Here is a 50,663-nt window from a genome sequence, read left to right as displayed (position 1 = left end):
CGCGCCCGGCGCCCCCCCCCCCCCCCCCCCCCCCCCCCCCCCCCCCCCCCCCCCCCCCCCCCCGCACCCCCCCCCCCCCCCCCCCCCCCCCCCCCCCCCCCCCCCCCTGGGGGGGGCGCTGTCCCGCCGCCATCAAACGTTCTGCACCGTCGTGACGCTCTGATGTCACGGAATGGACCCCGGGTCTGCGCCGCGTCGCTTCGCTCCTTGCTCGTCGGGACCAACATGCAGCGAACATCAACCAACGCGCCAGGAACCATGCGGGGAGCAGCGGGTTTGGCTTGGATGCCGACACGTTCGGTCCACCCATTCTCCAAGGAGAACACGATGACATCAGCAAGCAAGACCACAGCAATTGCCGCAGCCTTGGCCATGCTGGCCTCGCCGGCGCTATCCCAGACGAGCTCGCCTGCGCCCGCCGCACCTGCGCAGGATCAAGGTTCACAGCCGTCGCCAGGCGGGCCAACCGAAGACTCCATGCGCCAAACGATGCGTGAGATGATGACCGAGATGCTGGAGGAGAGAATGCCGGAGCATCGCCGCCCCCGAGCAGAACGACGAGGTGACGACCGTTGGCATCGCGATTTCCGAAGGCCTGACGGCCGCCATATGGGACGCGGGATGATGCATGGTGCGCGGATGCGAATGATGTTCGCGATAGTCGACGCCGACGGCGATGGTGCGCTTTCTCAAACCGAGGTTCAGGATTTTGTCGAGCGGATATTCAGCGCCGTCGACGAGGACGGCGATGACAGCATCGACAGGGAGGAAATCCGATCCTTCTTCCACGGAGGTGCCGACGGAACGGGTGAATAGACCACTGCAAAGTCCTGCGCGTTCCTGGACGAAATTCGGGAAAGGAATTCGGAAATGGCTGGTCTCGTTGGCAAGTTTGCCGGGAAAGCCCCGGCGCCTCGCAAGGGCATGGCTAGTCCCAGACTGAGTGAGAAAGCCTTCAAGGCGAGGTACAAGCAGCAATTCGTCGACCCGGCGTTCGAACCGCTCGCCCAGTCGATTGAGCAAATCGCTTCGATCGCCTGGCAGGCTTATGCGGATTCCCGCAAGAGCCCGATCACGAGGAAAGCCGGTCCTGCGTTCAGCGACCCCGACTACGATCTGTCCGTCGATTGGATTGCGGCGCACGAAGCCGTGCTGCAGGCGCAGCGTCGGCACGAGGATCTAACGGTGCCGCCGCGTCTGTTGATCATCAACGGGTCGTCGCGCAGCGAGCACACCTGTCCCGGCGAGATGTCGAAGAGTTTCCGGCTCGCCGAAATCGCCCGTGAGACCATCGACAAGGAAACGAAACTTGCGGTCGAAATTCTCGATCTGTCGCGACTTGCCTCCGAATACGGGAGGAACATCCATCCGTGCAAGGCGTGCTTTTCGACGGCCGCTCCGCTCTGCCATTGGCCCTGTTCCTGCTATCCCAACCATTCGCTTGGGCAAGTTCAGGACTGGATGAACGAAATCTACCCGATGTGGGTCGCCGCCCATGGGATCATGATCATCTCGCCGGTGAATTGGTATCAGGTTTCCTCGCCTGTCAAACTGAGGATGGACAGGCTTGTCTGCGCTGACGGTGGCAATCCAGACCCCTCGCTGACACAAGGCAAGGATGCGGCAAAGGCAAAGCAGGTCGAACTGGCCGGGTGGGACTATCCGCGTCATCTGGCAGGCAGGCTGTTTTCTGTGATCGTGCACGGCGACGTCGAAGGTGCGGAGAATGTGCGGCATTCCATCGCAGACTGGCTGCGCTTCATGAAGTTGTCGCCGGCAGGCCCGAGCGCCGAGCTTGACCGCTACATCGGCTACTGGAAGCCGTACGCTACAAGCCATGATGAACTCGATGCCGACGAGACAATCCAGGAAGAAGTTCGCAATGCCGCCCGCTCGCTCGCCGAAGCCGTCGTCGAACGTCGGGCGGGCCGTTTCCGTCAGATCGGCATCGGCCTGGAAGACCCGAGGCAAAAATAGGCGACCCCGATCAGCGAAGCACGGGGGCCGGAATTCTGCACGGAAACCGCGCCCGAGCTTGGTCGGCGAACGTGCAAGCATCAGCTCGCGGAGCGTTGAGCGAGCACCGCGCCGAGCTGGATCTGCAGATCGGCCTGCTCAACGAGCATGAGACCACGCGACTGATCGAAACCGCCGCCCTGACGGAGCGTTTGAAGGTACCAACGCCGGCAGATGATGAAACCGCCTCAGCTAGCTCAGAACGTCGATCCGCAAGCGGTGATGAGCCAGATCGAACAGGTTTCTGAAAATCAGGCCAAGCGCTGAAATTTATCGGGCGCCAAGGTCGACCCGAATATCTGAATTGCCGGTCCGGCATTCAGAGTTTTTTACATTTCCAATCAGCTAAGTGATTGAAAATGGCGCGAGTGACGGGGCTCGAACCCGCGACCTCCGGCGTGACAGGCCAGTGAAATACCGAAAAGTTTCAATGACAGTTTCGAATCCGAGTCGCCCTGAATTCAACGGAAAACTGTGAAAGTTGAAACCGAATGCCCCGGCCTCTGAGTTTAGCGGGAGCCCGTAATCGTTCGCACCCGAATTCAACGGTCCCTATCATATGGCAGGAAGCTGTCCGAAGAAATTGCCCCAAGCTCGCCCGATCCCTTAGGATTGCCTCAGGGGCTTTGTGAAATAACGCAACTCTTATCCGTAAAGCTCTGGCCTGATCAGCCAGGGCTTTTTGCCTTGGTCGACTGGAAGCGGACGAACGCCTTGCGCCGTCCACAGGACGTTGTTTCCCTGTGGAATGGCTGCTAAGAACTCTTCAATACATGTGGGATTACGGTTGCTGCATCTTTTCATCGATTGGTCTTCTATGGCGATTATGTACGACAACCTGCAGTTCGTGGCATTCACGACGCGCCCCCCAACCAGGACGGCAATCGACCTTTGGCAGTCTGAATTCGGTAAAATGCCCGATGGCTTCCAGCAACTGCCGATGGGATCCGGATCCCAGGCGGTAGGTTCGGATGGCGGCTTGCAAGTAATTGTTTCTGTTCAATTAAGCAGGATAGACGTTGTCATTAGATCACCTGAAAATCTCCCGAATAGCTTAGGAACCGTATCGCAGCCAAATTCGGCAGTCGCCAAAGGTACTTCTATTCTAAAGAATTTGTCTCGTGGAGAGCACATTCTGAGGCCTGCTGTGGTTTTTCAGACCTCCGAAGAGTGCCCTGACTTAGGAGGCTCAGTCGCAAAGGCAGCCTCTCTTCTTCCGAACCAATTAGTGGTTCCTCAGGGGACCACAGACGTGAGTTTCCATACCAATGTGCCGCGCACCAGTTCGGTTGACCCGAACGTCACGATTAACCGGATGTATCGTGTTGCCAATGGTCGGCGGGTTGCAGTGCAGGTTGACCTAGCGAACCCAGGGAATATGACTCAGCAGCTAGGGGCATACATGGCCACCCAGTTCGTAGACGTATTTGCCTCGCCTGACACGCCTATGCGAGCGCAGGATTTTGGCGCAATGCTCGATGAGATTGTAAATGAGGCCCAGTTGATATTATCTGAGGGCTATGACCGTTTTTCCTGAATACGTTTCCGAGGGCATTCTCGCCAGTCGTGCAGTGAAGACATTCACTCTCGACCGAGGCAGCGGGAGTCCGTCGGCTGGCGGCAAGCCTGGAACGCCGCAGGCTCTGCCGACGCGATTTGCTGCTGTCCTCAATAATTATGTCCCTGCCGAAACCGGGGTTGGCTACGTTGCCAATCCGCCTTACGCGGCGGTAACAATCAAGAATGCACCAGAAATTTGGGGTCTTGAACCTGTTTCCGACCCTACGGTACTTTGCCGGAAGTGGGTTTTTGTGGAGACGCCTCATAGCTCCAGCCATCGCCATGTTATGGGGACAGTGCCCGGCACTCTTTCCGACGCGGATGTTGTATGCACTTTTCCTGGTTGGGCCGGGAGTGATCGCCTCCCCCAGACGTTTGTGCGGCAGATTGATACGCCGGGAAGCATATATGGGCTGGTCGGACTAGCTGATACCTGGCTTGCGAACCCGCAAGCTAAGCGAGGGTTGCACCCCGCGGTGCGAAAGTCGCTCGATTCCCAAAAAAGTCTGCTAAGCAACCTTCGGAAGGATTGGGACGGATATGGCGCCGACCCTCTGCCGAGGTATAGGGTCGAGGCATTCATTTCGGAACTAGAGTCGGCACTGGAGGATTATTCAGGCCCGCTTCCGGAGATTATTCCTGGAGCGGATGGCTCCTTGCAAGCTGAATGGCATCGCAAGTATTTGACGTTGTTTTATGGCGTCGACAGCGATGACACTAGGCACCTTTTTCTTAAGGTTGCCAATCAGGAGCCTATCACCCTATCGGGAGATGCAGCCTTACACGGCTTCGCGAAGGCGCTACTTATACACTTCCCTCGGGGGGCTAACGCTGTCACCAACGCCGCAACCAAATGATGATCCGGATAGCTGGTACGATGACTTGGCGATTTCTGCCGATGACGGCCTGTTAAGAATAGTCAAAACGTCCAGCCACATTGTTCAGGTTGAGGGCGGAGGCTATGGAGTCTCGCCTCAACTTTGGACGTCTATGGAAGGAGGCTGCTCGGTCGAATTGCTTTCGATTTTGAGCGCTGCGAACGTGTTGGTGGATGACCGTATTGTGTCTCAGAACGGCATAGGTGCGTCCACGATTGGTGTTTCTGCGGTGCGGAATACGATGAACCGAGTTGATCCGAAAACCAAGGTAGGTGTTGAGCCGCTTGGGGTGGCATATACACCAATAGCGCCTGATCAGCCGTACGGTCCGAACCCCTACCATTGCGATATCTTTCCCAAGCTGGGTAACCCGGGCCGAAATCTCCTACACGGGAAGGCTTCCTTGGTCCGCCTCGATCAAAGCGAAGCAAAATCGCTGTGGGAAAAGCGCCATGGCATTACGCCCACTGGCGAAGGCTAGCATTCAGCTTGGGAAGCTAGCCCCTTCAGCCGGATTCCAATGGGTTGTCTGTAAAACAGGCGAAAACCCGCTTGCAAGATATCAATGAGTTACCCGCCAAATGTAAAATCCGCCAGTTGCAAAGTCCAGCGCTTCAGGCGTAGGCACCAGCCATGCAAATCCTGCTCGCCGCTCTGCTCCTCTCCGGTGCATGCAGACGGCGCAGGAGTGGGGTTTCCTGATCGAGCGCACCAAGAGCGGCGAGGCGGCGTTCGGCACGCTGTCGCCACGCACGCAAAGGCTGGTGCTGGCCTATGTCGAATCATTGGGCGTCACGCTGCTCGACGATGCGCCGATCTTCCGCTCGCGCGGCTTTGCGCCAGGCGCGAAGGGCGGCCGGCCACGCGCCGGCGTGCCTTACACGAAGGACTCCCTGGTCGACGACTTCGCCGATATGCGCAAGCTGGTTTTCGGGGAAGGGGAGAAGCGTCGCCTCATGGACATGCGGCGATCGGGCGCGGTCGAGGCCAATGCCGGCGGCGCCTCCGTCGAGGCGATCTCGGCCAAGATGGGCAACTCGATCGACGACAACAAGGCGCTGCAGAAAACCTACATGCCGGTCAATCTCGCGGCCGTCCGATCGGCCGACGCCTCGCGCCGCCAAGGCCGCAAACTGCTCGGCCAAGAACGCAACGAATACAAAAAGTTGAAACTTTCGGGAAAATGAAAGTTGAAACTTTTCAAGGGGCGGTAGCTAACCCCTTGAAACAAATGGCGCGAGTGACGGGGCTCGAACCCGCGACCTCCGGCGTGACAGGCCGGCACTCTAACCAACTGAGCTACACCCGCGCAAGACGAGCACGGTCAGCCGTGTTCGTCGTTGGGGCGGTGGATAAGGCGTAAGCCACCGGGTGTCAAGCGGAGCGCGACAGCATAACAGCAAACAGCAGAAGGTTTTTTGACAAGCCGGATTTTGCCGCCGAAAACGACCAGCGGCGAGGCCGTTGCGCGCTCATTTGGCCTTGCGAACCCCGTCCTAACTGCTTAAAGGTCCGCCCCGGAGCGGGCGATTAGCTCAGTTGGTAGAGCGCTTCGTTTACACCGAAGATGTCGGCGGTTCGAGCCCGTCATCGCCCACCAATTTCTTAAGGAAATTCACATAGGTACCAGCTTCCAGTTCCCGGTGACCTCGGCAACCGCCACCGATAAGCCTTGAAATGGTGGCGATGGTCCAGCGTACTTGACTGGCAACCCGCTAGCCGTGGTCTTGCATCCGGGACGCTACAGGTAACTGGGCATGGGCTGGCGGGCAGACAGGGCATACGGAGAAGCTGAAAAAGAGGCCTACCACAAGTGGCGGGCCTCCCTGACGCGTACGGAACCTCCAATGGCAATGGGCGCGCTGGCGACATTTCGTTAAGAGCCGGACAGACCGTCCTCATACTGTTCCGTCGCGGTGAAACTCAAAGGTCCCCTTCCATCGGGATATCCGCCCGACAGAGGACTTTGGAGGCATCCACGCGGTCGGCGGCAATGAAGCGGACGTTGTAGGTCTTCCCTTTCCCCTTCTCGATCTCAAGCCAGCACTGGGCTTGCGGGCACTCCATGCTGTACCCGCCGACATAGGGGTCGCGGCCGGCGGCGTGGATGGTCGCAAGGCCTGCCGACATGGAAAAGAGACGGCAGCCGCCGAGAGTTTCCAGCCGCGCATGTCAGTAAACCTTTGCCGTATTGTCGAAGGCTAGACAGCCCGATGCGCCAATCCGAATTCTAGGAACAACGCTGGCTTGCGCGCTCACATTGTTGAGTGCTATCGAAGCCAGATGCTTAATCGGATTTGGATTTTCGGACGTGGCCGGACGACAGTCTTGCGCAAGCACGTTAATCGGTGCCTGAAGGACTTTTGCTCACCGCTGGGGGCAAAAACGGTTCTCAATCTCGGCGCGAAGCCAAACCATAAAGACAAGGAAGGCCGAGTTTACGAAGACTATTTCCCCGGCGCGGATTTCAGAACCTTGGACTTGGCCCCGCATGATGACCCCCGCCATATCCACGGGGACTTAATGAATCTTCCGGCAGATGCCGGAACCTACGATTTGGTAATCGCGAACTCGGTCATCGAACACATCGACAGGCCGTGGGTTGCCGCTCCGAACATAACCGGCCTCGTTCGGCCGGGCGGCCACCTTTTCATCGCTATGCCCTGGTTCTACCCTGTTCATGAAGGTCCGTATTTTGGCGACCATTGGCGGGCCACCCCTTCCGGGATGCGCTTTCTTTTTGAGGACATGAAAGAGATCAGGCACGACTTTTCGCCATCCAGTATCCTTGTGGTTTGGGACCGTAAGAAATATTGGAATGAGACGAACAGCACATCTGCCGGCTTTTGTATGCTGATGAGGCGGGAATAGCTTGTCTAGGAGACCTACAGTCAGTCTCTTCGCCAAAATTCGACGCGGGTATAAATTTCAATCTCGGAATAGCCTGCCGCCGCACCCAGCATCCGTTCCTCAGGTGCTGGTGCAACGGTGTTCCACCCTATAAGCTTTTCCAGCCACGACGGGACACGCACCTATGCTTGTAACGGTAATGCCAGCGCCATTGCTGGCGTAGCCCGCAGTCCCGACTGCCGCCACGGCCCCGTCTGTAACGTTGTAAAGCCGGCTCTTATGCTGGTCTGCAAGGGCGGGAGCATTGTTTACACCGAAGATGTCGGCGGTTCGAGCCCGTCATCGCCCACCATGTTTTCTCAAGGGTTTGAGGTTTTCCGGTTCAGCAGCCGCCACGAAACCCGTATCGAACAGCCGCTTTGCGGACCGAATCGGCCCGTTCGCGTTCAGTGATGTACCGCGGCTCCAGGTCGCCCGGTTCAACGCGAGATGGTATGCTCGTCATATTATCGGCAAGGGAGGTTCGGCATGCCTGTAACGGTTGGTGCGCACCATCTGACGCTTTTCACACACGACATGGACCGTTTCATTCGCTTTTATGAAGAAATCTTCGACGCGGAAACGAAGTTCGATCTCTCCGAGCCCGGTCCCGGTGGCGTCACTCTTCGTCACTCACTAATCGACGTTGGAGGTGGCTTTGCCCTTCATCCGTTCCAAATGCCGGAACCAACGGGGTATGAAGATGGGTCGATGCAGATGGGCAAGAGAGGTCACATAGATCATCTTGCGCTGAAGGTACACGATGAAGAGTGCTTGCAGGAAGTCAGGCGACGTCTGGTGAATGCCGGCGCTTCGGATGGGACCATTACAGATTTCGGCGCTGTCCGTCTTGTGACCTTCAAGGACCCGGATGGAATGGAGGGCGAGGTCGCGCGGTGGACCGATAGCAAACGCGTGCTCGGCTTTGAAGAACGCAAGCGGGAGCTTTGGCCAGACTGATCGCGAAGGCCGCATTGGGCTGCCTCACACCTGTTCTCCAGTCATCGGCCTTTACTGTGCTATCAGCTACCTCCGATGAGGACTGGAGTCGCTGCGCGAGTCGGTCAGGCGGGGCAACGCTATCGCGCCGCCGTTGCTCGAACAAAAATTGCGTTTAGCGTTGAAATATACTTTTATCCGGGAAGAGATAATAGAACAAAAAAGTACCTTGTCTTTTAATTGTTGTTAACCATGTGTCAGCCGAAATTATCCAGTTAACGCTTGAGTCCGCTATCACGGTTATGTTCCGTACCTCGCAGATATATGAGTCATAGCAATGTGCGGATTCGGGGGCTATTTCGGTTCGATCCGGGATGCGGAAGCTTTGCTTGCGCGGATGACAGCTGCGATCGCCCATCGTGGGCCGGATGAGCAAGGGAAATTTATGACAGCCGACGCTGGGCTCGGCCATGCGCGGCTGTCGGTGATCGGCATCGGCGATGGCCAGCAGCCGATGACCGACGCGTCAGGCAATTTGACGATTGCGTTCAACGGCGAGATTTTCAACTACCTGGAATTGCGCGAAGGGCTGATCGTCAAGGGCCGGCGCTTCCGCACGTCGAGCGACACCGAGGTCATCCTGCACCTGTATGACGAGATGGGCGAAGACTGCCTGTCGCTCCTGAACGGCGATTTCGCCTTCGCGATTTGGGATAACAGGCGTCGGCGCATGGTGCTTGCCCGAGACCGGATGGGTGTCCGGCCGCTGTTCTACACGAACAGGGACGGCGTGCTGTACTTCGCGTCGGAGATCAAGGCGCTCCTGAAGGTTCCCGGCGTCTCGGCCGAAATCGATCCGATAGCACTCGACCAGATCTTTACGCTGTGGGCGCCGATCGCTCCCCGCACGGCTTTCCGCAATATCCACGAGCTGGAGCCGGCAAGCGTGATGATCGCGACACCGGGGCAAGTCACGATCAAGCGCTATTGGCACCTCGACTATCCGCATCGGGACGCGCCCTCGAAGCTCACGAACGAGGACGATGCGGCCGAGGAACTGCAGGCGCTGTTGAGCGATGCGGTGAGGCTTCGCATGCGCGCCGACGTGCCGGTCGGCTCTTATCTTTCGGGCGGGCTCGATTCATCCCTGGTCTCAACGCTTGCCGCCGGCATGACCCCTCTCCAGCTGCAGACATTTTCGGTGACGTTCGACAGCGCCGAGCACGACGAAAGCGCTTTCCAGATCGAGATGGCGTCAGCAATTGGCTCCCGGCACCGAACCATTGCCTGCCAGGCCGGCGATATCGCCGGCGTCTTCCCCGAAGTCATCCGCTTTGCCGAGCGGCCGATCATCCGCACCGCACCGGCCCCGCTCTACCAGTTGTCCGGCCTCGTTCGCGAGGCTGGCCTGAAAGTGGTGCTGACCGGCGAGGGCGCCGACGAGGTTTTTGCCGGCTACGATATTTTTAGGGAAGCGCGTGTGCGTCGGTTCTGCGCACGGCAGCCGGCATCGCGCATCAGGCCACAGCTGTTCCGCAAACTTTATCCCTATCTGCCGGGTCTGCAGCAGCAGTCCGTAGAGTATTTGGCGGCGTTCTTCGGCGCCGGCAACGCTGCGCTCGACGATCCGCTGTTCTCGCATCGGCCGCGCTTCAAGACCACGGCGGCGGCGAAGATTTTCTTTTCCGGTGACCTGCGCGCGACGTTGAAGGGCTATGATGCGGCCGAGGAACTGGTCAGCCGGTTGCCCCAGGCTTTTTCGCTATGGCACCCGCTGCATCAGGCGCAATATCTCGAAAGCCGCTTCCTGCTGCCGGGCTATATCCTGTCCAGCCAAGGCGATCGGATGGCCATGGCGCATGGGATCGAAGGACGGTTTCCCTATCTCGACCATCGCCTGGTGGAATTTGCCGCAAGACTTCCGCCTGACATGAAGCTGAAGGGACTGGTCGAAAAGCACATATTGCGCAAAGCGGCGGGGCATCTGCTTCCCGGCGCGATCGGGGAGCGTGCCAAGCAGCCCTACCGGGCGCCGGAAGCCCGCTCCTTCGTTGGAGCCGGGGAACTGGGCTATGTGCGTGATTGCTTAAGTGAAGCGAACATCGCTGCCGGCGGACTGTTCAACGCCAAGGCGGTGGCCAGCCTTCATGAGAAATGCCGCACGCAGCCAGCGTCGGGATTCCGCGACAACGCTGCCTTCGTCGGCATCCTGTCGACGCAGCTGTGGCAGAAGAATTTCACCGGCCAAGAAGCCAGTGCAGCAAAAGCGGCCTGAGAAATCCAGGAAGGAAAAAATGATGATAACAATCAAGGACAAGGTCAGAGCCTTTATCGTCGACAACTTCTTGTTCGGCGACACGTCGCACGAACTTGCAGATACGGCCTCGCTGATCGAGAACGACATCATCGACTCGACCGCCGTGGTCGAACTCGTGGCGTTCATCGAGGATACCTTCGGCATTGCGATGGTCGATTCCGACATCGTGCCGGCTAATCTGGATTCGATTGACCGTATTTCGTCCTTCATCAAGGCGAAAGCGCCGGCAGTCTAGGCGCGATCGGCGAGGAGCGTCCGTGCGGATCGAACATTTTCTGGCCACGAATGCCGCTGCCCAACCTGCCAAGACGGCATTGATCACCGGGCATAAAAGGCTGAGCTACGAAGAATTTTACGATCTCTCGAGCCGCCTTGCCGCTGCGCTTTTCGCGAACGGCGTCAGGCGCAACGACCGGGTCGTCGTTTTCATGGACAATTGCTGGGAGATCGCGGTTTCGATTTTCGCCGTGCTCAAGGCAGGGGCGACCTTCATCCCGGTCAACCCATCCACCAAGGCCGATAAGCTTGCGTACATCCTTGCCGATTGCGACGCTTCGGCAATCCTTACCCAGGCAAAACTGATGCCCGTGGTCGCCGAGGCCTGCGGCGGCAACACCGGCATCTTCGTGGCTTCGACCGTCGGCGCTGATGGCCAAAGCCCGGTGGGGGCTGCATCCCTGACCGACTGTTTGACGCTCGAAGCCGGGGAGATCGACCACCGCGGCATCGACGTCGATCTTGCGATGCTGATCTACACGTCGGGCTCAACCGGCCGGCCCAAGGGCGTGATGATGACGCACCGCAATTGCGACGCGGCGGCGGACTCCATTACCACCTATCTGCGCAACACGCCCGACGACATCATTCTGAATGTCCTTCCTCTTGCCTTCGACTATGGCCTCTATCAATTGCTGATGGCCGTCAGGCTCGGCGCCACGCTGGTGCTCGAAAAATCCTTCGCCTTTCCTCAGGCGATCTTTGAGCGTATCCGCAAGGAGGGCGTCACTGGTCTTCCGCTGGTGCCGACGATGGCAGCGATGATCCTGCAGATGCGGGACCTGGAGCCGGGCTTCCTGCCCAGCGTCAGCTATATTTCCAACACGGCAGCGGCCTTGCCGCCGGCCCATATCGAACGTCTGCGCTGCCTTTTTCCCGGTGTCAGGCTGTATTCGATGTATGGCCAGACCGAATGCAAGCGCTGCACCTATCTGCCGCCCGAGGAGCTCGACCACCGGCCGGGTTCGGTCGGCATAGCCATTCCGAACACCGAAGCCTTCGTCGTCGACGACAACGGGCAGAGCGTGCCACCAGGCGTGGCGGGTGAGCTGGTCATTCGCGGACCGCACGTTATGCAAGGTTATTGGCGCAACGAGGCTGCGACCGAACGAGCGCTGCGACCGGGCCCGAACCCTTGGGAGAAGGTTCTCTACACCGGTGACCTGTTCAGGACCGATGAGGACGGCTTTCTCTATTTCGTCGGCCGCCAGGACGACATCATAAAGACGCGGGGAGAGAAGGTGGCGCCGAAGGAAGTGGAAGCCGTGCTTCACGCCCATCCCGGCATCGCCGAAGCCGTTGTCGTCGGCGTGCCGGATCCGCTGCTCGGGCATGCGATCGGCGCGCTCGTCATACGCTCGGACCCGACGCTCAGCGAAAAGGATGTCATGCGCCACTGCGCCCGTCACCTCGAGGATTTCATGGTGCCCAAAATCATCGAATTCCCTTTGGAACTGCCGAAGACGGATACGGGAAAGGTCAGCCGCCGGCTTGCGGCAGAGATGATGGAGGTGGCGCAATGAGCGTTCGCCCCAGCGATGACGCGCAGGCCATTCTGGCGCAGGCTTTGGCGATCGACCCTGCCGCCGAAACGGACAGGATCGTGACCGCCTTGCGCCAGCAGTTGCGCGGCATTCGCAAGCGCGGCCTCGTGCTCGGTCTTTCCGGCGGGATCGATTCCAGCGTTTCGGTGGCGTTGGCGGCGCGAGCCGTCGGGCCACAGAATGTACTGTGCCTGTTCATGCCGGAAAACGATTCCGATCCGGAAAGTCTGCGGCTCGGCCGCCTTGTCGCCGGCACTTTCGGTGTCGATTCTATTGTGGAGGATATCGGGCCGACCCTGCGCGCCATGGGCTGCTATCAGCGTCGCGACGCTTTCATCCGCGAATTGGTCCCGGACTACGGCGAAGGCTGGGCCTCGAAGATCGTGATTGCGAACGCCCTCGAGCATGAGGGCTACAATATTTCGTCGCTGGTGGTGCAGGACCCCGGGGGCAAGCAGACCAAACTGAGAATGCCGCTGCCGGTCTATCTCGGCATCGTCGCCGCCACCAACATGAAGCAGCGCACCCGCAAGCAGATCGAATATTTTCATGCCGACCGGCTGAACTTCGCCGTTCTTGGAACGCCCAATCGGCTGGAATACGATCAGGGCTTCTTCGTAAAAAATGGTGACGGCGCGGCGGACGTCAAGCCGATCGCCCACCTCTACAAAACGCAGGTCTATGCGCTCGCGGCCTATCTCGGCGTTCCCGAGGAAATCCGCAACCGGCCGCCGACCACCGATACCTACTCACTGGCGCAGACGCAGGAGGAGTTCTACTTCTCGCTTCCCTATGACCGCATGGATGTTTGCCTTTGCGGCCTCAACAACGGCGTGGCCGCCGAAGCGGTGGGGCAGGCGGCAGGACTGGACGCCTCGCAGGTGGAACGCGTCTGGGCCGACATCGCCGCCAAACGAAAGGCGACGCGCTACCTGCACCTGCGCCCGCAACTTGTCGATGAGGTCGAGGAAATCAGTACCTGACCTGCCTCTCCGCCTGTCCGTCTTGAATGCGCTCGGCCAGCCGGACGGAAATCGGCGGTGCTGGACTAGTTGCCGTGGACAAGGCTTAATGCTGCGCGGCGAGATTGCCGGGGGCGATTATGAGATCACCGCAGCAAATGACCGATGGCGGCGATGTTCTCGATGCTGTCGTCATCGGGGCCGGCTGGGCCGGCCTGGGTGTCAGCTATTGGCTGGCGCGACGGGGGCTGCGACACAGCGTGTTGGAGCGGGGCCGCATAGGAGAGACCTGGCGCACACAGCGATGGGATTTATTTCGGATGAATACTCCCAACGTCCAGACCGTCATGCCGGGCGATTGCAATGACGGTCCGGATCCGGATGGTGCCCTGACGCGCGATCAGTTCGTCACTCTCCTTGAGGATTTCGCCGGGCGCAACGCGCTGCCGATCGAACCGGACACTGCGGTAAGCGAACTCACCCACGAGAATGGCGCCTATCGGCTGACCACCTCACACGGCACGCGTTGGGCGCGCAATGTGATCGTCGCAAGCGGCAGCCTGAATTGTCCGGTGCGCCCGGTTTGGGCCGCTGCGTTGTCGCCCGCTCTCCGCCAGATCGACGCTTCCGGCTACCGCAGCGCTGCCGATCTGACCGATGGAGCGGTGCTGGTGGTCGGAAGCGGCCGGGTGCCCAGATCGCGGAGGAATTGGCGGATGCGGATCGAACGGTCTTCCTTGCCACCAGTCGTGTCGGACGGCTTCCACGGCGCTACCGGGGTCGCGACATCATGGTCTGGCTGCTCGAAAGCGGGTTTCTCGACGTGCGCCGGGAGGAGGTCATTCGACTTGCGGGACGCATCCCGCCGCGTGGCGTGCTCGGGTCGACGCGTACGATAAGCCTTCAGGCGCTGAGCGCGCAGGGTGTCGTGCTGCTTGGGCGTCTCACCGGCATCGGGGATGGCGGCAGCCTCTCGTTTGCCGACGATCTCGAAGCAAATGCCCGCTTTGCCGATGAAGCCTCCGAAAATGTCAGACGCCATGTCGACGACTATATCAGTCGCATGGGGATCGATGCACCGGTTGCGGAGCCCGACCCGGCGGAGACGGTCGCGATGCGTCAGCCGAACCTGACGATCGGTTCGCTCGATCTCTCCCGCTCCGGCGTAACGAGCGCGGTGTGGTGCACGGGCTTTAAGGGCGATTTCAGTTGGATGAGGCTTCCCGGTGCGCTCGACAGCTCGGGACAGCCTGTTCACACGGATGGCGTGGCCGCCCTGCCGGGCCTTTACTTCGCAGGGCTGGACTTCGCCTCCACACGCAAGTCAGGCATCATCCTGGCGATCGCCGAGGAAGCACCTCGCCTTGTCGAACATATCGCAGGGCATTCGTGACCGCCTGGCATAGTCAAGAAGCTCCTGACAGCTGAGCGAAGGCAAAGGCCTGAACGCTTCAGGTGAAGTGACCCAGCCGGCTCCACTGCTCGCCCGCAAGCCCGTTCAGGAAAGCTTGCGAGTTCTTCATGGCATCCAGAAGCTCTGGATCGCGTGAATGCACCACGGTCGAGGCAACGGTCAGGAAAGCGATGCGTCGCCCAAGCATTGCTTCCAGAAGTGCGGGTTGAATGCGTCCGCGCAGGCCGCTGACGCCGCGTACGGCGGCATCATCGATCAGGCAGTCGATGACGGAACCCGCTTGGCCGGGGAGGGCGAGGATCTGCAGCACGCGGCCGATTTCACCCGCCCGCGCGTGATAGGCGAATGCGCCGACATTGGTGCCGACCGGCGATGCCACGGAAACGTAGACAAGCTCGCCCAGATCCGGCCTTTGTGCCGCATCGGTCAGCATATGATCAAGCTGGCCTTCCGCCCAACTCGGGCGCAGGGCGAACTGGGCGGTCAACGGTTCGACGAGCCTGGCAAATGCGTCGCTGTCGATTTGGGATGTCCGAAAAGCGCCATGACCTGCCCCGTCCGCCGTCACACCGGACCAGCGTCGTTCGCTGGACTTCATTCGCCTGCAATAAAACCGGTCGAGGGCATGCGCAAACGGATTGAGCATTCGGACAGATTTCATGCGACTGGCGGAAAGGCTGAGCACAAAGCTCGACGGCCGCATCACGCGCACCCAGTCGAGACTGTATTGCGGCAGGACAACGCCGCGCAGCCGGGTCCACAATTTTGTGGAAATATCGTTGGCGGTCTCGCTGAACGAGATATCCTGCGGGCCATTCAAATAAGCCTTCAACAAGCGGGCGCCGGCCATCGGGTCGCGTTCATGATCCTCGACCATGAGCGAGCTGCAGATGGCGGCGCGTAATTGCCGGCCGTTGAACTGCATCGGCAACACGTGAACGCCGACGAACCCGGAGACGTCGCCGGCGTCGTTGACATGGACAAGCGAGCGGAGATCGCCTCCGCAACCCGGCGCCTCCAGATAAAACCGTCTCATATAGTCGATGAGCGCGGCCGGCGCTTCGGTCCGCTCCTTGCGCAGCACGCGTTGAAACATGCCTGCGACTGCCGGAACATCGGCACTTTCCAGGGCGCGAATGACGCTCAAGCCCGGCTCCCGGTACCGGAGTCCCCGCGTTTCCAGACCATGGCAAGGCCCGGCTCCCCATTGGCCATCGCCACGAACGGCAACTGCCCGCAGCTATGCAATCTACAATTGCACTCGCTCCGGTGGTGGTCGAAAGGAGAGCTGTAACGCTGCGGCAAGGCAGGCCCTTTGCTTGATCATGAAAACGAGCGTCGTTGCTGTTACCAGCTTCGGGTAAACCGATGTTGAAGTATTGGGCGGCGAATCGAGTTTATCGGGCGCGGATCATGGCGGAAGCAGGCGGAAGTCCTTGCCTTCGGGCAGCAGCTGCCCGCCATCGACGATGATGGTGGTGCCGGTAATGTAGCTGGCGTCGTCCGAGGCCAGGAACAGGAAGGCATTGGCCACGTCGCGCGGGCTGCCGAGGCGGCCGAGCGGTATGGAGTCCTCCATGTTCTTGATATAGGCGGCGCCGCGATGCAGCTGGATGGCTTCGGTGAGGATATTGCCGGGCTCGACGCCGTTGACGGTGATGCCATAGCCCGAGAATTCGAGGGCGGCCGAACGGATCAGGCCGTTGATGCCGGCCTTGGTCGCCGAATAGTGGCCGTGACCGGGGCTGGTGACGTGCGGGCCGGTGATCGAGGAGGTGAACAGCATGCGGCCAAAGTGCTGCGCCTTCATCGGAACGAGCGCGGCCCGGGCGGCATTGAAGCTGCCGCGCAAATTGACCGCCATGACACGGTCCCAGTCCTCCGGGCTGGTGTTTTCCAGCAATTGCCAGGGATAGATGCCGGCATTCTGGACCATGATGTCGAGACGGCCGTGATGGTCGAGCGCCAGTGCAACGGCGGCTTCGGCATCGGCCGTCTGCGAGATGTCGGTGCGGATGAAGGCAGCGCCGACTTCGTTCGCGGTCGCTTGCCCGGCCTCGACTTCGGTATCGGCCAGGACCAGCTTGGCGCCCTCTTCGGCAAAGCGTTGTGCGATGCCCTTGCCGATGCCGCGCGCACTGCCGACGATCAGCGCGACCTTGTCCGAAAGTCTTCCGATCTGTGGACGCCCGGTCATGCCAGCCCCCCTCTCATGCCAGTCTTTGGCGGATGGTTTGCTTGAACGCGTCGAGCAGCACGGCGGCAAGCACCAGCAGGCCGTGGATCACCTGGGTGAAGTTGGCCGGCAGGCCCATGAGGTTGATCGCCGTGTTGATGGCCGACAGCAACAGCACGCCGGCATAGACGCCGGGCAGGGTGCCGACGCCACCCTTGAGGCTGACGCCGCCGATGACGACGGCGGCGAAGGCGTTGAACAGCAGGCCGACGCCGAGATTGGCGGTGGCGCCGGAGGTGCGGATCGCGAGCAGCCAGCCGGCAAGGCCGGCGATGGCGCCGGCGAGAACGAAGGCGATGACGAGGTTGCGGTTGACGCGGATGCCGGCGCGGAAGGTTGCGGTCTCGTTGCCGCCGATCATAATCAGGTGCCTGCCGAAGGGGGTCTTGGCCATGATCAGCGAGAACACCACGAAACACGCAATCGCGATCCAGGCGGTGAGCGGCAGGCCAAGCAGGCGCTGAATGCCGAACCAGCGGATTGCCGGCGCGAGGTCCTGTGCCGAGCGGCCGCCGGAAATGACCAGCACGAGGCCGCGCACCCAGATGTAGGACGCCAGTGTGATGATGAAGGCACTCATCTTCACCTTGACGACCAGGTAGCCGTTGATGGCGCCGATGATGCCGCCGACGACAAGCCCAATCAGCAGCGAAACCGGAACCATCAGCCATTCCGGGTGCAACTGAACGCCAAGGCCGATACCCGCCGAGCAGAACAGGATGCCGACCGCCATTGCACTGAGCGCCGCCACGGATTCGACCGACAGGTCCATGTGACCGGTGATGATGACCAGCGCCAGGCCGATCGACATGACGCCAAGCACGCTCGACGCCTCGATGATGTTGGCGAAGATGCCGAGCTGGAAATAGTTCGGAATGGAGATGGAGAAGACCACCAGCACGACGACCAGCATGAACCAGACGAGGTTGTCGAGGACGAATTCGAGGGCGTGGCGCGTGCGGGGTGACATGTGCTGATCCGGCTGGCGCATCGATTCTCGGAAAGGATCACGCGCGGATTGGAAAAATTGCTGCAGCTTGCTCTGCGCGTCCGTTCGAACGCCCAGGGCTCCGGGCCAGCGCGGCCCGAAGTCTTGGGCGACTTTGCTATTCGACCGGCTTCACGGTGCCCGAGGGCGGCTTCATGTTGCCCCAGAAGGCCGGGTTGTCGACGTTTTCCTTGGTGATCGCAGCGCCGGGGATCTTGATGTTCGGTCCCCAGGCTTCAATCGTCACGGCCGACTTCAGGCCGAGCACATCGTACTCGCCCGGCTTGATCTCCTGCTTGTTGACGACCTTGTCCATGAACATGGCGACGGCGGCGGCCTGAGCGTAGAGCGGCTGCTCGACTTCGACGTTGAGCCAGCCCTTGCGGATCAGGTCGAGGCCGACCGGCGCGCCGTTCGAGCTCATCAGCATGACGTCGCCCGGTTTCTTCCCGGCGGCCTCGAGCGAGGCGACGGCAGCGACCGAGAGATGCGCGGCGTGACTGAAGATCAGGTCGATATCCGGGTTGGCGAGCATCTGGTCGTTGACGATGGTTCCGGCTGCATCCGCCGCCCATTGCATGGCCGGAACCGAGATGATCTTGACGTCCGGGAACGCCTTCATCTTCTCCTCGAAACCCTTCTGGATGTCGAGCGTGTAGGGGTCGCCAGGATCGCCAAGCACCTGGAGGATCTTGCCTTTCACCGATCCATGCTTCGCCTTCAAAAGCTTCTCGGCCTGATCGGCGGCAATCTGGCCGATCTCGACCGTTCCCGCCACCGAGGTGAAATCGGATGGCGTCGAGGTGATCTGGCGATCGAACTCGACAACCGGGATGCCGGCGGCGCGGGCGGCCTCGATCGACGGCTTCAACGCATTGAAATCGACGGCGGCAAGAATGATCGCCGACGGCTTGAGCGCAATGACGTCGTTCATCTGCGATTGCTGAGCGTCGGTCTTGTTGTCGGCGTTCAGCGTCTTCATCTCGTAGCCGACCTGCTTCAGGAACATCTCCAGAGCGCTCACCGAGCCGGTCTGGAATTCGTCGAGCAATGTCGGCACCAGGTAGTAGACGGTGCCCTTGGACTGGGCGAATGCCGGCGTGAGCGTGGCAAAGGCCAGTGCCAGGATACCGAAGACGGAAAGAAGTATTTTCTTCATGTCGTTCGCTCCTCTTGCGCCGGACCCCTCATTTTGTCCCTCAGCCTGCCGGTCCGGCACCGGCGAGCGTCTCTCCGGTGATCATGTCGATCACCGCGTCGGGACTTGTCTTGTTGCGCGCGACATCGCCGGCCACGACGCCTTGCCGGATCACCACGATCCGGTCGGCGACCTGGAAGGCCTGCTGCATGATATGGGTGATGATGACGACGCCGATGCCTTGCCTCGCCACCTGGCGGATCATGTCGAGGCCGCGCCGCGTCTGCTCGACACCGAGTGCTGCGAACGGCTCGTCGAGAAGCACGAGCTTGCCGCCAAAATGCACGAATCGATTGAGTTCGATGGCCTGCCGCTGGCCGCCCGAGAGATGCTCGACATTGGTTCTGAGCGAAGGGATGCGGGTGCCGGCGCTGGCCAAGGCCTTTTCGACCACCTGCTCCATGGCCGGTTCGTCGAGCACGGGAACGCCAAGGAATTTCCTGGTGATCTCGCGGCCCATGAAGAAATTGGCCACCACGTCGACATTGGTGCAAAGCGAGAGGTCCTGGTAGACGGTCTCGATCCCAGCCGCCTTGGCCTCGGCGGGAGATTTGGCGAGGAATTCCTTGCCCTCGAACAGCATGCGGCCGGAGGTCGGCTCCAGGCCGCCGGCGATGATCTTGACCAGCGTCGATTTGCCGGCGCCATTGTCGCCCAGAAGCGCCACCACCTCGCCTTTGCCGATCGAGAAGCTGATGCCCTTGAGCGCTTCGATCGCGCCAAAATTCTTGGTGACATTGTCGAGCACCAGCAGGGGTTGGCTCATGCCAGGCTGAGCTCCGCTCATGCCGCGATCCCCTTGCCTTGCAGTATATCTCGCCCGCGTTCGCGCTCGGCGGTGAATATCTGGCCGAAGCGCGGCGAAAGCACGCCTGAGACGGCAAGTGCGGCGGCCCCGCGCAGCACCGCATGCTGGCCGCCGCGTGCGACGGTGACACGCGGCGCCGTGCGGTCGCTTCGCGCCGAGATCGAGTTGGCGAGCCTGGCAGCCGAACCGGCCAGCCGTTCAAGCAGATCGGTGGACGCCAGTCCGCCGAGGATGATGGTTTCGGGATCGAACAGGTTCTCGACGATGGTGAGGGCGTTGCGGAAGATCGGCCCGACTTCGTCAACCCAATCGGCGTCGCTGATGTTCCGGCGCTGCAGCGCCTCGAGCGAGAGGTATCGTTCGAGGCAGCCGCGATTGCCGCAGGGGCACGGGTCGCCGCCCGGCACGACAGGGATGTGCCCGATTTCGCCGGCATTTCCCCAGGCGCCGCGTAGCGCGCTTCCGTCATGGACCATGACGCCGCCAAGACCGACACCGAAATAAAGATAGTAGTATTCGGAATACCCGATCCCGAGGCCATAGAGGCGCTCGCCCATTGCCGCGGCCGCCATGTCGGTCTCGAAAAACGCGGGCAGCCCGGTCGAGGCCTCCAGCCGTTCCCGAAGCGCCACGTCCTTCCAGCCGGTCATCGTCGTCGGGCCGACAAAGCTCATGGACTCCACGCCGAAAGGGCCGGGCAGCGCCATGCCGATGCCGAGAACGCGACCGCCCGGCCGCAGTCCGGTCAATTCAAGCACCATCGCGCCGATCAGATCGAAGGCATGGTCGGGCGTTGCGTTGGGGGCCTCGCGGTAGGCGCTCTCGATCACGTCCCCGCTCAAATTGATCAGCGCGGCATTGATACCCAGCGGAGTGACGTGGATGCCGACGGCATAGCCGCCCTCCGGGTTGATCCGCAGGGTCGCCGGAGGCAGCCCGCGCCCTCGCGGCTCTTCGCGCATCGACAGAACGTAGCCGTGTTCTTCCAGCTCGCGAACGATGGTCGAGACCGTTTGAACGGTGAGCCCGACCCGCTTGGCAATGTCGCCGCGGGCGATCGGACCGTGAAGGCGGATGGACTCAAGGACGATACGCCTGTTGTAAGGCCGCCCAAACTCCTGATTGGTCCCCCGCAGTGCCATGTCTTGCATCCCTGGGAGACAAGAGGGTGGCACCGAATATTTTTTCAGTCAAATGGAATTCAAAAAGAATTCCGGCGTTCCGTCGCGCCCCCCTCTGTCCTGCCGGACATCTTCCCACAAGGGGGGAGATTGGCAGCTTCGCCGGTGGCGATCTTCTTGCGGTGGAGATTGGCGAAAGCCGCCGTGAGCACGATCTCCCCCCAAGTGGGGGAGATGTCCGGCAGGACAGAGGGGGGCGCTGTCCCGCCAGCATCAAAAGGCCCTGCACCGATGTGACGTCCGAAAAGCCTCCGACCTGTCAGATGCACCCCTGCAGCCACTAAAGATAGCGCGCGACCTTCTTGCCGACCCTCAGGAAGCGCAGCGGGTCGATGGCCTCGCCATGGTGGCGGATCTCGTAATGCAGATGTGGGCCGGTCGAGCGGCCGCTGCTGCCGGTCTTGCCGATGACGTCGCCGGCATTGAGCCTCTTGCCGACGGTCACGTCGATTTTGCTGAGATGCCCATAGCGCGTCGCAAAGCCATTGCCATGGTCGACCTCGACCATGCGGCCGTAGCCGCCGTTCCAGCCGGCCTTGACGACGACGCCGGGCGCCGTGACCTTGGCAGGCATTCCGGTCGGCGCCCTGAAATCCATCCCCGAATGCAGCGCGGCGGTGCCGAGGAGCGGATCGGGGCGCACGCCGAACGGGCTGGTGACCGAGCGGCCGGGCGCGGGGTTGGCGAGCGGCAACCGTCGCGCCTCCGTCTTCAGCCGGTCGAGCGCGTCCAGCGCCTCGTCGAGTTCCCTTACCTTGCTGTCGAACGTCATCGAACTGTCGAGTGGTATCAGCGGACCGCCGGCATCGCTCTTGCCGAAATCGCCGTCAACCGGCAGGCCCGCCGCCTCGAGCGCCTGAGAAATCGCATCGGCGTTTTTGTAGGCGTTGTCGGCAAGCGTGGCGATGCGGGTGAGCTGCTGGCTCTCTATGGCCTTGAGCGCGGCGTTGATCGACACGAACAGCCTGTCGGCACGATCGGCCGCCGTGTCGCTCGGCAGCGGATCGGAGCGGGTCGACCACAAGGAGAACGGCCTGGTGTCGCCGGCGCCAAGGTTGGCGCCGACGCTGGCAACCGCATAGGCCGGCGGCTGGGCGTCGGTCACCTCGGCGCGTTTATCCGGCATGGCGGACGCAGCCGGGCCTGCGGCAGGCGGCGTTCCGACGTCGCTCTCGGCGCGTTCGAGGAGTGGGCCGAGGCGGCCATGGCGCAGGCTGAGCTGGGTCTGTCGTTCCAGCAACTCGCCAACTTTGGTTTCCATGAGCTGCTGGTCGAGCAGCTGACGGCTGGTGATCCGGTCGACCTGGGCGCGCAGTGCGGAGATGCGGTCCTCATAGGCCTGCTGCATGCGCGCCTGCCGTGCCGTGGTCGCGCCGATCAGGTCGTCGCGCAGCACGAGATAGGAGGTCGCCAGCAGATAGCCTATCGCCATCGCCGCCAGCGCCGAGCCGCAAAATGCGGCAAGCCATGGCCGTATGGTGAAATGCCTGATCTCGTTGCCCCGGGCGATAATGACCGTGTGGGGCTCATTGCGCCTGCCAAAGACAGTTGACTGACTGGCTATGTTCACAGGACCAAGCTTTCGTTACGACACCAACGACAAGCCCGATTACACATCATTAAGGTTAACGGTCGGTTGCTGGCGCCCAGCTTGCAGCCCATGGGTTGCAGCCGGATTGCTTCGGCGCCCGTGCTTCACACGGGTTCAGGCCAAAGCCCAGTTGACGTCCCGAAATCGACGTCAAAGCGCGCGCACGGCCTCCAGCACCGCCTCGACATGGCCTTTGACGCGAACGTTTCGCCAGATCCGGGCGATCCGTCCGTCGCTGCCGATCAGGAACGTTGCGCGCTCGACGCCCATATAGCGGCGGCCATAGAGCTGCTTCTCGACCCACAGATGATAGGCTTCGATCACCTTGCGCTCCTCGTCGGCGACGAGGTCGACGGTCAGATCGTATTTCGACTTGAATTTGTCGTGTTTTCGGACACTGTCCGGCGACAGGCCGATCACGACAGCGCCGAGCTTTTCGAATTCCGGCTTCAACTGCGAAAAGCCGATCGCCTCATTGGTGCAGCCGGTGGTGTCGTCCTGCGGATAGAAGTAAAGCACGACCGGCTTTCCCCGCAATGACGCGAGGCTGAGCGATCCGCCGCCGTCGCGGGGAAGGTCGAACTGCGGCGCAACGTCGCCGACGTCGAGATCAGCCATATCGATGCCCTTGTTTGTGGTTACGCGCGAAGCCTCATCGATATATTGTCGCACCGGGAGTCGTCCACGGTCGAGTTCGCTCAACGGAAAATTGTGTGGATCAGGAGCAGCCGCAGCACGAGAAGATCAGATTCAGGCGTGATGAAATCACCGACCTGGGGGCCTTCCCGTCCGCGTGCCGCATACCGCCGCTCGGCCAGGGCCGCGGCGTTGGTATTCTTGCGCGGCTGTTTGCCGGCTTTTTGGCCCTTGTGCTGCTGGCCACCGCCGCTGTGTATGCGATCGGCATGTCCGGCTTCGGCACCGAGCGGCTGCGGGCCGAGGCGGAAACGGCCATCGAGAAATTGGCCGGCGTCGACGTCGACGTCGCGGTCGGGCCGGCCCGTCTCACGCTCGACGGATCGAGCTTCATTGCGCTGCAGGTCAGCGACGTCAGCCTCAAGACCGCCGACGGCAAGCCGCTGGCCGATGCCGGGCGTGTCCGCTTCGGCGTAAGGCTGATCCCGCTGCTTTCGGGCGAGGTGCGGCTTACCAGCGTCAGGATCTCCGACGCGCGCATCGTGATGTCGGCGCTGCCGTCGGGTGGCGACTGGACGGCGGCGCTGCGCAATGATGACGGCCTCATCGATCCGGACAGGCTGGCCGGCACGGTCTTTGCCAGCATCGGTCACGCGCTCGATGCGGTGCGCGAGGAGCAGATGCGCCGGATCGAGCTGCGCAATGTCGACCTCGTTCCGCCCGAGGCCGGGTTGGTCAAACTGGTCAGGATCGCGGATGCTACCGTTGCGCAGTCGGGGCCGGGCGGCATGGAGTTTTCATCCGACGCGGCCGTCGACGGCAGGGCACTCACCATCGCCGCCTCAGCCAGCCGCGATACGACGACGCGGCGCGTGACGGCGTTGGATGCCAGCGTCGAGATAGCGCAGGTTGACCAGGCTGCGGCAGCGCCGGGCGGGACGCTTGGCGCGATTGCCCTGAAGTTGGCGGGATCGGAAGGATCCGGCGACGACGCGTCGCGGCTGACGGCCTCGTTGTCGTTCGCCGGTGCCGTGCTCGATCTTGGCACGCGTGGCTCGCTTCCAGCAGACGTCGATCTCGCTGCGACGCTTGTCGCCGGCGCCAACAAGGTCCAGGTGGACCGGCTGCAAGTGAGGACCGGTCGCTCGACATTCGAGTTCGCCGGTTCGATCGGACCGAAGCCGGCGACTGGAACAGCGGGCGAGGAGCCGTCCTATCGCTACGACCTGACCAGCGACGGCTCGACGCTGGCGCCTTCGGAATCCTCCGAACCTGCGCTCGATTTCATCGCCCGGGTGGCCGGCGTCTACCAGACCCGCAGCCGCAAGCTCGTGGCCGAGCAGATCGGGATCAGGTCCGGGTCCGCCAGCGAGGCGCTGGGCACGGCTTCGGTCGAGTTCGCCAGGGGAAAGGTGCCGGGCATATCTGTAGCCTTCAACGTCCACGACATGCCGGTCTCGCATGTCAAGCAGTTGTGGCCCTGGTTTTCGGCGCGAAACGCTCGCCTTTGGGTGCTGAAAAACCTGTTCGGCGGCCGCGTCGTCGACGCCAGCCTGCAGTTCCAGGTCGTGCCCGGTCGCCTTGGCAACGGCATCCCGCTTTCATCGGATGAGATATTCGGCCGGTTCCAGGTCGAAGGATCGCGCTTCGATACGGCCGGTCGCATTCCGCCGATACGCGATGCCGTCGGCGTCGTCGAATTCCACGGTAATGACGTCGACATCGCCTTGTCCTCGGGCAGCGTCTATATGGCCAGCGGCCGCACGGTGGCGGCAAGCAACGGCACGATGACGATCAAGGCGGCGAACCGCCCGCCGGTGATCGGCGCGCTCGATATCGATGTTGCCGGGGAGGCGTCCGCAATCGCCGAGCTCGCCTCCTACGAGCCGATCAATGCCATGCGCCATGTCGGCCTGCTGCCGGACGACCTGTCCGGCACGGTGACCGGCCACGTCAAGGCGGATATTCCGCTGCAGTCAGGCGTCGACAGCTCGAAACTCGATTGGCTGGTGACGCTCGATTACAAAGACCTTTCGCTGGGCAAGCCGTTCGAAGACCAGACGGTGACGGACGCGGATGGTTCGATCACGGTCGAACGCGAGAAGGCTGTGATATCAGCCAAGGCGCTGCTCAACGGCATTCCAGCCGAACTCGACCTGATCGAGCCGCTCAGGGACGGCGGACCGCCACGCAGCCGGAAAGTGGCGCTGATGCTCGACGACAAGATACGTGCCGCCGCCATGCCTGGCCTGTCGGAACTGCTTTCCGGAACCGTCAAGGTTGAGATCGACAAGAGCGGCACGGGCAACCAGACTGTTTCGGCGGACCTGACCAATGCCAGGCTGGACATTCCCTGGGCAGGCTGGAGCAAGGGCCTCGGCATTCCAGCCAATGTCACATTTGCCATGGCCAAATCCGGCGACACCACGACGCTGTCCGACTTCGACCTGGATGGAAAGACCTTTTCGATCGATGGCGGCGTGGTGCTGGTCAAAGGCGCCCTGTCCTCGGCGCGGTTCAGCAACGTCAAGCTGAACCGGGGAGACAACGTTGCCGTTTCGGTGAAACGATCGGGCAAGGGCTACGCGATCGACATCAGCGGCAGCGCGCTGGACGCGCGCTCGCTGATCAAGCAATTCACGTCCGATGTCGACACCGCCACCAAGGCCACGGGCTCCGACGCGATTTCGGTCAGCGCCGACGTCAATTCGCTGACCGGCTTCCACAACGAGACGCTGTCGAACCTGAAGCTCGACTACAGCGCCGCCGGCTCGAGGGTGAATGGGCTCAAGGTGAGCGCCACGGCAAGTTCGGGTGCTGCCATCAGCATCAGCAATACGACCGGCGCCGGCAAGCGCGCCCTCAACGTGCGGTCGGCCGACGCCGGCGCAATCCTGCGGTTCCTCAACATCTACGAGCATATGGAGGGCGGCTCGATCACCCTGGCGCTCGCCGGGGCAAGCGATGGGCCGATGAAGGGCCAGGTCGACTCGCATGATTTCTTCGTGGTCAACGAGCCGAAACTCGCCTCGCTCGTATCGACGACGCCGGCCGGCGACAGCCGCAGCCTCAACGAAGCCGTCAAAGCCAATATCGACACGTCGAGGGTGAAGTTCGAGCGCGGCTTTTCCGAGATCGAAAAGGGCGCCGGCTATCTGAAGCTGGCTAATGGCGTGCTGCGCGGCCCGCGCATCGGCACCACCTTCCAGGGCACGCTCTATGACCGGAACAACAACATGGACATGACCGGCACCTTCATGCCGGTCTACGGCATCAACCGCATCTTTGGCGAACTGCCGCTGTTCGGCGCGCTGCTCGGCAATGGCCGCGATCGCGGCCTGATCGGCGTGACCTACCGGCTCAGGGGCAATGCCAACAAGCCCAAGCTGGACGTCAATCCGCTGTCGGTGATCGCGCCCGGAATTTTCAGGTCGATCTTCGAGTACCGGTAAGGTCAAAACCCAATCACTTAGAGACCGAGTCTTGACATGGCCGGACTCTGGCTCGCCCCGGCCGAATTCACGCCCATGACCCCTGGACGGAGCCGCTCGCACGCCATTGCCGCGCGAGCGGCCTCGTCCTTGGGTGGGGGGCGGTCTTTTTTGCCTGTCCCCGATTGGATCCGGTTCGTAGTTACCGGCTGGCTACAGGTTGGCAATCCCGGCTTTCAGCAGTCCCTCGCGGACGTGCTGCACATCAGACTTCTGGGCATAGTGCAGGGTGGCGATAAATGAATCGAGGTCGAATTGGGGATCGAGCGTTTTGATCTTGCCTAGATGCGCCGCGGCCGCGATTTCGTCGCCGAGCCAGCCGTAGCAGGCAGCGGCGAAAGCGTGCTGAACCGAGTCCATGGTTGACAGATGCATGAAAGCTTCGATCGCCTCGCCATACTGGCGCGCGGCGAAATGCGCCTTTCCCAGATGGCTCCAGAACCTCTCCGGGTGGTGCGGGTTCAACTGCATTGCCTTGCGGATCCATTCAATTCCCTCTTCCGGCCTCCCCAGCCACGTCAACAACTCGCCTTGCTGCACCACCACGAGGTCGTAATTGGGATTGAGGGCGAGGGCGCGCTCTTGATGGTAGCGCGCTGTGGTCAGCTCATTGTTGTTCACGTTCACTGCGGCGAGGATGCGGTGGACATCGGCATCGTTGTCGTCCAGCGCCAGCGCCCTGTCCAGCGCTGCCATGATGTCGTTCCAGACGGCATCCCTGTCTTTGCACCAGTTATGGACCCAGGCCTGGCCAAGAATGCAGGCCCGCCAGGCATGGGCATGGGCATAATCGGGGTCGAGCGCGACGGCCCTGCCTATCAAGGTTTGCGCGCGTTCATTATCCTCAATCGTGCCTCGGTGATGCAGCACCTTGGCAGCAAGAACACATTCATACGCGGCCATGTTTGCAGGTTTCGCCCGCGCGAGCTGGTCCCGCTGAGCCGCCTCGACACGACCGGGCAGCGTGGCTGCGATCGCCGCGGTTACATCATCCTGAATCGCGAATATGTCGTCCAGCTTCCGGTCATATTTGTCTGCCCAAATATGAGCGTCATTCGCCGTGTCGATGAGCTGAACCGTTACGCGCACCCTGTTGCCGATCTTGCGAACGCTTCCCTCCACCAGGTATTGGACGTCGAGTTTCTCGGCCACCTCGCGCACATTCACGGCGCGGTTCTTGTAGACGAAGCTGGAATTGCGCGAGATGACGAACAGTTCATGATGGCGGGACAGTTCGGTGATGATGTCCTCGGTCAGTCCGTCCGCGAAAAATTCCTGCTCGGGGTCGCCGCTCATGTTGTTGAATGGCAGCACCACTATCGAAGGTTTCGAGATGGATCGCTTTGCCTCGACTTCTGGCAGGACATGACTGTCAAACCCAACGCGATAGAGGCGAACCGGGCGGCTGATGTTCTTTAACGTCTTCTCGCCCAAATCCTCCATGGCAATTTCGAGACGGTCGGCAATTTGGGTCGCCACCGCTGCGGTCACGCAGATACCGCCGACGTCGGCGAGTTGCTCGATGCGCGAGGCAATATTGACGCCGTCGCCAAAAATGTCCTCATCGTCGAAAATGATGTCGCCGAGATTTATGCCGATCCTGAATTCGATACGCCGTTCTTGCGGCACATCCGAATTGCGCCGTTTCATGCGCTGTTGGATTTCCACGGCGCATTTCACGGCATCGGTCACGCTCTGGAACTCAACGAGCATGCCGTCTCCCGTGGTCTTGATGATCCGGCCCTTGTTCTTCGCGATGGCGGGATCGACCAGTTCTATGCGATGGGTCCGAAGGCGTGCGAGCGTGCCGGATTCGTCGGCCTCCATTAGCCGACTGTAGCCCGCCATATCGGCCGCCAGAATTGCGGCTAGTCTCTGTTCCATCGCCTGAACCAAAAACCAAGCCTATCCTTCCTGGGCTGCCAAATCCAGCAATTTGGGCATGTGGCTGATCAAGGGCGCCGGCTATCTGAAGCGGGCTAATGGCGTGCTGCGCGGCCCGCGCATCGGCACCGCCTTCCAGGGCACGCTCTATGACCATGCGGGATGGACTGCCGCTCTCCGGCAAGGGCGGGTTCCTCCGCACTAAGCAGCTGCTGCGCGATGGTCGATGTAGTCGAAGCGCGGACGACGTACTTTCGAATGTGTCGGAACTGGGTCGCAACGAAGTCGCGATTGAGCCAGCTAACGCAGCGTCATTCAATCAGTTTTACCACGCGAACCGCTCTGTCGTTCCAGCCAGAAAATGCTTGAAAAGCCGGCCGCGCACGATGTTCCACGCAAAAATGGGAGTGAGCGGATGTCCATAACAGGCACCCGGAGTGTAGACTCCGGCGTATTTTGGCCGGCTGTCGTCATAGCTGGCGGCTTTGTGCTTTGGGGCGGCCTCGCTCCTGACAGTCTCGCCACAGTGGCGACAGCGACCTTGAATACGATCATCAAGACATTCGGCTGGATGTTTGTCGTTTCGACGGCGTTCTTCCTGATGTTCGCTGTTTTTCTCGCGGTTGGCAGGTTCGGCAAGATCAAGCTCGGGCGAGATGACGAAAAGCCTGAATTTTCGACCGTGTCATGGGTCTGCATGATGTTCAGCGTCGGGATGGGCATCGGCCTGATGTTTTGGGGAGTGGCCGAACCGGTCTTCCATTTTGGCGCGCCACCGCACGGAATGGCGGAGCCGCAGTCAAGGGAGGCCGCGGTCGTGGCAATGCAATACGCCTATTTCCATTGGGCGCTGCACCCGTGGGCGATCTACGCGGTTGTTGGATTGGCGCTTGCGTACTTCAGCTACAGGCGCAACCTGCCGACTTTGATGTCGAGTGCCTTCCAGCCTCTGCTCGGTAACCGCACCCACGGCCCGATCGGCCGGGCGATCGACGTCCTCGCAATCATCGCGACACTGTTTGGAACGGCCACTTCGTTGGGACTTGGCGCTCAGCAGATCAACAGCGGGATGAACTTCCTCTGGAATACCGGCGAGTCCGCAACAATTGCACTGACGATTATCGCGGCATTGACCGTGCTGTTCATCCTGTCGGCGGTTTCCGGTGTTGGCAAGGGCGTGCAATTCCTGAGCAACCTGAACATGGTCATTGCTCTGCTGCTCCTGCTCTTTCTGGCGATCATTGGACCGACCGTGTTCATATTCGACACGCTGATCGAATCGCTTGGCTATTACCTCAGCGACCTGGTCTCGATGTCGTTCCGCACGGCAGCATTCAGCGACGGAAAGTGGCTTGGCAGCTGGACCATCTTCTATTGGGCCTGGTGGATATCCTGGGCTCCCTTTGTCGGCGTTTTCATAGCTCGGATCTCTCGGGGCCGCACGATACGTGAGTTTATCGTTGGCGTGCTGCTCATCCCCAGCGCTGTTACCTTCTTTTGGTTCACCGTCATGGGCGGAACTGCGCTTCACTCGGAACTGATGGGATTGGGCGGTCTTGTCGAAGCCGTCAACGACAAAGGCGCTCCAGTATCGCTGTTCGCGCTTCTTGCCCAATATCCGGCCACCACGCTGACATCGACACTTGCGATGTTCCTGGTTGCAATATTCTTCGTTTCAGGAGCTGACGCGGCTTCCGTTGTCATGGGAATGCTCTCTTCGCGCGGTACTCTTCACCCAAGATCCGGGATCGTGGTTCTGTGGGGCATTTTGGCCGGAGCCTCTGCTTGTGTCTTGCTGGTGATGGGTGGCTTGGCTGGGCTCCAGACCGCATCCATTGTCGCGGCCGCGCCGTTTCTCCTCGTGATGGTTGGGTTATGTGTGTCGCTGTGGATGGGACTTCTCGATGATATCGAAGTCCACGGGCGGTTTAACGAATTGGAGGCTGCTCCCACGGTCCCGACGCAGCCGGTGTGAACTCCGAAAGCAACAACGTTGCGCGGGCTTGTTCCGCGCAACTTTTGGTAGCAAAGTGCGAGTTCGATACGCGCGCTGGAACGTCCACACATGGCGCGTCCGAGCCGGCCGGTCAGACCGGCCGCACCAGAACGTGTTTTTTCTTGCCGAGCGACAGCTTTACGACCTGTTCCGGACCTAGATCCTCAAGTGTCACCAACCTGCGATCGTCGGACACGGACTGGTCGTTCAGCCGCACGGCGCCGCCCTGGATGTGTCGCCGCGCCTCGCCGTTGGACGCGGCAAGCCCGTGATGGCGAGCGAGGACGGACGCGTGGTCGGCGTCCATCGCAATACCGGGGAGCGCAACGGCAAACGGCTGGATGTGCTCTGTTGCATTGTCTTCGACATCAAGAATGGCAAAGTGATTGACGGCCGGGAGCACTTCTACGACCTCTACGCCTGGGATGCGTTCTGGGCTTAGCCTCGCGAGTTATCGGGCGGCACGCGAGACTGCCCCGGGGTCCGGCCCGGATGGGTCAGCTCAGGGGCGCTACTTGCTCGTTGGGACGAGACCAACGACCGCTTCCCACACCCTAACCCGTCCTTTTTCAGCCTTATCATGAATGTCGCGCAGGCTTGTAAATCAGACATTGCGCTGGAGCGGTTCGAGCGCTCCAGTTAATTCGAGCATCTGATAGCCGGCCAAGAGTGTGATCAGAGATCCGACAACCCAAGAGCGTCCTTTCCCGCAATGCCTTGACCATCTATCCCGACAGCGGTGCCGCAATAACGCCTCCAGCGATCAGGCCGGCGACCGAAGTTGGGTAGCCGCAGAATCCGCCGGCGTGCTCCCAACGGCCGGTAAAACAGAATGCATTGGTTTAAAGGGCGGCCATGGGCACTTCCGCGAGATTGCTCCCAGCGGTTGTCGGTGCTAAATTTGGTAGAAGCTGCCGCACTGATGTGTCCGAGTGCGCCGCCTGCCGCCGCCGATGCGTTCTTAGAGTGGCCTAAAGAGGTGGCAGGGTTTGGAGACCGGGACGATGAGCTTGACGCGCCGCGATGTGTTGATCGCCGGGAGTGTGGGGTTTGCCGGGGTCGCGCTCTTCTCGCCGCGGAGCGCGCGTGCGAACGATGAAGCGTTGGATCTCATCGAGCAGCTCACCGGACGGACGGCCACGGTGTCGGATCGCCTTCACCTGATAATGCCGACGGACTTCCCGACCGGCTACACCGTGCCCATGACTCTTTACATCGACAGCCCCATGACCGAGGCCGACCATGTAAGGCAGATGCGCGTGTTCGCGCCGCGGAACCCGCTCATCGAAGTGGCCAGTTTCCACTTCGCCCCGCAACGCAGTCTGCCCCGCGTGTCGACGCGCATCCGGCTTGCCAAACCGCAACACGTCGTCGCTGTCGCTGAAATGAATGACGGCATTTTGCTGATGACCACGACGTGGGTCCGTGTCGCCACGGATGGCTGTGCCTGAGGATCGGAGAGAGACTGTGACCACCGCGACACCACGCGTGATCGTGCCAAACGCTGCGGCGAAGGGGGAGATTTTTCAGGTCAAGACCATTATCAGCCATGAGATGGAAACGGGGCTACGCCATGATGATCAAGGCAATGTAATCCCGCGCAAGATCATCAACAAGTTTGTCTGTCGCTACAACGAAACTGTGGTGTTCAGTGTCGATCTTCACGAGGCGATTTCGGCCAACCCGTTCTTCGAATTTTCCTTGCGCGCGACGGAGAGCGGCCGGCTCGATTTTGTCTGGGAAGAAGACGGGGGTGGCGTCTATATGTTGTCGCACCAGTTCACGGTCGGTTGAGGTATCGACGCAATCGAGCTGCGCGAATCACAGCGTGACAAGTTGAGTGGGAGCGTGACCGGAAAACTGCGAAACAGAAGGGTATTCAGCATGCGCCCCGTCGCGAGATCTGCGATTGCCACGGGCCTCGTGCTGCTCTTCAGCCAATTCGGCGCGGCGGCGGGGCCCGATCAAGGCGCTCAACTCGCCGCAATCTGTGCGTCCTGCCATCGTCTCGATGGCGGCGGCACAGGCATTCCCAGCATCATCGGGCTTGGTGAGGAGAGGCTTACCAACGCCCTGCTTGCCTACCGGGCGAGCGAGAGTCCAAATCACATCATGCACGTTATCGCGCTGTCGCTCAGCGACGAGGAGATCGCGAGCGTCGCGCGCTATGTCGCAGCGCAGGGAAGTAACCCGCGATGAAATCCTGGACTCGTCGCGAGTTCGGCCGCCTCACCGGAGCAGCGTTGTTAACGGCGCTCAACCAGCCGAAGGCGCGGGGCCAGGCCAAGGCGCGTGTCGTCGTGATCGGCGGCGGCATCGGCGGCGCAACGGTCGCCAGATATCTCGCCGCCAGCGCCACGGCTATCGAGGTGACCCTGGTTGAACCGCGGCAGAGCTACGCGACCTGTTTCTTCAGCAATCTCTATCTCGCCGGGCTGCGCCCGTTCGAATCGCTCAGTCATGGTTATGAAGCGCTGGCAAAACAAAATGGTATCATCGTCATTCATGAGTCCGCCGCGGCGATTCACCCGGCGGCGAAAACCGTTGCGCTCAACAACGGTTCAAAGCTCAGCTACGACCGTCTCGTTGTTGCGCCAGGCATCGCATTCAGGGATCGGGCGCTTAAGGGCTATGACGAAGCGGCGATGGAGATCATGCCGCACGCCTGGAATGCAGGACCGCAAAGCAAGCTGCTGCGCCGGCAACTGGAAAGCATGGAGGACGGCGGGCTGTTCGTGCTCGTTGCTCCGCCGAATCCGTTTCGCTGCCCGCCCGCCCCCTACGAGCGCGCTTCCCTCGTCGCATCCTATTTCCAGCGCCGCAAACCCAAGGCCAAAATTCTGATCCTCGATGCGAAAGACAGCTTCAACGCGCAGGACCTGTTCCAGGACGCTTGGAACCGCCACTATCCGGGAATGATCGAATGGCTACCGGCTCAGTTCACCGGCGGGGTCACGGCAATCGACGCGAAGACCCGGTCGGTGATCACCGCGGGAGCTACATTCAAGGCCGCGGTGGCCAATGTCATCCCGGCGCAAATGGCCGGGCGCTTGGCGCAGCAGGCGGGGCTCGCCAATCGGTCGGGCTGGTGTCCGGTCGATCCGGTCACCTTCGAATCGGCGCTGCAGCCCGGCGTCCATCTGGTCGGTGACGCGATCATCGGCGGGGATATGCCGAAATCCGCGTTCTGCGCCAACAGCCAGGCCAAAGCCTGCGCCTTTGCCATCGCGGCCGATCTCACTGGATCAGCGCGTTTCCCGGCGCATTTGTTCAACACCTGCTACACCTATCTCGCCCCCGACGATGCGTTCAGCAACGCCATCAGCTTCAAGCCCGTCGACGGGAAGCTCAAGAGCGTCATCAGCTTCGTCAGCAAGGTCGAGGAAAGCTCCGAGGTCCGCCGGCAGGCTGCGCGCGCGGCGGAAGGCTGGTATGACGCCTTCACGCACGACGTGTTTGGCTGAAACGAAACTCAACTCCGCTCGACGGCCGGGCCGGCCATTGCGGAAATGCCGGCGCCATCGTGGGTACGCTGCGACTTGGTGCCGGATCGTTGCTCCGGGATCAGCGCTGGAACAGGATCGGGCAGCCGCTCCAGCCGCAGCGAATTCACCACCACGAGAATGCTCGAGCCGGCCATGACCGCCGCCGCAAGGATTGGCTGCAGAAGTCCGAATGTTGCGAACGTCAGGGCGACGAGGTTGTAGCCGAACGCCCACATAAGGTTGGTCAAGATGGTCCTGCGGACCGCACGGGCCACGTCGACGATCCAGGGCAGCATCCACAATCCGTCCGCAGGCAGCACGAGCGCTGCAGTCTCGCGGGCGAGATCGGTGGCTGAGCCGACGGCAATACCGACATCTGCGGCGGCCAGGACCGGCCCGTCATTCAGTCCATCGCCGACCATCGCCACCGAACCGTGGTCATGGCGGAGCCGATCCAGGGCCAGCCGTTTGGCCTCCGGCGAAAGGCCCGCTTGGACGTCCTTGATCCCGACCAGAGCCGCGATCCGCTCCGCCGCTTGCGCCAAGTCGCCGGTCAACAGCGTGGCGTCGAGCCCGCGCTCACGCAGCGCCGCGATCGCGGCATGCGCCTCGGGAAGCGGTGAATCATCGAGCGACAGCACGGCGTGAACCTGCTCGCCCCAACCGACATAGACCACCGAATAACCGCTCGCCTCCAGCGACCGCGCACGCTCAGTCAGCGACGGGGGAAGCGGCCAGCCCAGATCATTCATCAATCTGCCGTTCCCTGCCGCTACGGGCCGGCCTTCGGCGCTGCCGCGGACGCCACGGCCGGGAACCGTCCGGACATCGCGGGTGACGAGCGGCGTGATGCCGCGCTGAGCGGCGGCTGCCGCGATGGCCCGCGCCAGACCATGCTCGGAAAGTCGCTCCAGACCGGCGGCGCGCGCCAGCACTTCGTCGATGCCGACCTCCTGGCAGTCGACGCCGACGAGACGCGCTTTGCCCGCCGTCAGAGTGCCGGTCTTGTCGAAGGCGAGCAACCGGACACGCGCGAGGGTCTCAAGCACGCCGGGGTCGCGGACAAGGCAGCCGTGCCGTGCCAACCGGCCGATGCCGAGTGATGTCGCCATCGGAGCAGCGAGGCCGACGGCACAAGGACAGGCAACCACCAGTACCGAGAGGCCAATCAGCAACGCCCGATCGAACGGCAATGACTGCGCCCAGTAAACGATCGTCAGCCCGCCGAGGGCGAGGACGAGCGGCACGGACACGCCAACGACGCGATCGGCAAGACGCTGGGTTGGACTGCGACGGCCCAGCGCTTCGCGCACCGACCGGCAAATCCGCGCCCAGCGGGTTGCAGTTCCGTCACCGCTGCTTTGGATCAGGAGCGGACCGTCGATATTGATACTGCCGGCAATCACCTTGGAGCCGGCGCCCTTGGTCACTTGCCGGCTTTCTCCGGTAATCACGGCTTCATCGGTGTTCGATTCCCCTTCGACAACCACGCCGTCGACCGGAATGCGCTCGCCTGGCCGGACCCGCACCAGCATGCCGGCCGACACCTCCCGCACCGGACGGCGGATCTCTGCCGCGCCATCGATCACGGTCGCGCTCTCGCCTTCTGCGGCCAGAAGAGGTTCGAGGTCGCGCGCCGCCCTGGCGCGGCCAACAGCCTCGAGATAGCGGCCAACGGTGAACAGCATCAGCACCATCACGGCGGTGTCGAAATAGACATGCGTGCTGCCCTCGAACACGGCAAATGCCGAATAGAGGTAAGCGGCAGCGACGCCAAGCACGATGAGTGCCGACGACGTCACTCGTCCCTGAATACCATTGAGCCACATTTCGCGCAGATAGGGTCCGCCGAGAATCACCACCGCCGGCGTCGCGAAGATCCAGAGCAAAAGGTGGATCCACGGCAGCACGCCCGCATCGACGCCGGTGAACGCGTCCGAATAGAGGAGGAGGCTGAACATCATGATATTCATGGAGAGAAAGCCTCCCACGCCGAGCTGGATCAGAAGCCAGGCGGCTTCCCACTCTTCGTGTCTGCCGCTCTTCACCTGAAAGGCGATGCAACAGCCGTAGCAGCAGAATGCGCAAGCCTCACCGTTGAGCCTGCGCTCCATCGGGCGCAGGCCGACGGGCAGCGAACAATGGCTACAGAGGATATCGCCATGCGCAGTCATGCAGGATGTCCGCCCAGCCAGGCAAGGCCGATATGCGCGTCAGAAGGCAGGAGACCACGGCCGAGCGTGATGAGACCGAGCAAAAGAATAAAGCCGCCAGCCAGCCGCACGCCGCGCCGCCGCCAGGCTGGCCCTAGTATCCGGCCAACGCCGCCCATCATCAACATCGCGGGGAAGGTTCCCAGTCCGAACCATGCCATGACGAGAAGCCCGGGAAGCGCTCCGGCGGTGCTCGCCGCCTGGGCGGCGAAGGCATAGACCAGGGGACATGGCAGGAAGCCGTTGAAAACGCCAAAGGCAAGCGGTGCTGCGCTGCTCCCGGCGGTCAACAGACCGCGCAGAGACAATGCAAATGTGCTGCCGCCAAATCCGATCGCAAGACGATGGAAGACCTGCAGCAAGCCGAAGAACTGCAACGCCATGGCAATCATGAGCAGGCCAGCGACGATTGCGAGAATTCGTTGGGCGGTGTCGAGGGAGCCGTTCAAGAGCGGCGCCGCCGTTAGACCTTGCGTGGTGCAGATGACCTGACCGATCGCACCCGCGAGCCCGCCCAGAAAGCAATAGGTTGTCAATCGGCCGGTATTATAGAGCAGGTGGCGAAGGACGGTTGCGCCTCCGCCTCGCTGATCGCGGCCCAGCGCGCAGGCAAAGCCGCCGCACATGCCGATGCAATGAAAGCTGCCTGCAAATCCAGCGGCGAAGATCACGAGGTAGTAGATCATTGGCGTTTTCGCAGCGCCGCGTCCGCGTCGCTATTGCCGCACAAGATAGACAAGAAAGATGATAAAGCCGACGGTGCAGCCGCCATAGATGAGGAAGCCGAGCATCTGTGGCAAGCCGGCGTCAGCGAGCTTGAAAACCGTGTCCTGTAGCATCCGCTGCTCCTATGTCAGCCGAAATAAAGACGAAGCACGTTTACCGCCACCTCGAAAGCCAGGAAAAGGAGGTTCAATGCGGCGACCCCAAGGAGAATTTTGGCTACCAACATCTCCATCACTCCTGCCTTACCAGCTCTTGCGACAGTCTTCTTAGAACAGACGGCCGGGGCCGAGCCCGCCCCAATAAACATACATGTAATACAGCCCCCAGGCGAACAGCAGCACGTAAACGACGAGAAGCCATAGCGGAATGAAGCCCACACGCGCCTGTATCAGGCCGCCGGCATAGTCCTCTAGTTCAGGGTGCGAGCTTTGACGTACATCCAGTTCCGGGTGCCTCGGGCTCTCCGGATCGCTGCTCTGCAGATCGCTCATTCTCCATCTCCCTTTCAAAAAAGTCGTTGGCGGCTTTGTCGGTGCCGCTCAACGCGCCGGATAGGACGCCCCAGATGAACAAGAACAGGGCCGCCAGGCTCATCATCATGGCGCCCGCATATGGTCCGGTGACTTCAAAACCGAGCATGCGCTAACCTCCGGCGGGTGCCTGTTTCTCGCCAGGCGGCGCTGGCGGGCCGGACGCCGGCACCGACGGATCGGGCACATAGGCTCGCTCAGGCTTGTCAGCGACCAGTTCCAGATCGTTCAGCGCCGCGCGGGCCTCCTGCTTGATCGACAGCGGCTGCAGCGAGAGCGGGTCTTTATAGGCGGAAAGCGCCACCACGAAATAGGAAAGTGCCCATCGGTCCTCGTCCGGAAAGGAATCCCGATAGGACGGCATCGGCGTGCCGCTGAGGCCGGTAGTTATCGTCCGGAAGATGTCTTCGACGGCCGGGCCAGACTTGAACTGGCCGCTGGTGAGGTCGGCCGGCGGGGTGGCGAACCCGATATCATCCTTGAGGCCGGCAGCCTTCTCGCCGTCGCCCTTGCCGCCTTGGCCGTGGCATTCCCAGCACTTCGCCACCTGCCAAACCTCCTTGCCACGGTCCAGCATCGTCTGGGACGGGGTCGGCGGGCGCCCGATATACAACGGTGGGCCAGGCGGCTCCTCGACGAAGAAAGCGTAAGGACTGGCGGGGTCGGAACGGTCAACCGCCAGCTCATACTTGATGTACTGGATCACCGCCAGCCGATCGTTGAGCGGCAGTTCGTACCAAGGGGGCATTGCCGTGCCGCGGATGCCGCGAGTAATGGTGCGCAGCATGTCCCCGTCCGTGGGCAGGGGCTCCTTTGTCAACCTAAATTTGAAGACTGCGGACGTGAAGTCCCTGGGCCGCTGGTTAAACATAAAGGTGGCGGCCGGCCCGTTGCCGTCGCCTTTGGCACCGTGGCAACCGATGCAGCGGCGCTCATAGACTTCCTTGCCATAGGCAATCCATTCCTCGGAGCGCGGCATAGTCGCATCCATGACCTCCAGACTTTGCGGCTCGAAAAGATCGCGCCATTTACCCCGGTTCGTGCCGAGCTTCTGGACGTAGGAAACGAGCGCCGCCAGCGATTCCGTCTCCGCCGCGATGCTGACGGTTTCTCCTGTGTATTCGTCATTCGGCGTCAGGATGATCGGCTTTCTTTCGCGCGCCTTCAGCGGCACGAACAGCAACCCGTACGCATTCGGCGTCAGCTGGATCGCTTGCTGGCTGTCGAAGTCGAAAAGGCCTTCGGTGACCTCTGTCCTTTCCAGGGTCCGACCGCCAGCGCCGTCGTCAACGATACGGACGGCTGCATCGGGCTCGTGGAAGAGACCGCGATACGGCGCCATTATCGAGTCCGGCACCAGCATCCGCGGATTGTAGAAGTGCGCCAGGTGCCATTCGTCGCTGTATTTCAGGCCGACGCGCGTCAGGTCCGGCCCGATCCGGCGTGTGCCTAACAGGTGCGGCACGTCATAGGCGTATTCGCCCGCCTCGCTGACCGGTCCCCAGCGGCGGATCTCGCCGGTCACCGGCCGCACGAATTGCGAATGGCAGTACCAGCAGCCTTCGCGCAGGTAAATGTTGCGGCCGCGACGCTGCTGCTCGGTGTAGTCCGTCGCCTCTGAAACCGTCCATTTCAGCTGGCCGAAATCCGTGCGCACCACCGAGGTCACGCGCGTAGTTCGCGAGGACGGCTCCACGAAGGGCAGCACGCCCTGCGTGATCACCGCAAGGGTGATGCAGAAGACGCCGGCGAACAGCGCGAAGAAGCGAACGTTCACTGCGCAGGCCCTCCCGCCGGGGCCGGGGTAGGCGCCTCGACCGACCCGCGGACGCGTCGCGCCTCAGCCGCCGGACTGGTCAGTGCGGTCAGCATCAGATTCACCACCAGCAGCGACATCCCGATATCCATGCTGATGCCTGCCAGGGTCCGCGCCAGCCAGTAGGGCTTCACCCAGACGAGCGAGTCGAGCCATTCGACCCCATTCATCCATTGATAACCCTGCTGCAGCCCGCCCGCTGTGAGGACCAGGCCCATGGTCGTGATGCCGACGGTGATCAGCCAGAACGACCAGTTGCCGAGCTTGAAGGACCAGAGTTCGCGCCCGAACAGTCGCGGCCAAGTATAGACGAGGCCCCCCATCGCCCATACGACGAAGGTGCCGAACACGGTGAGATGCGAATGCGAGATGACGAAATCGGTGAAGTGGGTCGGCTGCTGCAGCTGCCGCAGCGCCTCGGTCGAGCCCTGGAAGCAGCCGACGAGATACATGAGCGAGCCCATGATCAGGAACTTCGCCGGCAAGTTCCTGCCGAACTCATGCCACTTGCCCATCATGGTGCCGAAGAAGTTCACCAGCACCGTCCACACCGGAATGATCAGCAGCATCGATGTGACGACGGCCAAGGTCTCGGCCCAGTCCGCGATCGGGCTGTAGAGGTAATGGTGGATGCCGACGAACGGGTAAAACAATGCCAGGGACCAGAAGCCTACCAGCGAGAGCTTATGGGCATAGAGCGGATTTCGCGCGCTGATTGGCAGGAAATAGTAAATGATCACGTAGCCCGCGGGCGTTAGCCACAGCCCGACGATGTAGTGGAGATAGAGGCCATGGAAGGCGGCGCTGTTGATGCCCGAGATCGTGTACGGCAGGATGAAGCTTCCAAGCACGAAGTTCATCGTCGTCCACACGAAAGTGGCGATCAAGTACCATAGCGCGACATAGATCGCCGGCTCGAGCCTTCGACTGATCGTGATCAGGAATTGCGCGGTAGCAACAGCCACTACGATGAAGAATGCGACCTTCGCATAGAGCGGAAACTCTCCGGCTTCCAAACCGTCACTGCCGCCTAACAGCAAGCCGACCAAACCGGCAAGCGTTGCGACGTTCCAGACCCATGCGAGAAGAACCGACCACTCCGACCATATTACCCGCACCCCCGACAGACGCGGCACGAGATAGTAGCAAAGGCCGATGAAAAGCGTCGAGAAAGCGCCGAAGATGACACCGTTGACGTGGACCGGGCGCAGCCGGCCGAAGGTGAGCTCGAGATTCCCCGATCCGAGATAGTCGGGGTAGTTGAAGGTGCTCGATATCAGGACGCCGACAGATGGCGTTACCATCAGCCAGAACATGCCGAAATAAAGCCAGGTCCGCACGACCCGGTTGTCGACCAGCGCATCCAGGTCCACATTCGCGAACTTGCCGCGCAGCTCCATCCCAGTCTCTGCCAACGCATAGACCTCCCCGCGCGGTTCCCGGGCCGCACCACTGCTTCAACCCCACCCATCGAGGTGTCACCCCGATGGCGGACGCGCTCCCGTGAAGCCGAGCCCCGGCTATCGACGAGACTAGTACTTGCCTGGCACCAACACGGAGCCGGTGTTCGACCAGGTGATGTACGCCTCGAGCGCCTTCATCGCCTCCGATTCGGGATCGATCTTCTCGCCCTGGTTCGGTTTCTCGATGCACCAGTTGATCATGTCGCGCAGTGTCGCGAATTTGGCCATCGACTGCTGGAACTTCGGGAACGCATGCGGGTGGGTATCGGAGGCCATTGGATGGCACATGGCGCAGGCCCACCCGGTGGTCGACAACTTGACGCCCAACTGCTCCGCCATCGCCGCATCACCGTGGAACAGGAGGTCTCCCTTCCTGACCTCCTCCATGAACGCCTCTTGATAGAGTTTCAGCTGCTTTGGCGTCACCGGGTCCTTGTTGGCACTGGCCGGGCCGATGACGACGGCAGCTGCGACGACTGCTCCGGCGACGGTGGAACGCCTCAGAATGCAGAGGAATGTCGATGTGTTTATCATAGCCACCCCCTTTTATGGATTTTCCCACGGGTACTGTCTGTCGGCGATGCGTGGCTGTATGACCTCCTCAATGCTCTTGTCGTGGTCCTCCGGCGACTGGACGAGCACCTCCTTGCGCCCCCACATGATGTACTCGACATCGACCTTGTCGTCGGCGTTGACGCTCACGGTTTCCCAACCGACCCCGTCGAAGGGATCGCCAGGATCGACACGGATCATCGGCTTGGTCAGCTTGGGCACGCCTTCCGGCGCATACGGCCACGGCCAGGAGGTCGCCAGCATGCCGATCGAGCGCATGCTGCCGATCTCGTTGTAGAGCACCTGGTGCACGTGACCGTGGATGTTGGTGACTTTGGTATAAGGCTTCAGCACGTCATTCACTTCGCGCCAGTCGCGCACCCAGAAATTCCAGGGCGGGTAGTACTCGTACAGCGGATTGTGGCTGAAGATGACGATCGGCTTGGACTTATCCCACTCGGCGAGTGTCTTCTGCATCCAGTCGAGTTGCTCGCGGCCGACGCCGGCCCACGCGCCGGCAACCGTGCCGTCAAGGGTAGCCATGTGGCCCATGCGCTCCTCTGGCGTCATCTTCTTCGCTGTCCAGTAGTCCGGTCCCCGGCTGACCGTATCGAGCCCGATGAAGCGCACGCCTTTGTGGTCGAAGGTCCAGTTGGGTTGGCCGAACAACTCGCCCCACTTCTTGCCCATATCCAGATACCAGTCATGCTCGCCCGGGATGTAATACTTCTTGATCTTCAGATCCTTGAGGAGCTCAACGCCAAGCTCAAGTTCCTCGATCTTTCCGAGCTGGGCCAGGTCGCCGCCGAAGATCAGGAAGTCGGCCGGCGGATCCATGGCCTGGACCTCTCGCACGGCGCGCACCACCTTGTCGACGAAGCGCGTGTTCAGCGATCGCGGATAGAGATGGGTGTCCGAAATCCAGGCAAACTTGAACGGCGCTTCGGCGGCGTGAGCGACGTCGATGGTGTTGAGCAGCGGCCACCACGCGAAGGTCTGGCCGACGGAAGCAGCGCCGAACAGCAGCGATCTGTGAATGAAGGTGCGGCGGGTGATTTGGAGCGAGTCGTCGGGGCGTACTCCCGGCTGCTGCAGCACCGCATGCATTTCGCGCCGAATGCGGTCAAGCTCGTCAGACATCAGGGTTCCTCCTCAGTGCAGACCGTTTCTTAAAGCGTCGGTCTTCTCGCAGGAACGCGACCCTGTTGAATGAGTGGGTCGCCCATTTTCTTATTTTTTCAGTTCAATCGTCAGACTGGTGGCCTTATTCTCCTCTACCGTTACGGGCTGCTCGATGGGCCCGGTGAAGGGGTGGATCGCCACAAGTTTGTAGTTCCCAGGCGGAACATCAGTTATGCTGAACTTGCCATCGGCGCCGGTGACAGCGTAGTAGGGATTGTCCACCACATAGACCCAGCCTTCCATCCAGCCATGCGCGTCGCAGTCGATGCGGACGGTGCCGGCCCGCTTCAGTTCGACGGGTATCCGCTGGCCCTTATTGGGCAGCGCCAGGTTGAAGGCGGTGCGTTTGCCATAATAGCCATGGGTGTTGTGGAGGATTGGGTCGCTGTTGATCACCTCCAGCGAACCGGCGGGTATCATCTGAACCGCGGGCTCAAAGCGACATTTGAGGTTGTTAAGCTCAGGCGGCTTTCCGGGCTCCGGCCAGGCCTTTCCCTGTGCCACGTCGACCAGCTGCACCGCCGCGTTCAGCACGGCCTGATCGCTTCCGACTTCGATCAGCGGCTCCTCGCGGGGGTCGCCGCACACCTCGATATCCTTGGTGGGGATGATCTTTGTTGTCGGCACGTCGCCGCGGTAGACGATCGTACCCTCGATCGTTCCGCCTCCAGTGACCGGACCCACTTCGTAGGCTTGCGCAGGCGCGGACACCATCGCAACGAAAGCGATCGCCGCCAGCCCGCTCATCAATTCGCGAATGGTCATAAAAGCCTCCTCCTTCTAGCGAGATGAGGGGCAACTTTTAAAAATAGAGCTAAACGAGTACCATGTCTAGCCATTCAGCAACAAAACATGATAAAGTGAGATAGTTTAGGCGAGTTTGTTAATCACAAACACACGCGGGGGTTGGTGCGTCATTCTCGAAGTGCCGGAGGTACTTGATGAAGCGGCGGCATGGACTCCTCAGCCCCTGGGCCTACGGTTCGCATACCCTCTTCTGCATCATATTCGCAGCGGCCCTGTCGATCTGCCAACCGCTCGTGCGGGCCGACACGGCGCCTGTGACGGTCGGTGGCCCATTCACGCTTACGGCGCCGGACGGCACGACGGTCACCGATGAGACTTATCGCGGCAAATGGCTGCTGGTTTTCTTCGGCTATACTTCTTGTCCCGACATCTGTCCGACGACGCTGTCATCAATCGCCGCGGCGATTGAGGAACTCGGCCCCGACGCCGCAAAACTGCAACCGCTCTTCATCACTGTCGATCCCGAACGCGACACGCCTGAGGTGATGGGAAGCTTTACCGCAGCGTTCGATCCGCGCATCGTGGGACTGACCGGCAGCCCGCAACAGATCGCTGCGGTTTCGGAGGCATATGGCGCCTATGGTGTGGCGCGCCGGGGCGAGGCGGGCGGTGACGACTACCTAATGGATCACGGCACCCACATCTACATCATGAACCCACAGGGGCAATTCGTGGAGGGGCTAGACTCTGACACACCAAGCAGCGGCATTGCCGCTAGGTTGGGTGAACTGGTGCGATGACACCAGCCCTGGGATGACGGACATCACGATTATGCAGTTGAGCGATCCATAGAAAGTTGTCATCCGGAAGGAGAGCGACCATGCAAAGACATACAAAGGAGGCTTCGGAGCTTAAGGCATTGATCCTCGCGGATCTTCATAAGGAGCCGGGATGCGAGCACGTCACTGATTTTGTGATTCAGCGGCTCGAAACCAAGGAGAACGGGGCAAACTGGACTGTCAAATATCTGGATCCTAATCAAGATAAGGTCTGCGAGACAATTCTGATAAACATCGCGCGAATGTTGCAGCTCAATTTCGACCTTCCTGAACGCGGGTCGTGAGGAACTATGCGAGCGGGATCGGCGCGCATCGCGCTTCGAGTTAATTCGTATGCAAGCAGGGGAATCGGGCGATGGCGGAACCCACAGCGTTGCACACCGGCAAACCTGGCGGCGTAAAGAACGTCCTTGCGCCGCGGCGATTTGGACCTCCGATGACCGGAGATGCGGGCGATATGGCCGATGGGCAAGGCCGTATCTTGGTGCCAGGCAATACGAGTTATGACGGTTTCTTTGCAGATGCGATCGCGCGTCTGCAGGAGGAACGGCGCTACCGTGTGTTCGCGGACCTTGAGCGCGTCGCCGGACGCTTTCCCAATGCCGTGTGGCATTCCCCGCATGGACCCAAGGACGTCGTGATCTGGTGCTCCAACGACTATCTCGGGATGGGACAACACCCAAAAGTGGTCGCCGCCATGGTGGAGACTGCTACCCGCCTGGGAACGGGGGCCGGCGGGACGCGCAATATCTCCGGCACCAGCCATCCGCTCCTAGAGCTCGAGAGCGAGCTTGCCGATCTCCACGGCAAGGAGGCGGCACTGGTCTTTACGTCCGGCTATGTTTCGAACCAGACTGGCATCTCGACCATCGCCAAGCTGATCCCCGGTTGTCTGATCCTGTCCGATGCGCTCAACCACAATTCGATGATCGAAGGCATCCGTCAGTCCGGTACGCAGAAGAGCATCTTCCGCCACAACGACGTCGATCATCTCGAGGAATTGTTGAAGGCAGCGGGTCCGGATCGGCCAAAACTCATCGTCTTCGAAAGTCTCTATTCGATGGACGGCGACGTCGCGCCAATCAATCGCATTTGCGAAATCGCCGATCGTTACGGCGCAATGACCTATCTCGACGAGGTCCATGCTGTGGGCATGTACGGCCCTCGCGGCGCCGGCATCGCCGCGCGCGACGGCGCCATGAACCGGATCGATGTGATCGAAGGCACGCTCGCCAAGGCCTTCGGCTGCCTCGGCGGCTATATCACGGGAAGTGCTGTGCTGATCGATGCGGTTCGTTCCTATGCTCCGGGTTTCATCTTCACCACCGCGTTGCCGCCGGCGATCTGCGCCGCGGCCACAGCGGCGATCCGGCATCTGAAAACCTCGCACTGGGAGCGCAAGCGCCAGCAGGATCGCGTCCGGCGGGTCAAGGCGGCGCTGGGTGCCGCTGCGCTGCCGGTCATCCTGAGCGACACCCATATCGTTCCGGTGGCAGTCGGCGATCCGGCGCATTGCAAAGCGGCGAGCGACCTGCTGCTGAGCGATCACGACATCTATATCCAGCCGATCAATTATCCGACTGTGGCGAAGGGAACTGAGCGGCTGCGCATCACGCCGACACCCTGTCATGAGGACATCATGATTGATCGGCTCGCGGCAGCTTTGTTCGATGTCTGGAATCGGCTCGGGCTGCCACGGGACAATCTCGCCTGAGCGACCGAATGAGGCGTCGCCGTTCCCCGAAGATTTGGTCTTAAGGATCAAGGAAATGACTGCCAAGGAAATCATGTTCTCGTTCGAAGCTCGCGACAGAATGCTGCGCGGCATTGACATCCTGGCGAATGCGGTGAGCGTCACGCTTGGCCCGCGGGGGCGCAACGTCGCGATCGGCAGGGAGCACGGCGCGCCACGGGTCACGAAGGACGGCGTGACCGTCGCCAGGGAAATCGAACTCGACAACAAGTTCGAGAACATGGGCGCCCAGATGGTGCGCGAGATAGCAACAAAAACCTCCCATCAGGCCGGCGACGGCACGACCACCGCCGTCGTGCTCGCGCATGCGATCGCCCGGGAGGGCGCCAAGGCGGTGGCCGCCGGCATGAATCCCATGGACCTGAAACGCGGCATCGATCTCGCGGTCGAAGCCGTCGTCGCGGAACTCAAAAACAACGCCACGAAGGTCACCTCGAACGTCGAGATTGCGCAAGTCGGGACCATCTCGGCCAACGGCGACAGGGAGATCGGCCGCTGCCTCGCCGACGCCATGAAGAGGGTCGGCAATGACGGCGTGATCACTGTCGAGGACGGGACGTCGCTCGAAACCGAACTCGAATTCGTCGAGGGCATGCAGTTCGACCGCGGCTATATCTCGCCCCATTTCATCACCAATCGCGCAAAGATGCGGGTCGAGATGCAGGATGCCTATGTCCTCGTCAGCGAGAAGAAACTGTCCAGTCTGAACGAAATACTGCCGCTGCTGGAGAAGGTGGTGCAGGCCGGCAAGCCGCTGCTCATCATCGCCGAGGATGTCGAGAGTGAGGTGATGGCGGCGCTGGTGGTCAACAAGTTGCGCGGCGCTCTCAAGGTTGCAGCCGTGAAGGCGCCGGCCTACGGAAACCGCCGCAAGGCGATGCTGCAGGATCTCGCGCTGATGACCGGCGGAACGGTGATCTCCGAGGATTTGGGCATCAAGCTCGAACATGCTTCCCTCGATATGCTCGGGCGCACCAAGAAGGTGATGATCGACAAGGCAAACACCACGATCGTCGGCGGCGCCGGCGAGCGGGAAAGCATCGAGGCCCGCATCGCCGAGATCAAGCTCGAGCTTGCGGAAAGCACCTCCGATTTCGACCGCGAGAACCTCCAGGAGCGGCTGGCCAGGCTCGCCGGTGGCGTCGCCGTTATCCGGGTCGGCGGTGCAACCGAAGTCGAGGTCAGGGAGAAGAAGGATCGCATCGATGACGCGATGAACGCGACAAGAGCTGCGGTTGCAGAGGGCATTCTCCCCGGCGGTGGGGTCGCCTTACTGCGCGCCGGCAGGGCGCTCAAGAAGCTCAAGGGCAGCAACGAGGACCAGCAGGTCGGCATCGCGATCGTCAGGAAGGCGATCACCTGGCCGGCTCGGCAAATCGCGATCAATGCCGGCCTGGAAGGCTCGGTCGTCATCGCCGGGATCCTCAAAAACGACGACAACGCCTATGGCTACGATGCCCAATTGGGCGTGTACGCGGATCTGGTGTCAAAGGGCATCATCGACCCGGCCAAGGTGGTGCGAACGGCGCTCCAGGGCGCAGCCTCGGTGGCAGGCCTCCTCATCATGACGGAGGCGATGGTGGCCGAAGTGCCTGGCCCGCCGCCGCCGGAGCTTCCCGGTCACGAGCATCATCATCACGATATGGATTTGGATTTCTGACCGCTTCGCGGTTCGTAATCCGGGCTCGCCGCCGTCAACAATGATCTCGTCCGCTATCGAGGTGAGACAAGTCGTCGAGGATCACGGTATCCAAGGTGTCGGCTTATGGCGCTACCTGCTCGTTCCGATAGATGAGACGAATGGCAATATTCACCCAACTCGGCCCTTCTCAGTACCTACCTGATTAGGTTTTACCTGGGCCGTGATCCCGAACCGAAGGTCAGCGCAGCAAGATGTGAAACCGGTTTCGGGAAAGGACTAATGAAGCCCCATCCCGATTCCATCGAGATCGATCAAGCGCTGGTCAGACCGGCCGCACCAGAACGTGTTTTTTCTTGCCGAGCGACAGCTTTACGACCTGTTCCGGACCTAGATCCTCAAGTGTCACCAACCTGCGATCGTCGGACACGGACTGGTCGTTCAGCCGCACGGCGCCGCCCTGGATGTGTCGCCGCGCCTCGCCGTTGGACGCGGCAAGCCCGGCGGCAACGAACAGCGACAATATGCCGACGCCGCTTTCCAGATCGGCCTTGCCGACCTCGACGGTCGGCAGCGTTTCGGCCAGCGCGCCTTCTTCAAACGTCTTGCGCGCGGTTTCCTCGGCTTGCTCGGCCGCTTCGCGGCCGTGCACGATGGCCGTCGTTTCCGTGGCCAGGACCTTCTTGGCCTCGTTGATCTCTGAGCCGCCAAGCGCGGCGAGCCGCGCGATCTCGCTGAGCGGCAGGCGGGTGAAAATCTTGAGGAAGCGCGTGACGTCGGCGTCCTCGGTGTTGCGCCAGTACTGCCAGAAATCATAGGGCGAGTAGAGGTCGCCGTTCAGCCAGACCGCGCCCTTGGCCGATTTGCCCATCTTGGCGCCTGACGACGTCGTCAGCAGCGGTGTGGTCAGGGCATAAAGCTGCGGCGTGCCCATGCGGTGTCCGAGATCGACGCCGTTGATGATATTGCCCCACTGGTCCGATCCGCCCATCTGCAGGCGGCAGCCATAGCGCCGGCTGAGCTCGACGAAATCATAGCCCTGCAGGATCATGTAGTTGAATTCGAGGAAGGAGAGCGATTGCTCGCGCTCGAGCCTCAGCTTGACGCTGTCGAAGGTCAGCATGCGGTTGACCGAAAAATGCCGGCCGACATCGCGCAGGAACTCGACATAGTTGAGCTTCATCAGCCAGTCGGCATTGTTGACCATGATCGCGTCGTTTGGACCGTCGCCGAAACGCAGGATGCGGCCGAAGATGCGCTTGATGCCCTCGATGTTGGTGGCGATGGCCTCAGGCGTCAAAAGCTTGCGCTGGTCGTCGCGGAAGGAAGGATCGCCGATCATCGAAGTGCCGCCGCCCATCAGTGCGATCGGCCGGTGGCCGGTCTCCTGCAGCCAGTAGAGCATGGTCGCGGATATCAGATTACCGATATGCAGGCTGGTCGCGGTGGCATCGTAGCCGACATAGGCGGTCACCGTTTCCCTGGCGAAAAGCTGGTCGAGGCCGGCATCATCCGAAATCTGGTGGATGAAACCACGCTCGCTCATTACGCGCAGGAAATCGGATTTGAAGGCGGACATTTTTTCTTTCCCGAAAGCGCCCAACCGAAGCGGATCGGGCGTGGCATGCGTGAACGCGGGCGTTTAGCATCCAAGCGCGGTCAGCAAAAGGGGAATCCGGTTTTTCCACCTGACCGCTGTAACGGCGCCGCACGGCTTCGAATCGAATGCCATATCCTGCGACAGAGCCCGACGCGAGATGCCGGAGATATCTTCGCTGTTCGGCCTATCTCAACCGTTTCGGCCGCGGGTCGGACAACTCGCCTGCCAGACGGCGATCGAGATAGTCCGCGCATTCCTGGAGCAAGAGGTCCGCATCGTTGGAGAAGAAATGGTTGGCGCCGGGCAAGGTCTTCTGGGTGATGGTGATGCCCTTTTGCGTGTGCAGCTTGTCGACCAGCCCCTGCACGTCCTTTGGCGGCGCGACCTTGTCGGCGTCGCCATGGATGATGAGGCCGGACGACGGGCAGGGCGCCAGGAACGAGAAATCATAGGTGTTGGGCTGCGGCGCGATCGAGATGAAGCCTTCGATCTCCGGCCGGCGCATCAGAAGCTGCATGCCGATCCACGAGCCGAACGAATAGCCGGCGACCCAGCAGCTCTTGGAATCCGGATGCAGCGACTGCACCCAGTCAAGTGCCGCGGCCGCATCCGACAATTCGCCGGTGCCGTGGTCGAATTCGCCCTGGCTGCGGCCGATGCCGCGGAAATTGAAGCGCAGCGTGGTGAAATCCCGCTTCTGGAACATGTAGAAGAGGTCGTAGACGATTTTGTTGTTCATCGTGCCGCCGAACTGTGGGTGCGGGTGCAGGATGATGGCGATCGGCGCGCTCTTTTCCTTGGAAGGCTGGTAGCGACCCTCCAGGCGGCCGGCCGGACCGGTGAAAATGACCTCAGGCATAAAATACTCCACATGGCATAAGAATGCGCGGTGCTTGGAACAACTCTTCCTCTGGCCCCAGTCTTCCCAGGCCTTGACGCAGGGCGAGCGTCTTCTTAGAAGCTAGTTTAGAATTGTTCAAAACTGGGTGGCCAAAACGTCGTGGTTCGGCCATCCACGCCGCAAGTCGCGTAAATAGGACGGCTTGCCTTGCAATTTCAAGGAAATAACGCGCTATCCTCGCGGAATGGCTCTTGAAGGGACCGATCGAAACGAAAATGGCCGGAAGACGCGCCTATCTCGACTACAATGCTAGCGCGCCGCTGCTTGCTGCGGCGCGGGGGGGGGGGGGGGGGGGGGGGGGGGGGGGGGGGGCCCCGCCCCCCGCGGCGGGGGGCGGGGGGGGGGGGGGGGGGGGCGCGGAGGGGGGGGGGGGGGGGGGGGGGGGGGGGGGGGGGGGGGGGGGGGGGGGGGGG

At 61.4% G+C, this 50,663-nt stretch carries 48 protein-coding genes, 2 tRNA genes and 2 pseudogenes; 28 read left to right on the top strand and 24 right to left on the bottom strand.

The window, feature by feature from the left end:
* Nucleotides 1-327 precede the first annotated feature (327 nt).
* The 7 genes from AC0L2M_RS08625 to AC0L2M_RS08595 all read left to right on the top strand — a co-directional run bounded on the left by AC0L2M_RS08625 (nucleotide 328) and on the right by AC0L2M_RS08595 (nucleotide 5,641).
* The gene (locus AC0L2M_RS08625; protein ID WP_473534581.1) at nucleotides 328-816 is read left to right on the top strand and encodes an EF-hand domain-containing protein; all 489 of its coding nucleotides are present in this window, start codon (nucleotides 328-330) and stop codon (nucleotides 814-816) included.
* 54 nt (nucleotides 817-870) lie between these two features.
* Nucleotides 871-1,977 carry a flavodoxin family protein gene (locus AC0L2M_RS08620; protein ID WP_473534580.1) on the top strand — a complete coding sequence of 369 codons (1,107 nt, stop codon included), beginning with the start codon at nucleotides 871-873 and terminating at the stop codon, nucleotides 1,975-1,977.
* A 95-nt stretch (nucleotides 1,978-2,072) separates the two neighbouring features.
* On the top strand, nucleotides 2,073-2,264 hold the full coding sequence (locus tag AC0L2M_RS08615; protein WP_473534579.1) for a hypothetical protein: 192 nt from the start codon (nucleotides 2,073-2,075) through the stop codon (nucleotides 2,262-2,264).
* 539 nt (nucleotides 2,265-2,803) lie between these two features.
* Nucleotides 2,804-3,553, top strand: coding sequence for a hypothetical protein (locus AC0L2M_RS08610; RefSeq protein ID WP_473534578.1), 750 nt, complete (start codon nucleotides 2,804-2,806; stop codon nucleotides 3,551-3,553).
* Nucleotides 3,537-4,433, top strand: coding sequence for a hypothetical protein (locus AC0L2M_RS08605; protein ID WP_473534577.1), 897 nt, complete (start codon nucleotides 3,537-3,539; stop codon nucleotides 4,431-4,433). Before AC0L2M_RS08610 ends, AC0L2M_RS08605 begins: the two co-directional genes overlap by 17 nt.
* 25 nt (nucleotides 4,434-4,458) lie before the next feature.
* Nucleotides 4,459-4,935, top strand: coding sequence for a hypothetical protein (locus tag AC0L2M_RS08600; protein WP_473534576.1), 477 nt, complete (start codon nucleotides 4,459-4,461; stop codon nucleotides 4,933-4,935).
* 190 nt (nucleotides 4,936-5,125) lie between these two features.
* Nucleotides 5,126-5,641 carry a hypothetical protein gene (locus AC0L2M_RS08595; protein WP_473534575.1) on the top strand — a complete coding sequence of 172 codons (516 nt, stop codon included), beginning with the start codon at nucleotides 5,126-5,128 and terminating at the stop codon, nucleotides 5,639-5,641.
* 45 nt (nucleotides 5,642-5,686) lie between these two features.
* Here the strand turns inward: AC0L2M_RS08595 and AC0L2M_RS08590 are convergent.
* Nucleotides 5,687-5,763: transfer RNA gene (locus AC0L2M_RS08590), tRNA-Asp, on the bottom strand.
* 215 nt (nucleotides 5,764-5,978) lie between these two features.
* Here AC0L2M_RS08590 and AC0L2M_RS08585 point away from each other — a divergent pair.
* Nucleotides 5,979-6,054 (top strand) — tRNA-Val (locus AC0L2M_RS08585).
* Nucleotides 6,055-6,377: 323 nt separating this feature from the next.
* On the opposite strand, the gene AC0L2M_RS08580 is transcribed toward AC0L2M_RS08585, so the two are convergent.
* The gene (locus AC0L2M_RS08580) at nucleotides 6,378-6,584 is read right to left on the bottom strand and encodes a hypothetical protein (protein ID WP_473534574.1); all 207 of its coding nucleotides are present in this window, start codon (nucleotides 6,582-6,584) and stop codon (nucleotides 6,378-6,380) included.
* A 198-nt stretch (nucleotides 6,585-6,782) separates the two neighbouring features.
* On the opposite strand from AC0L2M_RS08580, the gene AC0L2M_RS08575 reads away from it, so the two are divergent.
* The 8 genes and pseudogenes from AC0L2M_RS08575 to AC0L2M_RS08540 all read left to right on the top strand — a co-directional run bounded on the left by AC0L2M_RS08575 (nucleotide 6,783) and on the right by AC0L2M_RS08540 (nucleotide 14,774).
* The gene (locus AC0L2M_RS08575) at nucleotides 6,783-7,325 is read left to right on the top strand and encodes a class I SAM-dependent methyltransferase (protein ID WP_473534573.1); all 543 of its coding nucleotides are present in this window, start codon (nucleotides 6,783-6,785) and stop codon (nucleotides 7,323-7,325) included.
* Between the two features lie 507 nt (nucleotides 7,326-7,832).
* Entirely contained in the window at nucleotides 7,833-8,303 is a 471-nt protein-coding gene (locus AC0L2M_RS08570; RefSeq protein WP_473534572.1) for a VOC family protein, read from the top strand.
* 316 nt (nucleotides 8,304-8,619) lie between these two features.
* Nucleotides 8,620-10,557, top strand: coding sequence for an asparagine synthase (glutamine-hydrolyzing) (asnB, locus tag AC0L2M_RS08565; protein ID WP_473534571.1), 1,938 nt, complete (start codon nucleotides 8,620-8,622; stop codon nucleotides 10,555-10,557).
* 19 nt (nucleotides 10,558-10,576) lie between these two features.
* Nucleotides 10,577-10,834, top strand: coding sequence for an acyl carrier protein (locus tag AC0L2M_RS08560; protein ID WP_473507458.1), 258 nt, complete (start codon nucleotides 10,577-10,579; stop codon nucleotides 10,832-10,834).
* Between the two features lie 22 nt (nucleotides 10,835-10,856).
* Nucleotides 10,857-12,398: a class I adenylate-forming enzyme family protein gene (locus AC0L2M_RS08555; RefSeq protein ID WP_473534570.1), complete on the top strand. Its 1,542-nt coding sequence runs from the start codon at nucleotides 10,857-10,859 to the stop codon at nucleotides 12,396-12,398.
* Nucleotides 12,395-13,402 (top strand): NAD(+) synthase, encoded by a 1,008-nt coding sequence (gene nadE / locus AC0L2M_RS08550; RefSeq protein WP_473534569.1) that lies wholly within the window; start codon nucleotides 12,395-12,397, stop codon nucleotides 13,400-13,402. Before AC0L2M_RS08555 ends, nadE begins: the two co-directional genes overlap by 4 nt.
* A 119-nt stretch (nucleotides 13,403-13,521) precedes the next feature.
* Nucleotides 13,522-14,004, top strand: a pseudogene (locus tag AC0L2M_RS08545) (NAD(P)-binding domain-containing protein); the annotation flags it as partial.
* 86 nt (nucleotides 14,005-14,090) lie between these two features.
* Nucleotides 14,091-14,774 (top strand): hypothetical protein, encoded by a 684-nt coding sequence (locus AC0L2M_RS08540; RefSeq protein ID WP_473534664.1) that lies wholly within the window; start codon nucleotides 14,091-14,093, stop codon nucleotides 14,772-14,774.
* Between the two features lie 58 nt (nucleotides 14,775-14,832).
* Here the strand turns inward: AC0L2M_RS08540 and AC0L2M_RS08535 are convergent, their stop codons facing one another.
* From AC0L2M_RS08535 to AC0L2M_RS08500, 8 genes are all read right to left on the bottom strand, one after another.
* Nucleotides 14,833-15,942, bottom strand: a complete 1,110-nt coding sequence (locus tag AC0L2M_RS08535; RefSeq protein WP_473534568.1) for a hypothetical protein — start codon at nucleotides 15,940-15,942, stop codon at nucleotides 14,833-14,835.
* Between the two features lie 264 nt (nucleotides 15,943-16,206).
* The gene (locus AC0L2M_RS08530; protein ID WP_473534567.1) at nucleotides 16,207-16,992 is read right to left on the bottom strand and encodes an SDR family NAD(P)-dependent oxidoreductase; all 786 of its coding nucleotides are present in this window, start codon (nucleotides 16,990-16,992) and stop codon (nucleotides 16,207-16,209) included.
* A gap of 13 nt (nucleotides 16,993-17,005) precedes the next feature.
* The gene (locus AC0L2M_RS08525; RefSeq protein WP_091591842.1) at nucleotides 17,006-18,001 is read right to left on the bottom strand and encodes an ABC transporter permease; all 996 of its coding nucleotides are present in this window, start codon (nucleotides 17,999-18,001) and stop codon (nucleotides 17,006-17,008) included.
* A gap of 136 nt (nucleotides 18,002-18,137) precedes the next feature.
* Nucleotides 18,138-19,178: a sugar ABC transporter substrate-binding protein gene (locus AC0L2M_RS08520; RefSeq protein WP_023798316.1), complete on the bottom strand. Its 1,041-nt coding sequence runs from the start codon at nucleotides 19,176-19,178 to the stop codon at nucleotides 18,138-18,140.
* Between the two features lie 40 nt (nucleotides 19,179-19,218).
* Nucleotides 19,219-19,983 carry an ATP-binding cassette domain-containing protein gene (locus AC0L2M_RS08515; protein ID WP_091591840.1) on the bottom strand — a complete coding sequence of 255 codons (765 nt, stop codon included), beginning with the start codon at nucleotides 19,981-19,983 and terminating at the stop codon, nucleotides 19,219-19,221.
* Nucleotides 19,984-20,000: 17 nt separating this feature from the next.
* On the bottom strand, nucleotides 20,001-21,167 hold the full coding sequence (locus AC0L2M_RS08510; protein ID WP_473534566.1) for an ROK family transcriptional regulator: 1,167 nt from the start codon (nucleotides 21,165-21,167) through the stop codon (nucleotides 20,001-20,003).
* Between the two features lie 319 nt (nucleotides 21,168-21,486).
* Nucleotides 21,487-22,776: a M23 family metallopeptidase gene (locus AC0L2M_RS08505; RefSeq protein WP_473534565.1), complete on the bottom strand. Its 1,290-nt coding sequence runs from the start codon at nucleotides 22,774-22,776 to the stop codon at nucleotides 21,487-21,489.
* A 171-nt stretch (nucleotides 22,777-22,947) separates the two neighbouring features.
* On the bottom strand, nucleotides 22,948-23,415 hold the full coding sequence (locus AC0L2M_RS08500) for a peroxiredoxin (protein ID WP_287171936.1): 468 nt from the start codon (nucleotides 23,413-23,415) through the stop codon (nucleotides 22,948-22,950).
* 95 nt (nucleotides 23,416-23,510) lie between these two features.
* Between AC0L2M_RS08500 and AC0L2M_RS08495 the strand changes: the two genes are divergently transcribed.
* Entirely contained in the window at nucleotides 23,511-26,885 is a 3,375-nt protein-coding gene (locus tag AC0L2M_RS08495) for a hypothetical protein (protein WP_473534564.1), read from the top strand.
* Nucleotides 26,886-27,077: 192 nt separating this feature from the next.
* On the opposite strand, the gene AC0L2M_RS08490 is transcribed toward AC0L2M_RS08495, so the two are convergent.
* Complete coding sequence (locus tag AC0L2M_RS08490; RefSeq protein ID WP_473534662.1) at nucleotides 27,078-28,808, bottom strand: adenylate/guanylate cyclase domain-containing protein; 1,731 nt, start codon at nucleotides 28,806-28,808, stop codon at nucleotides 27,078-27,080.
* Nucleotides 28,809-28,866: 58 nt separating this feature from the next.
* Here AC0L2M_RS08490 and AC0L2M_RS08485 point away from each other — a divergent pair, with 58 nt between their 5' ends.
* Together AC0L2M_RS08485 and AC0L2M_RS08480 are read left to right on the top strand one after the other, a co-directional pair.
* On the top strand, nucleotides 28,867-29,013 hold the full coding sequence (locus tag AC0L2M_RS08485; protein ID WP_287054803.1) for a hypothetical protein: 147 nt from the start codon (nucleotides 28,867-28,869) through the stop codon (nucleotides 29,011-29,013).
* A gap of 210 nt (nucleotides 29,014-29,223) precedes the next feature.
* A complete protein-coding gene (locus AC0L2M_RS08480) occupies nucleotides 29,224-30,783 on the top strand; it encodes a BCCT family transporter (protein ID WP_473534563.1) in 1,560 nt (519 codons plus the stop codon).
* A gap of 112 nt (nucleotides 30,784-30,895) precedes the next feature.
* On the opposite strand, the gene AC0L2M_RS08475 is transcribed toward AC0L2M_RS08480, so the two are convergent.
* On the bottom strand, nucleotides 30,896-31,117 hold the full coding sequence (locus AC0L2M_RS08475) for a hypothetical protein (RefSeq protein ID WP_473534661.1): 222 nt from the start codon (nucleotides 31,115-31,117) through the stop codon (nucleotides 30,896-30,898).
* Between AC0L2M_RS08475 and AC0L2M_RS08470 the strand changes: the two genes are divergently transcribed.
* Nucleotides 31,097-31,246: a nuclear transport factor 2-like protein gene (locus AC0L2M_RS08470; RefSeq protein ID WP_287237480.1), complete on the top strand. Its 150-nt coding sequence runs from the start codon at nucleotides 31,097-31,099 to the stop codon at nucleotides 31,244-31,246. The two genes, AC0L2M_RS08475 and AC0L2M_RS08470, sit on opposite strands and share 21 nt — an antisense overlap.
* A 162-nt stretch (nucleotides 31,247-31,408) precedes the next feature.
* Here the strand turns inward: AC0L2M_RS08470 and AC0L2M_RS08465 are convergent.
* Nucleotides 31,409-31,640, bottom strand: a pseudogene (locus tag AC0L2M_RS08465) (sulfite exporter TauE/SafE family protein); the annotation flags it as partial.
* Nucleotides 31,641-31,808: 168 nt separating this feature from the next.
* Here AC0L2M_RS08465 and AC0L2M_RS08460 point away from each other — a divergent pair.
* From AC0L2M_RS08460 to AC0L2M_RS08445, 4 genes are read left to right on the top strand one after another with little or no spacing between them, the layout of a single operon-like run.
* Nucleotides 31,809-32,255, top strand: a complete 447-nt coding sequence (locus AC0L2M_RS08460; RefSeq protein ID WP_473534562.1) for a thiosulfate oxidation carrier protein SoxY — start codon at nucleotides 31,809-31,811, stop codon at nucleotides 32,253-32,255.
* 16 nt (nucleotides 32,256-32,271) lie between these two features.
* A complete protein-coding gene (soxZ, locus tag AC0L2M_RS08455) occupies nucleotides 32,272-32,598 on the top strand; it encodes a thiosulfate oxidation carrier complex protein SoxZ (protein ID WP_287237484.1) in 327 nt (108 codons plus the stop codon).
* A gap of 54 nt (nucleotides 32,599-32,652) precedes the next feature.
* A complete protein-coding gene (locus tag AC0L2M_RS08450) occupies nucleotides 32,653-33,003 on the top strand; it encodes a c-type cytochrome (protein ID WP_473534561.1) in 351 nt (116 codons plus the stop codon).
* On the top strand, nucleotides 33,000-34,268 hold the full coding sequence (locus tag AC0L2M_RS08445) for an NAD(P)/FAD-dependent oxidoreductase (protein ID WP_128182110.1): 1,269 nt from the start codon (nucleotides 33,000-33,002) through the stop codon (nucleotides 34,266-34,268). The genes AC0L2M_RS08450 and AC0L2M_RS08445 overlap by 4 nt, the downstream gene beginning before the upstream one ends.
* Nucleotides 34,269-34,276: 8 nt before the next feature.
* Here the strand turns inward: AC0L2M_RS08445 and AC0L2M_RS08440 are convergent, their stop codons facing one another.
* The 9 genes from AC0L2M_RS08440 to AC0L2M_RS08400 form a co-directional block, all read right to left on the bottom strand.
* Complete coding sequence (locus tag AC0L2M_RS08440; protein WP_245268708.1) at nucleotides 34,277-36,463, bottom strand: heavy metal translocating P-type ATPase; 2,187 nt, start codon at nucleotides 36,461-36,463, stop codon at nucleotides 34,277-34,279.
* The gene (locus AC0L2M_RS08435) at nucleotides 36,460-37,188 is read right to left on the bottom strand and encodes a sulfite exporter TauE/SafE family protein (protein WP_287177028.1); all 729 of its coding nucleotides are present in this window, start codon (nucleotides 37,186-37,188) and stop codon (nucleotides 36,460-36,462) included. The genes AC0L2M_RS08440 and AC0L2M_RS08435 overlap by 4 nt, the downstream gene beginning before the upstream one ends.
* 30 nt (nucleotides 37,189-37,218) lie before the next feature.
* A complete protein-coding gene (locus AC0L2M_RS08430; RefSeq protein WP_023798301.1) occupies nucleotides 37,219-37,341 on the bottom strand; it encodes a hypothetical protein in 123 nt (40 codons plus the stop codon).
* 153 nt (nucleotides 37,342-37,494) lie between these two features.
* Entirely contained in the window at nucleotides 37,495-37,719 is a 225-nt protein-coding gene (locus AC0L2M_RS08425) for a hypothetical protein (protein WP_014766281.1), read from the bottom strand.
* A 151-nt stretch (nucleotides 37,720-37,870) separates the two neighbouring features.
* Nucleotides 37,871-39,535, bottom strand: a complete 1,665-nt coding sequence (locus AC0L2M_RS08420) for a cbb3-type cytochrome c oxidase subunit II (RefSeq protein ID WP_473523577.1) — start codon at nucleotides 39,533-39,535, stop codon at nucleotides 37,871-37,873.
* Entirely contained in the window at nucleotides 39,532-40,974 is a 1,443-nt protein-coding gene (locus AC0L2M_RS08415) for a cbb3-type cytochrome c oxidase subunit I (RefSeq protein WP_473534660.1), read from the bottom strand. The genes AC0L2M_RS08420 and AC0L2M_RS08415 overlap by 4 nt, the downstream gene beginning before the upstream one ends.
* 132 nt (nucleotides 40,975-41,106) lie before the next feature.
* Nucleotides 41,107-41,571 (bottom strand): c-type cytochrome, encoded by a 465-nt coding sequence (locus AC0L2M_RS08410; protein ID WP_128168433.1) that lies wholly within the window; start codon nucleotides 41,569-41,571, stop codon nucleotides 41,107-41,109.
* Nucleotides 41,572-41,583: 12 nt separating this feature from the next.
* Nucleotides 41,584-42,729, bottom strand: coding sequence for a metallophosphoesterase family protein (locus AC0L2M_RS08405; RefSeq protein WP_287247507.1), 1,146 nt, complete (start codon nucleotides 42,727-42,729; stop codon nucleotides 41,584-41,586).
* Nucleotides 42,730-42,819: 90 nt separating this feature from the next.
* A complete protein-coding gene (locus tag AC0L2M_RS08400) occupies nucleotides 42,820-43,518 on the bottom strand; it encodes a carboxypeptidase regulatory-like domain-containing protein (RefSeq protein ID WP_473534659.1) in 699 nt (232 codons plus the stop codon).
* A gap of 194 nt (nucleotides 43,519-43,712) precedes the next feature.
* On the opposite strand from AC0L2M_RS08400, the gene AC0L2M_RS08395 reads away from it, so the two are divergent.
* The 4 genes from AC0L2M_RS08395 (at nucleotide 43,713) to groL (ending at nucleotide 47,770) form a co-directional block, all read left to right on the top strand.
* Complete coding sequence (locus AC0L2M_RS08395) at nucleotides 43,713-44,318, top strand: SCO family protein (protein WP_473534560.1); 606 nt, start codon at nucleotides 43,713-43,715, stop codon at nucleotides 44,316-44,318.
* A gap of 80 nt (nucleotides 44,319-44,398) precedes the next feature.
* Complete coding sequence (locus AC0L2M_RS08390) at nucleotides 44,399-44,641, top strand: hypothetical protein (RefSeq protein WP_027154144.1); 243 nt, start codon at nucleotides 44,399-44,401, stop codon at nucleotides 44,639-44,641.
* Between the two features lie 173 nt (nucleotides 44,642-44,814).
* Entirely contained in the window at nucleotides 44,815-46,071 is a 1,257-nt protein-coding gene (gene hemA, locus AC0L2M_RS08385; protein ID WP_091591830.1) for a 5-aminolevulinate synthase, read from the top strand.
* A 55-nt stretch (nucleotides 46,072-46,126) separates the two neighbouring features.
* Complete coding sequence (gene groL, locus AC0L2M_RS08380) at nucleotides 46,127-47,770, top strand: chaperonin GroEL (RefSeq protein WP_473534559.1); 1,644 nt, start codon at nucleotides 46,127-46,129, stop codon at nucleotides 47,768-47,770.
* Nucleotides 47,771-48,074: 304 nt separating this feature from the next.
* Here groL and tyrS read toward each other — a convergent pair whose 3' ends face one another.
* Together tyrS and AC0L2M_RS08370 are read right to left on the bottom strand one after the other, a co-directional pair.
* Nucleotides 48,075-49,328, bottom strand: a complete 1,254-nt coding sequence (tyrS, locus tag AC0L2M_RS08375; protein WP_128173158.1) for a tyrosine--tRNA ligase — start codon at nucleotides 49,326-49,328, stop codon at nucleotides 48,075-48,077.
* A 205-nt stretch (nucleotides 49,329-49,533) separates the two neighbouring features.
* Entirely contained in the window at nucleotides 49,534-50,208 is a 675-nt protein-coding gene (locus AC0L2M_RS08370; protein ID WP_027154148.1) for an alpha/beta hydrolase, read from the bottom strand.
* Nucleotides 50,209-50,663 lie beyond the last annotated feature (455 nt).

The sequence above is a fragment of the Mesorhizobium sp. WSM4806 genome (assembly GCF_055811635.1).
This window is presented reverse-complemented; position numbering and strand designations above follow the sequence as displayed.

Bases quoted from the DNA above. Each gene is read 5' to 3' on its own strand.
- AC0L2M_RS08625 (WP_473534581.1), top strand. From the start codon at position 328: ATGACATCAGCAAGCAAGACCACAGCAATTGCCGCAGCCTTGGCCATG.
- AC0L2M_RS08620 (WP_473534580.1), top strand. From the start codon at position 871: ATGGCTGGTCTCGTTGGCAAGTTTGCCGGGAAAGCCCCGGCGCCTCGC.
- AC0L2M_RS08605 (WP_473534577.1), top strand. From the start codon at position 3,537: ATGACCGTTTTTCCTGAATACGTTTCCGAGGGCATTCTCGCCAGTCGT.
- AC0L2M_RS08595 (WP_473534575.1), top strand. From the start codon at position 5,126: ATGCAGACGGCGCAGGAGTGGGGTTTCCTGATCGAGCGCACCAAGAGC.
- AC0L2M_RS08580 (WP_473534574.1), bottom strand. From the start codon at position 6,584: ATGTCGGCAGGCCTTGCGACCATCCACGCCGCCGGCCGCGACCCCTAT.
- AC0L2M_RS08570 (WP_473534572.1), top strand. From the start codon at position 7,833: ATGCCTGTAACGGTTGGTGCGCACCATCTGACGCTTTTCACACACGAC.
- asnB (WP_473534571.1), top strand. From the start codon at position 8,620: ATGTGCGGATTCGGGGGCTATTTCGGTTCGATCCGGGATGCGGAAGCT.
- AC0L2M_RS08560 (WP_473507458.1), top strand. From the start codon at position 10,577: ATGATGATAACAATCAAGGACAAGGTCAGAGCCTTTATCGTCGACAAC.
- nadE (WP_473534569.1), top strand. From the start codon at position 12,395: ATGAGCGTTCGCCCCAGCGATGACGCGCAGGCCATTCTGGCGCAGGCT.
- AC0L2M_RS08530 (WP_473534567.1), bottom strand. From the start codon at position 16,992: ATGACCGGGCGTCCACAGATCGGAAGACTTTCGGACAAGGTCGCGCTG.
- AC0L2M_RS08525 (WP_091591842.1), bottom strand. From the start codon at position 18,001: ATGTCACCCCGCACGCGCCACGCCCTCGAATTCGTCCTCGACAACCTC.
- AC0L2M_RS08520 (WP_023798316.1), bottom strand. From the start codon at position 19,178: ATGAAGAAAATACTTCTTTCCGTCTTCGGTATCCTGGCACTGGCCTTT.
- AC0L2M_RS08515 (WP_091591840.1), bottom strand. From the start codon at position 19,983: ATGAGCCAACCCCTGCTGGTGCTCGACAATGTCACCAAGAATTTTGGC.
- AC0L2M_RS08510 (WP_473534566.1), bottom strand. From the start codon at position 21,167: ATGGCACTGCGGGGGACCAATCAGGAGTTTGGGCGGCCTTACAACAGG.
- AC0L2M_RS08500 (WP_287171936.1), bottom strand. From the start codon at position 23,415: ATGGCTGATCTCGACGTCGGCGACGTTGCGCCGCAGTTCGACCTTCCC.
- AC0L2M_RS08490 (WP_473534662.1), bottom strand. From the start codon at position 28,808: ATGGAACAGAGACTAGCCGCAATTCTGGCGGCCGATATGGCGGGCTAC.
- AC0L2M_RS08485 (WP_287054803.1), top strand. From the start codon at position 28,867: ATGTGGCTGATCAAGGGCGCCGGCTATCTGAAGCGGGCTAATGGCGTG.
- AC0L2M_RS08480 (WP_473534563.1), top strand. From the start codon at position 29,224: ATGTCCATAACAGGCACCCGGAGTGTAGACTCCGGCGTATTTTGGCCG.
- AC0L2M_RS08460 (WP_473534562.1), top strand. From the start codon at position 31,809: ATGAGCTTGACGCGCCGCGATGTGTTGATCGCCGGGAGTGTGGGGTTT.
- AC0L2M_RS08445 (WP_128182110.1), top strand. From the start codon at position 33,000: ATGAAATCCTGGACTCGTCGCGAGTTCGGCCGCCTCACCGGAGCAGCG.
- AC0L2M_RS08440 (WP_245268708.1), bottom strand. From the start codon at position 36,463: ATGACTGCGCATGGCGATATCCTCTGTAGCCATTGTTCGCTGCCCGTC.
- AC0L2M_RS08435 (WP_287177028.1), bottom strand. From the start codon at position 37,188: ATGATCTACTACCTCGTGATCTTCGCCGCTGGATTTGCAGGCAGCTTT.
- AC0L2M_RS08430 (WP_023798301.1), bottom strand. From the start codon at position 37,341: ATGCTACAGGACACGGTTTTCAAGCTCGCTGACGCCGGCTTGCCACAG.
- AC0L2M_RS08425 (WP_014766281.1), bottom strand. From the start codon at position 37,719: ATGAGCGATCTGCAGAGCAGCGATCCGGAGAGCCCGAGGCACCCGGAA.
- AC0L2M_RS08415 (WP_473534660.1), bottom strand. From the start codon at position 40,974: ATGGAGCTGCGCGGCAAGTTCGCGAATGTGGACCTGGATGCGCTGGTC.
- AC0L2M_RS08410 (WP_128168433.1), bottom strand. From the start codon at position 41,571: ATGATAAACACATCGACATTCCTCTGCATTCTGAGGCGTTCCACCGTC.
- AC0L2M_RS08405 (WP_287247507.1), bottom strand. From the start codon at position 42,729: ATGTCTGACGAGCTTGACCGCATTCGGCGCGAAATGCATGCGGTGCTG.
- AC0L2M_RS08400 (WP_473534659.1), bottom strand. From the start codon at position 43,518: ATGAGCGGGCTGGCGGCGATCGCTTTCGTTGCGATGGTGTCCGCGCCT.
- AC0L2M_RS08395 (WP_473534560.1), top strand. From the start codon at position 43,713: ATGAAGCGGCGGCATGGACTCCTCAGCCCCTGGGCCTACGGTTCGCAT.
- AC0L2M_RS08390 (WP_027154144.1), top strand. From the start codon at position 44,399: ATGCAAAGACATACAAAGGAGGCTTCGGAGCTTAAGGCATTGATCCTC.
- hemA (WP_091591830.1), top strand. From the start codon at position 44,815: ATGGCCGATGGGCAAGGCCGTATCTTGGTGCCAGGCAATACGAGTTAT.
- groL (WP_473534559.1), top strand. From the start codon at position 46,127: ATGACTGCCAAGGAAATCATGTTCTCGTTCGAAGCTCGCGACAGAATG.
- tyrS (WP_128173158.1), bottom strand. From the start codon at position 49,328: ATGTCCGCCTTCAAATCCGATTTCCTGCGCGTAATGAGCGAGCGTGGT.
- AC0L2M_RS08370 (WP_027154148.1), bottom strand. From the start codon at position 50,208: ATGCCTGAGGTCATTTTCACCGGTCCGGCCGGCCGCCTGGAGGGTCGC.